49 protein-coding genes, 1 pseudogene and 2 riboswitches (1 of these 52 cut by a window edge) are annotated in these 56620 nt (G+C 70.7%); of the genes and pseudogenes, 30 read left to right on the forward strand and 20 right to left on the reverse strand.

Translation table 11 applies throughout. From position 1 onward, the window contains the following. From SREC43747_RS0104620 to dapA, 4 genes and pseudogenes are all read left to right on the forward strand, one after another. Window positions 1–428: pseudogene (locus SREC43747_RS0104620) on the forward strand (hypothetical protein); the annotation flags it as partial. 59 nt (window positions 429–487) lie between these two features. After that, the gene (locus tag SREC43747_RS0104625) at window positions 488–1219 is read left to right on the forward strand and encodes an ESX secretion-associated protein EspG (protein WP_029719977.1); all 732 of its coding nucleotides are present in this window, start codon (window positions 488–490) and stop codon (window positions 1217–1219) included. Between the two features lie 82 nt (window positions 1220–1301). After that, a complete protein-coding gene (locus SREC43747_RS0104630; protein WP_029719978.1) occupies window positions 1302–1976 on the forward strand; it encodes a DUF3159 domain-containing protein in 675 nt (224 codons plus the stop codon). Between the two features lie 31 nt (window positions 1977–2007). After that, window positions 2008–2853: a 4-hydroxy-tetrahydrodipicolinate synthase gene (gene dapA / locus SREC43747_RS0104635; protein WP_029719979.1), complete on the forward strand. Its 846-nt coding sequence runs from the start codon at window positions 2008–2010 to the stop codon at window positions 2851–2853. Here the strand turns inward: dapA and SREC43747_RS0104640 are convergent. Continuing rightward, entirely contained in the window at window positions 2850–3803 is a 954-nt protein-coding gene (locus SREC43747_RS0104640; RefSeq protein ID WP_029719981.1) for an N-acetylglucosamine kinase, read from the reverse strand. The genes dapA and SREC43747_RS0104640 overlap by 4 nt on opposite strands. 372 nt (window positions 3804–4175) lie before the next feature. On the opposite strand from SREC43747_RS0104640, the gene SREC43747_RS0104650 reads away from it, so the two are divergent. Beyond that, the gene (locus tag SREC43747_RS0104650) at window positions 4176–5018 is read left to right on the forward strand and encodes an amidohydrolase family protein (protein ID WP_029719982.1); all 843 of its coding nucleotides are present in this window, start codon (window positions 4176–4178) and stop codon (window positions 5016–5018) included. A gap of 103 nt (window positions 5019–5121) precedes the next feature. On the opposite strand, the gene SREC43747_RS0104655 is transcribed toward SREC43747_RS0104650, so the two are convergent. Further along, window positions 5122–6171 carry an SIS domain-containing protein gene (locus SREC43747_RS0104655; protein ID WP_029719983.1) on the reverse strand — a complete coding sequence of 350 codons (1050 nt, stop codon included), beginning with the start codon at window positions 6169–6171 and terminating at the stop codon, window positions 5122–5124. A 246-nt stretch (window positions 6172–6417) separates the two neighbouring features. Between SREC43747_RS0104655 and SREC43747_RS0104660 the strand changes: the two genes are divergently transcribed. The 3 genes from SREC43747_RS0104660 (at window position 6418) to SREC43747_RS0104670 (ending at window position 9564) form a co-directional block, all read left to right on the forward strand. After that, complete coding sequence (locus SREC43747_RS0104660; protein WP_029719984.1) at window positions 6418–7173, forward strand: GntR family transcriptional regulator; 756 nt, start codon at window positions 6418–6420, stop codon at window positions 7171–7173. Window positions 7174–7311: 138 nt separating this feature from the next. After that, entirely contained in the window at window positions 7312–8286 is a 975-nt protein-coding gene (locus SREC43747_RS0104665) for a hypothetical protein (protein ID WP_051387698.1), read from the forward strand. A gap of 162 nt (window positions 8287–8448) precedes the next feature. Further along, window positions 8449–9564, forward strand: coding sequence for a S1 family peptidase (locus SREC43747_RS0104670; RefSeq protein ID WP_029719986.1), 1116 nt, complete (start codon window positions 8449–8451; stop codon window positions 9562–9564). Window positions 9565–9591: 27 nt separating this feature from the next. Here SREC43747_RS0104670 and thiE read toward each other — a convergent pair whose 3' ends face one another. Further along, window positions 9592–10263 (reverse strand): thiamine phosphate synthase, encoded by a 672-nt coding sequence (thiE, locus tag SREC43747_RS0104675; RefSeq protein ID WP_029719987.1) that lies wholly within the window; start codon window positions 10261–10263, stop codon window positions 9592–9594. A 97-nt stretch (window positions 10264–10360) separates the two neighbouring features. Next, a riboswitch (TPP riboswitch) is annotated at window positions 10361–10467 on the forward strand. On the opposite strand from thiE, the gene thiO reads away from it, so the two are divergent. The 3 genes from thiO (at window position 10436) to SREC43747_RS0104690 (ending at window position 12535) form a co-directional block, all read left to right on the forward strand. After that, window positions 10436–11584 carry a glycine oxidase ThiO gene (gene thiO, locus SREC43747_RS0104680; protein WP_330218024.1) on the forward strand — a complete coding sequence of 383 codons (1149 nt, stop codon included), beginning with the start codon at window positions 10436–10438 and terminating at the stop codon, window positions 11582–11584. It overlaps the preceding riboswitch by 32 nt. Further along, window positions 11568–11768, forward strand: coding sequence for a sulfur carrier protein ThiS (thiS, locus tag SREC43747_RS0104685; protein ID WP_029719989.1), 201 nt, complete (start codon window positions 11568–11570; stop codon window positions 11766–11768). Before thiO ends, thiS begins: the two co-directional genes overlap by 17 nt. 2 nt (window positions 11769–11770) lie before the next feature. Then, entirely contained in the window at window positions 11771–12535 is a 765-nt protein-coding gene (locus SREC43747_RS0104690) for a thiazole synthase (protein ID WP_029719990.1), read from the forward strand. 3 nt (window positions 12536–12538) lie between these two features. On the opposite strand, the gene SREC43747_RS0104695 is transcribed toward SREC43747_RS0104690, so the two are convergent. From SREC43747_RS0104695 to SREC43747_RS0104710, 4 genes are all read right to left on the reverse strand, one after another. Continuing rightward, window positions 12539–14494, reverse strand: a complete 1956-nt coding sequence (locus SREC43747_RS0104695; protein WP_201768630.1) for an FUSC family protein — start codon at window positions 14492–14494, stop codon at window positions 12539–12541. Between the two features lie 185 nt (window positions 14495–14679). Next, window positions 14680–15546, reverse strand: a complete 867-nt coding sequence (gene thiD / locus SREC43747_RS0104700; RefSeq protein ID WP_029719993.1) for a bifunctional hydroxymethylpyrimidine kinase/phosphomethylpyrimidine kinase — start codon at window positions 15544–15546, stop codon at window positions 14680–14682. A gap of 77 nt (window positions 15547–15623) precedes the next feature. Beyond that, the gene (gene thiC / locus SREC43747_RS0104705; protein WP_081722425.1) at window positions 15624–17276 is read right to left on the reverse strand and encodes a phosphomethylpyrimidine synthase ThiC; all 1653 of its coding nucleotides are present in this window, start codon (window positions 17274–17276) and stop codon (window positions 15624–15626) included. Beyond that, a riboswitch (TPP riboswitch) is annotated at window positions 17270–17394 on the reverse strand. (Overlaps the previous gene by 7 nt.) Before the next feature lie 52 nt (window positions 17395–17446). After that, entirely contained in the window at window positions 17447–18022 is a 576-nt protein-coding gene (locus tag SREC43747_RS0104710) for a peptide deformylase (RefSeq protein WP_029719995.1), read from the reverse strand. A 312-nt stretch (window positions 18023–18334) separates the two neighbouring features. Between SREC43747_RS0104710 and SREC43747_RS19600 the strand changes: the two genes are divergently transcribed. Both SREC43747_RS19600 and SREC43747_RS0104720 read left to right on the forward strand, forming a co-directional pair. Next, window positions 18335–18625 carry a DUF3263 domain-containing protein gene (locus tag SREC43747_RS19600; protein ID WP_037331367.1) on the forward strand — a complete coding sequence of 97 codons (291 nt, stop codon included), beginning with the start codon at window positions 18335–18337 and terminating at the stop codon, window positions 18623–18625. Between the two features lie 35 nt (window positions 18626–18660). Then, complete coding sequence (locus SREC43747_RS0104720) at window positions 18661–19239, forward strand: LytR C-terminal domain-containing protein (protein ID WP_236623031.1); 579 nt, start codon at window positions 18661–18663, stop codon at window positions 19237–19239. 3 nt (window positions 19240–19242) lie between these two features. Here the strand turns inward: SREC43747_RS0104720 and SREC43747_RS0104725 are convergent, their stop codons facing one another. The 5 genes from SREC43747_RS0104725 to moeA all read right to left on the reverse strand — a co-directional run bounded on the left by SREC43747_RS0104725 (window position 19243) and on the right by moeA (window position 27028). After that, window positions 19243–21468, reverse strand: coding sequence for an AAA family ATPase (locus SREC43747_RS0104725; RefSeq protein WP_029719998.1), 2226 nt, complete (start codon window positions 21466–21468; stop codon window positions 19243–19245). 61 nt (window positions 21469–21529) lie between these two features. Beyond that, window positions 21530–22471: a CDP-alcohol phosphatidyltransferase family protein gene (locus SREC43747_RS0104730; RefSeq protein ID WP_029719999.1), complete on the reverse strand. Its 942-nt coding sequence runs from the start codon at window positions 22469–22471 to the stop codon at window positions 21530–21532. Then, window positions 22468–23190 carry a phosphatidylserine decarboxylase gene (locus tag SREC43747_RS0104735; protein WP_029720000.1) on the reverse strand — a complete coding sequence of 241 codons (723 nt, stop codon included), beginning with the start codon at window positions 23188–23190 and terminating at the stop codon, window positions 22468–22470. Before SREC43747_RS0104735 ends, SREC43747_RS0104730 begins: the two co-directional genes overlap by 4 nt. 587 nt (window positions 23191–23777) lie before the next feature. Next, window positions 23778–25739 carry a M48 family metallopeptidase gene (locus SREC43747_RS0104740; RefSeq protein ID WP_029720001.1) on the reverse strand — a complete coding sequence of 654 codons (1962 nt, stop codon included), beginning with the start codon at window positions 25737–25739 and terminating at the stop codon, window positions 23778–23780. Window positions 25740–25801: 62 nt separating this feature from the next. Beyond that, entirely contained in the window at window positions 25802–27028 is a 1227-nt protein-coding gene (gene moeA / locus SREC43747_RS0104745; protein ID WP_236623032.1) for a molybdopterin molybdotransferase MoeA, read from the reverse strand. Between the two features lie 108 nt (window positions 27029–27136). On the opposite strand from moeA, the gene SREC43747_RS0104750 reads away from it, so the two are divergent. From SREC43747_RS0104750 to SREC43747_RS0104770, 5 genes are all read left to right on the forward strand, one after another. Then, complete coding sequence (locus tag SREC43747_RS0104750) at window positions 27137–27829, forward strand: TIGR00266 family protein (RefSeq protein ID WP_029720004.1); 693 nt, start codon at window positions 27137–27139, stop codon at window positions 27827–27829. A 150-nt stretch (window positions 27830–27979) separates the two neighbouring features. Beyond that, window positions 27980–28183, forward strand: coding sequence for a cold-shock protein (locus tag SREC43747_RS0104755; RefSeq protein ID WP_029720005.1), 204 nt, complete (start codon window positions 27980–27982; stop codon window positions 28181–28183). A gap of 132 nt (window positions 28184–28315) precedes the next feature. Beyond that, window positions 28316–29464 (forward strand): serine/threonine-protein kinase, encoded by a 1149-nt coding sequence (locus SREC43747_RS0104760; protein ID WP_029720006.1) that lies wholly within the window; start codon window positions 28316–28318, stop codon window positions 29462–29464. Window positions 29465–29801: 337 nt separating this feature from the next. Beyond that, complete coding sequence (groL, locus tag SREC43747_RS0104765) at window positions 29802–31430, forward strand: chaperonin GroEL (protein ID WP_029720007.1); 1629 nt, start codon at window positions 29802–29804, stop codon at window positions 31428–31430. Between the two features lie 147 nt (window positions 31431–31577). Next, window positions 31578–33578, forward strand: coding sequence for a glycoside hydrolase family 84 protein (locus SREC43747_RS0104770; protein WP_037331358.1), 2001 nt, complete (start codon window positions 31578–31580; stop codon window positions 33576–33578). 3 nt (window positions 33579–33581) lie between these two features. On the opposite strand, the gene SREC43747_RS0104775 is transcribed toward SREC43747_RS0104770, so the two are convergent. Beyond that, window positions 33582–34139 (reverse strand): suppressor of fused domain protein, encoded by a 558-nt coding sequence (locus tag SREC43747_RS0104775; protein ID WP_029720009.1) that lies wholly within the window; start codon window positions 34137–34139, stop codon window positions 33582–33584. Between the two features lie 148 nt (window positions 34140–34287). Here SREC43747_RS0104775 and SREC43747_RS0104780 point away from each other — a divergent pair, with 148 nt between their 5' ends. The 7 genes from SREC43747_RS0104780 to SREC43747_RS0104810 all read left to right on the forward strand — a co-directional run bounded on the left by SREC43747_RS0104780 (window position 34288) and on the right by SREC43747_RS0104810 (window position 42413). After that, window positions 34288–35175 carry an AAA family ATPase gene (locus SREC43747_RS0104780; protein WP_029720010.1) on the forward strand — a complete coding sequence of 296 codons (888 nt, stop codon included), beginning with the start codon at window positions 34288–34290 and terminating at the stop codon, window positions 35173–35175. A gap of 15 nt (window positions 35176–35190) precedes the next feature. Further along, window positions 35191–36318, forward strand: coding sequence for a vWA domain-containing protein (locus SREC43747_RS0104785; RefSeq protein ID WP_029720011.1), 1128 nt, complete (start codon window positions 35191–35193; stop codon window positions 36316–36318). Window positions 36319–36374: 56 nt separating this feature from the next. Then, window positions 36375–37493, forward strand: a complete 1119-nt coding sequence (locus SREC43747_RS0104790) for an XdhC family protein (RefSeq protein ID WP_029720012.1) — start codon at window positions 36375–36377, stop codon at window positions 37491–37493. Between the two features lie 119 nt (window positions 37494–37612). Then, window positions 37613–38161, forward strand: coding sequence for a (2Fe-2S)-binding protein (locus tag SREC43747_RS0104795; protein ID WP_029720013.1), 549 nt, complete (start codon window positions 37613–37615; stop codon window positions 38159–38161). Then, window positions 38161–40593: a xanthine dehydrogenase family protein molybdopterin-binding subunit gene (locus tag SREC43747_RS0104800; RefSeq protein ID WP_029720014.1), complete on the forward strand. Its 2433-nt coding sequence runs from the start codon at window positions 38161–38163 to the stop codon at window positions 40591–40593. Before SREC43747_RS0104795 ends, SREC43747_RS0104800 begins: the two co-directional genes overlap by 1 nt. Then, on the forward strand, window positions 40590–41444 hold the full coding sequence (locus SREC43747_RS0104805) for an FAD binding domain-containing protein (protein ID WP_029720015.1): 855 nt from the start codon (window positions 40590–40592) through the stop codon (window positions 41442–41444). The genes SREC43747_RS0104800 and SREC43747_RS0104805 overlap by 4 nt, the downstream gene beginning before the upstream one ends. Window positions 41445–41624: 180 nt before the next feature. Continuing rightward, on the forward strand, window positions 41625–42413 hold the full coding sequence (locus tag SREC43747_RS0104810) for an SRPBCC family protein (RefSeq protein ID WP_029720016.1): 789 nt from the start codon (window positions 41625–41627) through the stop codon (window positions 42411–42413). A 3-nt stretch (window positions 42414–42416) separates the two neighbouring features. Here the strand turns inward: SREC43747_RS0104810 and SREC43747_RS0104815 are convergent, their stop codons facing one another. From SREC43747_RS0104815 to SREC43747_RS0104825, 3 genes are all read right to left on the reverse strand, one after another. Then, a complete protein-coding gene (locus SREC43747_RS0104815) occupies window positions 42417–43409 on the reverse strand; it encodes an o-succinylbenzoate synthase (protein WP_029720017.1) in 993 nt (330 codons plus the stop codon). Window positions 43410–43465: 56 nt separating this feature from the next. Beyond that, complete coding sequence (locus tag SREC43747_RS0104820) at window positions 43466–44059, reverse strand: suppressor of fused domain protein (RefSeq protein WP_029720018.1); 594 nt, start codon at window positions 44057–44059, stop codon at window positions 43466–43468. Window positions 44060–44197: 138 nt separating this feature from the next. Beyond that, window positions 44198–45853, reverse strand: coding sequence for a DNA repair helicase XPB (locus tag SREC43747_RS0104825; protein ID WP_029720019.1), 1656 nt, complete (start codon window positions 45851–45853; stop codon window positions 44198–44200). Between the two features lie 160 nt (window positions 45854–46013). Between SREC43747_RS0104825 and SREC43747_RS0104830 the strand changes: the two genes are divergently transcribed. From SREC43747_RS0104830 to mdlC, 3 genes are all read left to right on the forward strand, one after another. Continuing rightward, window positions 46014–46616 carry a hypothetical protein gene (locus SREC43747_RS0104830; RefSeq protein ID WP_152528315.1) on the forward strand — a complete coding sequence of 201 codons (603 nt, stop codon included), beginning with the start codon at window positions 46014–46016 and terminating at the stop codon, window positions 46614–46616. Between the two features lie 245 nt (window positions 46617–46861). Then, a complete protein-coding gene (locus SREC43747_RS20185; RefSeq protein WP_152528316.1) occupies window positions 46862–47491 on the forward strand; it encodes an LppU/SCO3897 family protein in 630 nt (209 codons plus the stop codon). A gap of 144 nt (window positions 47492–47635) precedes the next feature. Further along, a complete protein-coding gene (gene mdlC, locus SREC43747_RS0104840) occupies window positions 47636–49231 on the forward strand; it encodes a benzoylformate decarboxylase (protein WP_029720022.1) in 1596 nt (531 codons plus the stop codon). Window positions 49232–49256: 25 nt separating this feature from the next. Here mdlC and SREC43747_RS0104845 read toward each other — a convergent pair whose 3' ends face one another. Genes SREC43747_RS0104845 through SREC43747_RS0104860 form a run of 4 tightly spaced genes read right to left on the reverse strand, consistent with a single transcriptional unit; the run spans window position 49257 to window position 52639 of the window. Next, window positions 49257–50033 carry an ABC transporter ATP-binding protein gene (locus SREC43747_RS0104845; protein ID WP_029720023.1) on the reverse strand — a complete coding sequence of 259 codons (777 nt, stop codon included), beginning with the start codon at window positions 50031–50033 and terminating at the stop codon, window positions 49257–49259. A 24-nt stretch (window positions 50034–50057) separates the two neighbouring features. Continuing rightward, entirely contained in the window at window positions 50058–50846 is a 789-nt protein-coding gene (locus SREC43747_RS0104850) for an ABC transporter permease (RefSeq protein ID WP_029720024.1), read from the reverse strand. 5 nt (window positions 50847–50851) lie between these two features. After that, window positions 50852–51619, reverse strand: a complete 768-nt coding sequence (locus SREC43747_RS0104855) for an ABC transporter permease (protein ID WP_029720025.1) — start codon at window positions 51617–51619, stop codon at window positions 50852–50854. A gap of 9 nt (window positions 51620–51628) precedes the next feature. Further along, the gene (locus tag SREC43747_RS0104860; protein ID WP_029720026.1) at window positions 51629–52639 is read right to left on the reverse strand and encodes an ABC transporter substrate-binding protein; all 1011 of its coding nucleotides are present in this window, start codon (window positions 52637–52639) and stop codon (window positions 51629–51631) included. 621 nt (window positions 52640–53260) lie between these two features. Here SREC43747_RS0104860 and SREC43747_RS0104865 point away from each other — a divergent pair. Further along, window positions 53261–56386 (forward strand): sensor histidine kinase, encoded by a 3126-nt coding sequence (locus tag SREC43747_RS0104865; RefSeq protein ID WP_029720027.1) that lies wholly within the window; start codon window positions 53261–53263, stop codon window positions 56384–56386. A 20-nt stretch (window positions 56387–56406) separates the two neighbouring features. Continuing rightward, window positions 56407–56620 carry the 5' portion of a roadblock/LC7 domain-containing protein gene (locus tag SREC43747_RS0104870; RefSeq protein ID WP_029720028.1) on the forward strand. 194 nt of this gene lie beyond the right edge of the window, so 214 of the gene's 408 nt are visible here — the first part of the coding sequence; it begins with the start codon at window positions 56407–56409; its stop codon lies off the right edge, out of view.

Genomic DNA, 56620 nt, shown 5'->3' on the forward strand with positions numbered 1-56620 from the left:
GGGCGGAGGGGCCTGTTGCTGGGCCGGTGTCGCCGCCGGGTGGGGTGCCGGTGCCGCCTCGCGCGCCGGAACCGCCGCCCAGCGCCCAGCCGTCCGCGCAGGACGCCCAGCAGCCTCCGGCGCAGGCGCCGGCTTGGGTGGGCCGCAGCGACGGCGGTTTCGGGCCGGTCGGATCGGGATCCACGACCACCTCCAGCAGCCGGCGGCGGACGCGCCGGGCGGCCTCCTGGTCCGCGGAGGAGGTCAAGGAGGGGCAGGCCGCCGTCGAGTTCCAGAGCGGCAAGGGCTACCGGCACGGCGAGGACACCCCTGTGCCGCAGTTCCTCGTCGAGGCGGACGAGATGCTCGACGACGACGAGGAAGCGGAGAGCAGGCTCGCTGCTCCGCCGGTGCTGGGCGAGCCGCCAGGCGGTTACCGCGACTTCTGATCCCGTCCCGGCGGCCCGGCGCCGCTGCGTACTGACCGGCCAGACCGAAAGAGCCTGTGATGGTGGAGACGATCACTCTGTCGATTCCCGCGGTCGACATCCTCGGTGAGCGGATGAACCTGCCCGTGCGGCAGTACCCGTTCGAGCTGCCCAGGGTGGGCGAGTCGCCGGAGCACCGCAGTCGGCTCGAGCAGCAGGTCTGGCAGGAGCTGGAGATGGCCGGGTTGGCGCGCGGCGGCAGCGTGGAGCCCGAGGTGGAGGACGCGCTGTACCTGCTGTGCAGCCCCGAGGTGTCCATCGCGGCGGCCGGGCTGCTGGACGTCCGTTCCGGGCAGCGGCTGGCGGCCCGGGTGGTGGCCACCGGCGAAGTCGGGGTGCTCGGCCAGCTCGGCGGGCGCGGTCTGCAGATCAACTTCCTGCCGCCGGACGAACTGCCGGCAGCAGCGGTCGGACTGCTGCCGGAGGCACCGGTCGGCCGGGGAGAGGTGGTCCGGGCGGTCGCCGACCGCTCGCACGGGCACCCCGCCGACGCGGACATCCAAGGGTTGCCCGAGCTGCGGGCGTTCACCGCGCGGCAGAAGATCCGGCTCGGGCACTTCGTGGTCACCAGCACCAGGACTAGGGAGCACCGGATCCGCCTGCCCAACCTGATCTGGTTCGACACCGACCTGGGGCGCTATTCGATGCGCGGTGAGCGCATCGACCACCAGGACGTGATCGAGTTCGGTCCGGCGGACGGGGCACTGCTCCGCGAGCAGCTGGCCGGGCTGGTGGATCGGGCGCACAGCTGAGCTCGCCGCGCACCGGGTGGTCCGAGAGTTCGACGACAGTCGTGTGCACCGCCGGGACGCCTTGCGGCAGGCTGGAACCGTGATGCAGGACCGCCAGACGAACACCGCCGACGGTGATGGGGCTGATCGGGAATCCCTGATGCAACTGCTGGGCGGCCGCACCAGCGCTCTGGACGCGAGCCTGCCCCCGGTGGCCTTCGTCGCCGGCTGGTACTTCGGCGGCGAGTCCATCGCCGTCGGTAGTGCGGTGGCGGTGCTCACCGGGGCGGTCCTCGGTGGTTGGCGGCTGCACCGCGGGGCGCGTCCGCGGGCCGTGCTGGTGAGCCTGCTCGCGGTCATGCTGGGCGCGGTGATCGCGCTGCGCACCGGCCAGGCCGCCGACTTCTTCCTCATCCGCGTGGTGTCCAACGCGGCCAGCGCGCTGGCCTGGTTGACCAGCATCGGGTTCCGCTGGCCCTTGCTCGGGGTCGTGGTGGGAACCCTGCTGCGGCAGGGCAAGAAGTGGCGGCAGGACCCGGACCTGGTGCGCTCCTACGGCCTGGCCAGCTGGGTGTGGGTCGGGCAGTACGCGATCCGGTTGGCGGTCTTCATCCCGCTGTGGCTGATCGACGCGGTGGTGGCGCTGGGCGTCGCCCAAGTGGTGCTCACGTGGCCGCTGGTGGCGGTGTGCGTCCTGACCAGCTGGTGGGTGCTGCGGCGGACGCTTCCCGCGGACCACCCCGGGCTGCGCCATCCGCGGCCCGCGGTGACGAGATGACATCTGCCGGATCTCCGCGCAGAATGCGCACATGTCTCTCGGCGCTGTGCTCACCGCGATGGTCACGCCCTTCGACGGCGAACTGCGGGTCAATGAAACGGTGTTCGTGTCGCTGCTCCACCACTTGCTGGACAACGGCTCGGACGGGGTGGTGGTGTGCGGGACCACCGGTGAGGCGCCCACGCTCACCGATGAGGAGCACCTCCGGCTGATCGAGCTGGCCTGCGCCGAACGCCGTCCGGGAAGCGCGGTGATCGCCTCCACCGGGTCCAACGACACCGCGCACGCGTGCGCGATGACCGAGCGGGCCACCGAACTCGGCGCGGACGCGATCCTGTCGGTGACGCCCTACTACAACAAGCCGAACCGGCGCGGGCTGGTGCGCCACTTCTCCGAGATCGCCCGGGCCACGGACAAACCGGTGGTGCTCTACAACATCCCGTCCCGCACCGCCGTGGACATGCCCAACGACCTGCTCGCGGAGCTGGCGCAGATCGAGCGCATCGACTACGTCAAGCAGGCCAACAACGCCAACCTCGCCCCGGTGGACGGGCTGGGGATCTACGCGGGCAACGACGACGCCTTCCTGCCGGTGCTGGAGCTCGGCGGCTGCGGCGGCATCCTGGTGGCCAGCCACCTGGTCGGGCCGCAGATGCAGGCCATGGCGCGGGAACCGCAGCGGCGGGCCGAGATCGACGCGTCCCTGAAACCGCTGTACGCGGCCTTGGGGGTGACCACGAACCCCATCCCGGTGAAAGCGGCGCTCAACGAGCTCGGTTGGCAGGTGGGTGCGCCGCGGCTGCCGCTGGCCGAGGCGGACGAGGCCGAGCTGGAGGTCGTCCGCGGCGCACTGGTCGAAACCGGGCTGCTGCCCTAGCCGACGAGCCGCTCGTGCAGCTCGGTCGGGTCCGGGACCAGGGTTCGCGCGGCCAGCCAGGCGGCTCCGGCCGCCCCGGACCCCGCGGTGAGCACCGGTCGCTGGTCGCGGGCGGCCAGTTCGGCCCGCAGCTGCTGGCCGACCGGGTTGTCCGCGGCGGTGAGCCCGCCGGCGAGCACGATCGGGCCGGTGTCCTGCTGCCGGGCGCGCTGCGCGGTGTCGGCCAGCAGGAGCGCCGCCCGGTGGACGATGTCCTGCGCGGTCGCGTCCCCGGCTTGCGCGGTCGAGCAGACCAGGGGAGCCAGTCGGGACAGGTGGATCGGCGGCTGCGCGTTGACCTCGGTGATCAGCCGCCGGCGCAGTGACTCCCGCTGCCCGGGCAGGTAGTGCTGGAGCACCGCGTTGGTCAGTTCCCCTTCGCCGACACCGGTGTCCAGGGCGAGCAGCGCAGCCCGCACCGCTTCCCGCCCCAGCCAGAACCCGGATCCCTCGTCCCCGAGCAGCCAGCCGTAGCCGTCCGCGATGCGGACCTCCCGGTGGTCCTCGATGCGGCTGGCGATCGCGCCGGTGCCCGCGATCAGCACTGTTCCGGAGGACGCCGGGGTGCCGGCGGCGAACGCGACCTCGGCGTCGTTGAGCACCGTCATCGGGCAGCGCAGGCCGAGCTCCCGCCAGGCCCGGTGGAATTCCTCGGCGACCGCGGGGTCGGTCATCTTGCTGCTGCCGGCCATGCCGAGCACGCCGTGGCGCACCGCGGCGGGATCGGTGCCGGACAGGGCTTGCCGGGCCGCGTTGCTGACCTCCCGCACCGCGTCGGCCACCGGGTGGGAGTTCGGGTTGCCGCCCCCGGCTTCTCCGTAGCCGGCGGTGCCACCGGCCAGGTCGCACAGCAGGGCGCGGGTGGTGGTGCCGCCGATGTCGAAGCCGAGGACGAGGTCGTCGTGGTGCATGCGCTCTTTCTAGTCGACGTGCGGTGATTAACAACTCCCCACCGGTGACCCGCTCTGGTTTCTCACCGGGCCAAGAGCTATACATCAATGCGGCATTGATCCAGTCGGGGTGAAACATGCGTGCCATCGATGAGTTCTTCGCGGCAGCCGCCGGCCGCGCCGCGCTGCTTCCGCCGCTGACCGGGAACGCGCTTGCGCACCAGCTCCGGTTCGTCAGAAATCCGCGCTGATCGTTGCCGCAGTGGATGCTGCTGCGCGCTGAGCTGCTGAAGGAAATCCGTATCGCTTCACCGGTGGGGACCCTTTCGTCCACGCCAGTTCGCTGCGTGGCGCGGGGCCGGCCTCGGTAGATCCCGCAGCAAGGGGAGAGCAATGACTGTCGACGCCCACCACCACCTGTGGGACTTCGATGTTCGGGAGCAGCCGTGGCTCGACGGCCCGGGGATGGAGCCGCTGCGGCGCGATTTCCTGCCGCACGACCTGTGCGCGGCGCTGCGCGGTTCTCGGGTGGACGCCACGGTGCTCGTGCAGACGTGCGCGGATCCGGACGAGACGCCGGAGATGCTGGTGATGGCGGACACCGTGGACCGGATCGCCGCGGTGGTCGGGTGGGTCGACCTCACCGGGCGGGACGTCCGGGAGCAGATCGGCCGGTTGCAGACCCACCCCGCCGGCCGCTACCTGCGCGGCATCCGGCACCGGGTGGAGTGCGAGCCCGATCCGGAGTGGCTGGTCCGGCCGGAGGTGCTCAACGGGCTGGCCGCGGTGGAGGACGCCGGCCTGGTCTACGAGCTGCTGGTCCGCCCCGATCAACTGCCCGGGGCGATCAAGGCCGTCACGGAGTTCCCGCAGTTGACGTTCGTCGTCGACCACTGCGCGAAGCCACCGATCGCCTCCGGGGGATTGGAACCGTGGGCCCAGGGGGTGCGCGCCTTGGCCGCTCACCCGAACGTGGTGTGCAAGTTCTCCGGGCTGGTGACTTCGGACGACTGGGCGCGGCAACCGGATCCGGCGCGCCTGCAGCCGTACGCGGACGTGGTGCTGGAGGCGTTCGGCCCGTCCCGGTTGATGTTCGGCTCGGATTGGCCGGTCTGCCTGCTCGCCGGCAGCTACGCCCAGGTGTTGGCGCTGGCCAGGCAGCTGACCAGCGGGCTCACCGAGCTGGAGCGGGAGGCGGTGTTCGACCGGACCGCCCGGGAGGTCTACGGGATCTGATCGTCGTGTAATCCCGCGCACCCCGATGGCTGGATGATCTAGATCCGGCGTAGCCTTGCGGTGCCCGCCTTGCCCCGCCCCCTCGGTGAGGCGGGCTCTTCCTTCATCGGGTCTTCGTGACCTTGGACAGGCCGCGCGGCTGGTCCGGGTCGTTGCCGCGGGCGGTCGCCAGTTCGAGGGCGAGCCGCTGCACCGGGAGGATTTCCAGCAGCGGGGCGAGTTCTTCGGCGCTTTCCGGAACGGGGATGCGGTGCGCGGCCTGGACTTCGCCGGCGGCCGAACCGATGGCGCAGATGTCCGGTCCGCGCTGGTGGAGCTGTTCGAGGACGTCCCGGGTGGCGTCGCCTCCCTTGCCGGTGCTGCACATCGCCAGCAGCGCGGTCTCGGGACCGATCGCGGCGACCGGGCCGTGCAGCAGGTCCGCCCCGCTGTAGGCCCGTGCCACCAGGTAGCTGGTCTCCGCCAGCTTCAGGGCGGCCTCGGCGGCGCTGACCACGGAGAAACCCCGCCCGGTGGCGACCACCCGCTCGGCGAACCGGTACCGGCGAGCGGCTTCGGCGACCGCTTCCGCACTGCGGTCCAGGGTTCGCTGGGCCAGTTCCGGCAGTTGCGCTGCGGCGGTGCCGCGGCCGCCGCGGATGGCGTCGACGAGCAGGTAGAGCGCCAGCAGGGTGGCGGTGTAGGTCTTGGTCGCGGCCACCGCGCGTTCGGGGCCCGCGCCGATGTCCACGGCCAGTTCGGCGGCGTCGACCAGCGCGGAGCCGGGGGTGTTGGTCACCGCCACGGTCAGCGCCCCGGAGCTGCGGGCGTTGCGGGTGACTTCCACCAGGTCGGGGGAGGAGCCGCTCTGGCTGATCGAGATGAGCAGCACGTCGCTCAGGTCGGGCTGCGCTCGGTACAGCGTCGTGGTGGAGGGGGAGACCAGGCCGGCTGGCAGCTCCAACAGCACTTCGACGAGGTACTTGGCGTAGTAGGCGGCGTGGTCGCTGGAACCGCGGGCGGCCAGCAGAGCGAACCGCGGTCGGCGCGCCGCGATGTGCTCGGCGGTGCGCGCGATGGTGTCCTGGCCGCTCAGCAGGTCTGCGAACACCCGCGGCTGCTGGGCGATCTCGGCGGCCATGTGCCGGCCGGGGCGTGCAGCGGGATCGCTCATTGCCGTCCTTCCCGTCAGGTCTAGACCAATACTAGCGAGCGACCCCCTTCTGAGGGGGTCAGCGAAGGCGAAAATTCCGATATGCGCCTTTCGTTTTGTTCTTCGAGCTTTCAGCTGTCCACTTTTCGGGCATGCTGTTAGTCCCAAATGGCTGAACCGCGCCCCTTCCACCCGAGGCGGGCCGCTGGCGGACCTGTGCCAGGACGCTAGTCGGGTCGGGACGTGCCGGCAGAACTAGGAGGGACGATGCTCGAAACACCGGCATCCAGCGGGGCGGACTCACCTGCCCGCACCCAGCGCGAACCCAAGTACTGGGGGCTGAAGCAGCACCTGCTGGACATGCTGCGGTCGCTGCCTCCCGGTTCTCCCATCCCCACCGAGCGGTCGCTGGCCGCCGAGTTCGACGTCTCCCGGACCACCGTGCGGCAAGCGCTGGCGGAGTTGACCGTGGAGGGGCGGCTGCTGCGGGTGCAGGGCAAGGGGACCTTCGCCGCCAAACCGAAGGTCGCCCAGCCGCTGCAGCTCAGCAGCTACACCGAGGACATGCTCGCGCAGGGCCGGCAACCGGCGTCCCGGCTGCTGGAGGTCTCCGAGGTGCCCGCTGACGACGAACTGGCCGGACTGCTCGACGTCAGCGCCGGGGACAACGCACTGCTGCTGCGCCGGCTGCGGCTGGCCGACGGGGAACCGATGGCGATCGAGAACACCTACCTGTCCCTGACCAGGTTCCCCGGGCTCACCACCCGCTTGGAGTCCGGCGCCTCGCTCTACCAGGTGCTGCGGGACCACTTCGGGGTGGAACTCGGCCACGCCGACCAGACCATCGAGACCGCGCTGGCCAGCCCCGAGGAAGCGGACCTGCTCGGCTCCGACACCGGCCTGCCCATGCTGCTGCTGACCCGGCACTCCTTCGACACCGGTGGGCGCCCCGTGGAATGGGTCCGGTCGGTCTACCGCGGTGACCGCTACAAGTTCGTGGCTCGGCTGAACCCGCCGTCCTGACCGCTCAGCTCCTCGCCCGGCGCCGCGTTACCAGGAAGTGGGAGTTCTCACGAGGCCGCTCCGCCGAGGAGAAAAACCGCGAGATCCCCCGTTGAACCGGTTGGGAGTCAAGGCGGTTGAGTGCGTGGGAGCCGTGAATTGACCAAGCAGAAGGACGAGGAGAACGGCGAGGACAAGGAGAAGTCCAGCAAACTGGGGGTGTCCCCGACGCAGGTCGCTGGGGGAGCGATGGCGTCGGCGACAGCCGCGTACCTCGGCGGCCAGCTGGGGGTGGCCGGGACGATCATCGGCGCCAGCCTGACCAGCGTGGTCATCACCGTCGGCGGCAGCCTCTACCAGAAGTCGTTGGAAACGGCGAAAGAACGAGCCGTGCAAGTGGTGGGGCGCAGCCGCAAGCGCTCCGACTCCGGAGAGCAGCGCGCCGACGAGGCGGGCGAGCAGGCGCGGCCGGACCCGGAGGCCACGCGGCGGATCGAGGCCGGGATGCACTGGCCGGACGGGCAGCGGGTGCTCGAGGCGCCCCAGCAGTCCGACCAGGACGGACCGACCCGGATCATCTCCGCCCCGGAGTCCACGACCGCTGACCGGACCGCTGTGCTGGACCCCGACCGCGCGGCCGAGGAGAGTCCTGCCCCGGACGGTTCGCTGCGGCGCAGGCGGCGGTGGGTGGTCGCCGCGGTGACCAGCGGCCTGGCCTTCGTGCTCGGCATGGTGCTCATCACCGGCTACGAGGGGATGACCGGTCGGCCGGTGTCCGGCGGCTCGCAAGGCACCACGATCGGTCAGCTGCTGAACGATCCAGGCGGGGCGCCACCACCGCCGGAGGAGGAGCTGCCCGCGGGGCCCGTGCCCACCGAGCAGGACACCCCGGAGACCACCGCGCCGGAGACCACCGAGCCGCGGCAGCCCGGCTCCAGCGACCAGCCGCAGCCCAGCGGCGAGCCGGGGCAGGAGCCGGACCGGGGGACCACTTCGCCCCCTCCGTCGAGCCAGCAGCAGCCGCTTCCGGAGCAGCCCTCGGAGACGTCCAGCGTGGACCCGAGCGGGGAACCGCAAAGCACTGGCGAAATATCGCCAGGCCAACGCATCCCCAACACTGACCCGACTGGGTAGCTGGCAGCGCCCGGTCGAACTACTGCTTGCCCTCCGAAAGAAGGGCACTGCGGGGTGACTTGCCCTCCTTGCGCCAAAAGCCGGATGTGGGGGCGTTGTTCTGCGCCGGATACTGAGCTCCGCGACGGGGTCGGTTGAAGATCCACTCGAAGGAGACAGCACATGAAGCGCAGATCAGCGTCCCTGGCCGGAAGTGTGGTGGCGGTGGCCGGCGCGGTGGCCGCACTCACCATGCCCGCATCGGCTGCCCCCGAGAATGGCCCCGCCGGGACCATGCTGGAGGCCATGCAGCGCGACCTCGGCCTCACCAAGGCCGAAGCGCAGCAGCGTCTTGACCAGGAAGCGACCGCCAACCAGACCTACCAAGCCCTCCAGCAGCAGCTGAGCGACGACGTCTACGGCGGTGCCTACTACGACGCTGAACTGGGCAAGCTCGTCGTGGGTGTCACCGACCAATCGGCCCTGGAGCAGGTGCGCGCCACCGGTGCCGAAGGCCGGGTGGTCACCTTCTCGGAGAAGCAGCTCAACGACGTGGTCGAGCAGCTCAACATCCGCGCCGGGCAAGCTCCGGCCGCGGTGAGCGGCTGGTACGTGGAACCGCGGCAGAACGCGGTCGTGGTCACCACCCAGCCGGGCAGCAGCGCGGAGGCCGCCGCGTTCGTCCAGCAGGCCGGGGTGCGCACCGACGCGGTGCGCGTCGTGGAGTCCACCGAAACCCCGCGCACCCTCGCCGACGTGATCGGCGGGAACGCGTACTACATCGGGTCGGCCCGCTGCTCGATCGGGTTCTCGGTGGAAGGCGGGTTCGTCACCGCGGGCCACTGCGGCAGCGCCGGTGACAGCACCAGCTCGCCGAGCGGCACCTTCCAGGGCTCCTCGTTCCCGGGCAACGACTACGCCTGGGTGCGGGTGAGCTCCGGGGAGACCCCGCAGCCGCTGGTGAACGACTACTCCGGTGGCACCGTTGCGGTCTCCGGTTCCAGCGAAGCCGCCGTCGGCGCCTCGGTCTGCCGTTCCGGTTCCACCACCGGGTGGCACTGCGGCACCATCGAGGCCAAGAACCAGACCGTCCAGTACGCCGAGGGCACGGTCAGCGGCCTCACCCGCACCGACGTGTGCGCCGAGCCGGGCGACTCCGGCGGGTCCTGGCTGTCCGGCAACCAGGCCCAGGGGGTGACCTCCGGTGGTTCCGGTGACTGCACCTACGGCGGCACCACCTACTTCCAGCCGGTGAACGAGATCCTGAACGCCTACGGGCTGACCCTGCTCACCCAGTGATCCGCTGAGCCGATCGGCCGAGGACTCCTACAGCAGCTGGCTGCGCAGCGCGCGGGCGGCTTCCCGGGGGTCCTCGGCCTCGGTTATGGCCCGCACCACCACGATCCGCTCCGCGCCCGCCGCGGCGACCTCGGCGACGTTGTCCAACCCGATCCCGCCGATGGCGAACCAGGGGCGCCCGTGGCCGCGGTGCTCGGCGGCGTGCCGGACCAGCTCCAGTCCGGCCGCCGGCCGACCCGGTTTCGTCGGGGTCGTCCACACCGGGCCGGTGCAGAAGTAGTCCACCCCTTCTTCGGTCGCGGCCGCATCGGCCTGCACCACGTCGTGCGTGGAGCGACCGATCACCACCTCATCGCCCAGCAGCCGCCGGGCGACCGGCACGGGCAGGTCGTCCTGCCCCAGGTGCAGGATGTCGGCTTGAGCGGCGAAGGCGATGTCGGCGCGGTCGTTGACCGCCAGCAGCGCGTCGTGCCGCACGCACGCCTCGGCCAGCACCTCCAAGGCGTCCAGTTCCTGGCGGGCCTCCAGCGGAGCGCCCTCCGGGCTCTTGTCCCGCAGCTGGACGATGTCCACGCCACCGTCCAGCGCCGCGTCGATGAACTCGGCAAGATCACCGCGCTCCCGCCGGGCGTCGGTGCACAGGTACAGCCGCGCTTCCGCCAGGCGGGCACGAATCCCCTCGCCGTCCAGTCCAGGCATACCGAGAAGGGTAGCCGGCCACCGGCTCCTCGGGCACGCAAGCCGACGGCCGCCGCCGCGGGAGCTGACCATGGAGCGCGCACCGGGTACGGTGGGGGGTGGTGAGCACGGGAGCCCGACAGCGGGCTGAGAGGGAGCCGGGAGGCTCCGACCGTCGAACCTGATCCGGGTAATACCGGCGCAGGGAGCGTGTATGTTCGTGAAAACCGCCGAACGTGTCGTCGTCGTGGGCGGCGGCATCGTCGGCACGTCCGTGGCCTGGCGAGCAGCCCAGGCCGGTTACGAGGTCAAACTGGTCGACGCCCGGCCCGGTACCGGAGCGTCGAACGTGGCCGGCGGCATGCTGGCCCCGATCGCCGAGGCGTGGCCGGGGGAGGAAGAGCTCCTCGAACTCGGTTCGGCATCGCTGCAGCGCTGGCCGGAGTTCGCCGCCGAGCTCGGCCGCGCCGCCGGACGGTCCGCCGGGTTGCGCACCGAAGGAACCCTGGTGGTCGGTGTGGACAGCGCGGACCGGACCGATCTGGACCGCCTGGCCGACTACCTGTCCCACCGCGGGCGGGAGGTCACCCGGCTGACCGCGCGGCAGCTGCGCGAGCTGGAGCCGTCGCTGGGACCCGCGGTGCGCGGCGGGTTGGAGGTCCCCGGCGATCTCGCGGTGGACAACCGGGCCGCCCTGGCCGCGGCGCGGGCGGCCGCCGAAGCCGCCGGAGTGGAGTTCGTCGCCGCTGCCGCTCGACAGGTCGCTCCTGGCCGGGTGGAACTCGCTGGCTCCGCAGTGGAGTGCGATGTGGCGGTGCTCGCCGCCGGGGCGCACTCCGGGGAGCTGCACCCCGCGCTGCGCGGCCGGATCCGCCCGGTGAAGGGCGAGGTGCTGCGGTTGCGCGCTCGTCCCGCCGCGCTGCCACCGCCCAGCCGGACCGTCCGCGGTCCGGTGCACGGCCGCCAGGTCTACCTGGTTCCCCGGGACGACGGTCTCGTGGTGGGTGCCACCCAGCACGAAGCGGGGTTCGACACCGAGGTGACGGTGGGCGGCGTCCGAGACCTGATCGCCGGCGCCGAGCAGGTGTTCCCCGGGATCTCGGAGTACCACTTGGTCGAAGCCAGCGCCGGGCTGCGGCCGGGCACCGAGGACAACCTCCCGGCCATCGGCTGGCTGGAACCCGGTGTGCTGGTGGCCACCGGGCACCACCGCAACGGCTTCCTGCTCACTCCAGTCACAGTGGACGCCGTCCTCGGGCTGCTGCGCGGAGAACAGCTGCCCGAGGAGATGAAATCCGCAGATCCCAGCCGCTGGGGAGGTAGCAGTGCAGGTCGTCATTAACGGCACCAGCCGGGAGATCACCGAGAACACCACGCTGCAGCAGGTGCTGGACGAGTACGGGGTCCCCGAGCGGGGCGTCGCGGTGGCGGTCGACGGGACGGTGGTGCCGCGCACCAGCTGGCCGACGACCACGCTCAGCCCGGACACCGGCATCGAGGTCCTCACCGCGGTGCAAGGAGGGTGAACATGGACGACCCACTGGTGATCGCCGGCCGCAAGTTCACCTCGCGGCTGATAACCGGCACCGGCGGTGCGGGCAACCTCGCGGTGCTGGAGCGGGCTCTGGTCGCCTCGGGCACCGAGATGACCACGGTGGCCATGCGCCGGGCGGACGCCGGCGGTCGCAGCGGGGTGCTGGACCTGCTGCACCGGCTGGGGATCGAGGCGCTTCCCAACACCGCCGGCTGCCGAACCGCGGCCGAAGCGGTGCTCACCGCGCAGCTGGCCCGGGAGGCCTTGGAGACCAACTGGATCAAGCTCGAGGTGGTGGCCGACGAGGACACCCTGCTGCCCGACCCGGTGGAGCTGCTCGACGCCGCCGAACAGCTCGTCGACCAGGGGTTCGTGGTGCTGGCCTACACCAACGACGACCCGGTGCTGGCGAAGAAGCTGGAGGACGTCGGCTGCGCGGCGGTGATGCCGCTCGGTTCGCCGATCGGCACCGGGCTGGGCATCCGCAACCCGCACAACATCGAGATGATCGTCTCGCGGGCGTCGGTGCCGGTGGTGCTCGACGCCGGGATCGGCACCGCCTCGGACGCGGCGCTGGCGATGGAGCTGGGCTGCGACGCGGTGCTGCTGGCCACCGCGGTCACCCGGGCCGGAGACCCGGAGCGCATGGCGGCGGCGATGCGGGCGGCCGTCGAGGCGGGCCGGTTGGCTTCGCAGGCCGGGCGGATCCCCAAGCGCTTCTGGGCCCAGGCGTCCAGCCCCGGCCGCCCGCTGGAGTAGGCGTCACGGGATGTGCAGCCGCTCGGTGCGCATGAACGAGATCGTGTAGCTCTTCCACGGGTTGTCGTAGCCGAAGATCCGGTCGATGGCGTGCCGGGCGTGCAGCGCGTTCTCCACCACCGAGCTGGCCAGCATCTCGGTGGCCGGGGCGCTCTCCCCGGGCACGTCCGGGACCCGGGCGTGCGGCTTGCCGCCCAGCAGGTCGTCGACCGCGCTCAACGCGGGGTTCGCGATCTCCCGCTCCGACTCCGGCCGGAAGGCGAGGGTGGCGAGGCTTTCCCGCAGCGAGTCCAGCGCGACCGCGGCGGACCGGATGCTGTGGTCGTCGTCGGTCTCCTCCCCGGTGCCGTCCAGCAGGGCCGGCAGGCCGAGCAGGTCCTGGGTGCGGCGCAGCGCCAGCACGTGCGCCGCCTGCAGGGCGTTCGGCAGTTCGGCGCCGCGGCTGGTGGCCTTCACGCTGCGCAGCAGCTCCGAAACGGCCCAGACGGTGGAGCGGACCGCGCCGGGGATGTCCGGCAGGGTGCTGCTGGGCAGCACCAGGTAGCTGACGTAGCCCACACCGAGCGCGATCGCCGCACCCACCGCGGTGTTGGCGGCGAAGCTGATCGCCACGTTGGCCAGCGGGCGGTCCAGCTGCATCGCCTGGTCCACCACGGTGATCAGGATCAGGCAGGCCAGCAGCAGCTGGTAGTCCCGCCGCAACCACTCGATGTTGAGCATCATGAAGCCCAGCGTCAGCGGGATCAGCAGGTAGGCGCTGGGCAGCAGGGTGATCAGCAGGGCCAGGGCCGCGACGCCGAGCACCGCGCCCCCGGTGCGTTCCAGCGCCCCGGTCATGCTGTCCCGCGCCGCGGGCTGCAGCACCAGGTAGAGCCCCAGCAGCAAGGGGGCGGCCGACGGGTCCTGCAGCAGCAGCACCACGACCATGCCGAGGGCCACCGCCAAGGTGCAGCGCAGCGCGTGCCGGAACAGCGAGGACTTGAACGACAGGTGCGCCCGAGCCGCGCCCAGCAGCTTCTCCCGGACCGCGCCGGGGTGGGCCGGTGCGGTGGGGATGTCGGTCCGGCGCAGCACCGCGGTGCGGATGCGGTCCAGCGCGTCGATGAGCCCCTGCACCGCAGCCGGCTGCTCGTGCCCTGCCGGGACGGAGATGTGAGCGGGGTTGCGGCGGGCGGGGGCGGGCAACCCGGTGCACACCTTCGCCTGCACGGACTTGGCCAGCTCGGCGGCGATCTCGTCGGCTTCGGCGACGATCAGGTTCAGCCGTTCGGCCTCGATCCGGTCGCTCTGCTGCGCCTGGGCCAGCAGGGTCTCCCGCGCGGCGCGGAAGCGGGCCGCTCCGGCGAGCACCTGGCCCAGCCAGGTGCGGGAGCCGTCCGTGCGCCACGCGGCAGCGGCCTCTTCCACCACGCCGGGCCCGGGTTCCAGCAGGGTGCGGGAAACCGCGAAGCGGGCCGGGCGGGTCGGGTCGGTCAGTCCGGTGAGGACGCGGAGCACCAGGGCGAAGGCGGCGCCGGCGGCCGACGAACCGAGCAGGACCAGCGGGGGCTGGTCGCTGCCGAGACCGGTCGTGGTGGCCAGCAGGGTGGCCGCGGCGAAGGTCTGCCCGCTGATCCGGTACTGCTCGCCGAGGGCGGGCAGCATGCCGGTGCCGAAGACGACCAGCGCCACCAGCAACCCGGCCAGCAGGGGTACCGCGCTCAGCAGCGGTCCGATGGTCATCACCAGCACCAGGGCCGGGGCGAACCACGCGAACCGCCGGATGTCGGACCGCAACGAGTGCCCGTGGGTGCCGACCAGCGCCAGCACGGTGGTCAGCGCCGCCAGCAGAACCGGTGTCCGCAGCTCGGGCAGCCAGCCGAGCGCGGTGCCGCCGACGACCGCGGTGAGGGCCAACGCCGTGTACTGGCGTTGTCGCGGATCGGGCGCTCCCGTTCTGGTGGCCAGCCGTTCCCGCATTCGAGTCCACACCGATTGAGCCACGCGAGCAAACCCCTGTCGTCTAGTGCGCACAGCCTCTGGAACCGCACGCTAGAAGTGCGAGCGGCGGAACAGAACTCTCCTACCGTTCGTGTCGGTAAAAGATCCCATTCGGGTTACAGACTGGGGATGGGAATCACTCTGTTAGGGCCGCACTAGGGGGATCAGATCGAGCGGGGGCTGATGCGCCAGAACGTGGACACCGGTCCGACGCCCTTGCCGAGCGGGTAGGCGTCGGCCACGCTGCGGGTGACGAACCGCTTCCCGAGCATCACCGCGTCCGGCACCGCGGCCCCCTTGGCCAGCGCCGCGGTGATCGCCGAGGCGAACACGTCCCCGGCGCCGTGGGTGTGCACGGTGTCGTAGCGCGGCCCGGGCAGCGAGATCGCGTCGGTGCCGTTGAACAGCAGGTCGACGCACTCCGGGTCGTCGGGCAGGTGGCCGCTCTTGACCAGCACCCACTGCGGGCCGAAGTCGTGGACCGCCTTCGCGGCGTCCAGGAGGTCGTCCCGGGTCCGGGCCTCGATGCCGGTGAGCAGCCGCACCTCGTCGAGGTTCGGGGTGACCAGGGTTGCTCGCGGGAACGCCTGGTACCGCAGCGCGTCCAGGGCGTCCTCGCGCAGCAGCGGTTCGCCGCTGCGGGAGGCGGCGACCGGATCGACGACGAACGGGACCTCCCCGTCGCGGCCGATCCCGTGCCGGTCGCACACCTCCACCACGGCCTCGATGGTCGCCGCGGAGGACAGCACACCGGTCTTGGCCGCGTCCACACCGATGTCGCTGGCCACCGCGTCGATCTGGGCGGCCACGGTTTCCGGGGGGATCTCCACCAGCCCGGTCACGCCCACGGTGTTCTGCACGGTCACCGCGGTCACCGCGGTCATGCCGTGCACCCCGCAGGCGAAGAAGGTGCGCAGGTCGGCGTGCATGCCGGCGCTGCCGCCCGAGTCCGAACCGGCGATGGTCAGCGCGGTCGGCGGGGCGGTTCCGGTGGCGGGCTGGAGCTTCGGGGTGCCGGGTGTGTCCTGCATTCGGTTCATGGTACGAGCCCGTTCGACGCTGCTGAGCAGCAGGAACGGGCAGGGCCTGGGCCCTGCCCGTCACGGGGTCACTGGTTGAGCGGGAGGTGGATCCGTCCTCCGGAGCTGGTGAACTCGGCCGCCTTCTGCCGCATGCCGGCCTCGATCGCCGCCACGGTGGTCAGCCCGTGCTCTTCGGCGAACTCGCGGACGTCCTGCGTGATCTTCATGGAGCAGAACTTGGGCCCGCACATCGAGCAGAAGTGCGCCGTCTTCGCGGGTTCCGCGGGCAGCGTCTCGTCGTGGTAGGAGCGCGCGGTGTCCGGGTCCAGCGACAGGTCGAACTGGTCGTTCCACCGGAACTCGAACCGGGCCCGGCTCAGCGCGTCGTCCCGCTCCTGGGCGCGGGGGTGCCCCTTGGCCAGGTCAGCGGCGTGCGCGGCGATCTTGTAGGTGATGACGCCGGTCTTGACGTCGTCCCGGTTGGGCAGCCCCAGGTGCTCCTTCGGCGTGACGTAGCAGAGCATCGCGGTCCCGGCCTGCGCGATCGCCGCCGCCCCGATGGCCGAGGTGATGTGGTCGTAGGCCGGGGCGATGTCGGTGGTCAGCGGGCCGAGGGTGTAGAACGGGGCCTCGCCGCACAGCTCCTCCTCCCGCCGCACGTTCTCGGGGATCTGGTGCAGCGGCACGTGGCCGGGGCCCTCGACCATCACCTGCACGTCGTGCTCCCGGGCGATCCGGGTGAGCTCCCCGAGCGTTTCCAGCTCGGCGAACTGGGCCTCGTCGTTGGCGTCGGCGATGGAGCCGGGGCGCAGCCCGTCGCCCAGGGAGAAGGTGACGTCGTAGTCCCGCAGGATCTCGCACAGCTCGGAGAAGTGGGTGTAGAGGAAGTTCTCCTCGTGGTGGGCCAGGCACCAGGCAGCCATGATGGAGCCGCCGCGGGAGACGATCCCGGTGACCCGGTTGGCGGTCAGCGGGACGTAGCGCAGCAGCACGCCGGCGTGCACGGTCATGTAGTCCACGCCCTGCTCGCACTGCTCCAGCACGGTGTCGCGGTAGACCTCCCAGCTCAGCCGGGCCGGATCTCCGCCGACCTTCTCCAGCGCCTGGTAGATCGGCACCGTGCCGACCGGCACCGGCGAGTTGCGCAGGATCCGCTCCCGGGTTTGCGAAATCCGCTTGCCGGTGGACAGGTCCATGACGGTGTCGGCGCCCCACCGGATGGCCCACACCATCTTCTCGACCTCTTCGGCCGCGGAGGAGGTCACCGCGGAGTTGCCGATGTTGGCGTTGACCTTCACCAGGAACTTCTTCCCGATGATCATCGGCTCGCTCTCCGGGTGGCAGCGGTTCGCCGGGATCACCGCTCGCCCGCGGGCGACCTCGTCCCGGACGAGTTCGGCGGGAACTCCTTCGCGGAGCGCGACGAACTCCATTTCCGGTGTGATGGCACCGGATTTCGCCCAGGCCAGCTGGGTGCGGTGCGGTCGGTCGAGCCACTTCGCCCGGATCGGCTCAAGTCCACGGTGGACATCGATGTCGGCGTCGTCCTCCGTGTACGGACCGGAGGTGTCGTAGACGTCGAGGTGTTCCCCGTTGGACAGACCGATGCGGCGGAACGGCACCCTCCCGCCGGACTCGGTGGTGCGGTACACCTTGCTGGAACTGGGAAGCGGTCCTGTGGTGACTGGCTGCGCGTCGGCGCCGTTGTTCTCGGACAGGGCAGAACGCACTGCGGCCAAAGCCGTTCACTCCCTACGCCGGCATTACCCGGTCAGGTTCAGGCGGTCGGCGGCCCCGGAGCTCTCTCCAGCCGCCCTCTCAGCCCGCTTTCGGGTGCGAGCTCCCGCGTTGATCTGTGACGAGGCCACAGGCTAGCCGCGATCCACCGCGTTGCCAAGGCGCCGTTCGGTCAGTCCTCCGCGAACGGGTCGGGCTCCTGCGCCGGGTCCCAGGACAGGTCGGGAACGCCCCACCCGTTGCGCTTGAGCATCTTCTTGGCGGCGCGCTGGTGCCGGCCGATGAGGCGGTCCAGGTACACGTACCCGTCCAGGTGGTCCGTTTCGTGCTGCAGGCAGCGGGCGAAGAAACCGGTGCCCTCCACCTCGATCGGCTTGCCGTCCACGTCGAACCCGGTGACCTTGGCCCACTTCGCGCGGCCGGTGGGGTAGGACTCCCCGGGCACCGACAGGCAGCCCTCCCAGTCCTCGTCCGGGTCCGGCATGGTCTGCGGGATCTCGGAGGTCTCCAGCTGCGGGTTGACCACCACTCCGCGGTGCTGGACGCCTTCGTCGTCCGGGCAGTCGTAGACGAACAGGCGCAGGTCCACCCCGATCTGGTTGGCGGCCAGGCCCACCCCGTTGGCGGCGGCCATCGTCTCGAACATGTCGTCCACGAGGGTGCGCAGCTCGTCGTCGAACCGTTCCACCGGGCGGGTGGGGTTGTGCAGCACCGGGTCGCCGACGATGCGGATCGGGTGAACAGCCATAACGCGACCATATCGGGTCCGCGGACGGCTCCGGCGACCGCCGCCCGCGGCCGGGCGGCCGGGAAGATCAACAGACGAAATCGATCATCGCGTGGTGTAATTGGCCGGGAATCACAGCCAGCTGAGTTCCGCGCCAGCGCGGGATCTGGACCGGGAGCCGGAGGACGGATGGACGCTGCCCAGATGCTCAACGCGCCGGAGATCGCCCGCGAGTTCGAGCAATTGGCGCGCCGCCAGCAGGAGTCCGCTCCGGAAGAGCAGACCAAGCCGCAACTGCGGCTCGTCGATCCGATCACTCAGCCGATAGAACGAATTCGGGAACCGGAATCGCGACCCGAACCAGCTGGCTCAGACCTTTCCGAGCAGGAACAGAGCATCCTGGCGTTCGAACGGCAGTGGTGGAAGCGGGCCGGTTCCAAGGAGCAAGCCATTCGCGAGCTCTTCGGCATCTCGCCGTCCCGCTACTACCAGCTGCTGAACGCGCTGGTGGACAAACCAGCGGCAATGCGGGCTGACCCGCTGCTGGTCAAACGGCTGCGCAAGGTGCGGGCGAGCCGGCAACGCGCTCGGAACGCCCAACGACTGGGAATCGAGTTGGATTGATGAGTTCACCGGAAAAGCCCAGCGAACCATCCAGGGTGAGGATCGCCGGTTACAGCCTGATCGGAGCTGGCGCGATCGCCGCGGTGTTCGGCTTCGTCACGTTGGCCTCCGGTGGGCAGGAGGAGCAAGCGGCTCCGCTGCCGCCGGAGCAGTTCGCCACGTCTTCCGCGCGGGTCCCGGCGGACAGCGCCGAACCGGCTCCCGCGCAGCCCCCGCAACAGGACACTTCGGACACCGCGGCGCAGGCTCCGGAACAGCGGCCCGGCGAAGCGGTCCCGCAGGATCCGGAGGACACCGCGGAAGAACCCGCGCCGAGCAAGGTGCTCGTCCGGGTCTACAACAACAGCACCATCCGCGGACTGGCCGGTCGAGCCGGGGAGGAGATCCGCCGGCTCGGCTACGAAGTGCCGGAGGTGGGCAACTACTCGGCCGGGATCATCCCCACCACGACGGTCTACTACACCCCGGGGACCGAGGAGGAACGGCACGCCCGCGAACTGGCCACGCTGCTCGGCGCTCGAGCCGAACCGCGCTTCGCCGGCATCCAGGACGCCAAACCCGGGCTGATCGTCATCCTCACCAACGACTACAGCTCGCCGAGCACGCCCAAGTGAGCCTCACGCCTTCCGGCTCTCGGCGTAGGACTCCAGGTGCGCCAGCTGGGCGGGGTCCAGCGACGGGCGGACCACTTCGCGCGCTCGCCGCAGGTGGGCGTCCGTCACCTCGGTGGCGCTGATGGACTCGCGCATCGCGGTGAGCGCGGCCTCCCGGACCAGCGCCGCGCAGTCGGCGGCCGAATAGCCGTCCAGCTCCGCGGCGAGCGCGGCCAGGTCCACGTCGTCGGCCAGCGGGGTGTTCCGGGCCGCCGAGCGCAGGATGGCCTCCCGGGCGTCGGCGTCCGGCGGCGGCACGTACACCAGCCGCTCCAGTCGACCCGGGCGCAGCAGCGCCGGGTCCACCAGGTCCGGGCGGTTGGTCGCGCCCAGCACCACCACCTCGCGCAGCGGCTCCACCCCGTCGAGCTCGGTGAGCAGGGCCGCCACCACCCGGTCGGACACCCCGGAGTCGGACGACTGGCCGCGGCGCGGCGCCAGCGCGTCGACCTCGTCCAGGAAGACGAGGGCCGGTGCGGCGTTGGCGGCCCGCAGGAACAGCTCCCGCACCGCCCGCTCGGACTCGCCGACCCACTTGTCCATCAGCTCGGCGCCCTTGACCGCGAAGACGTTCAACCGGCCGCTGCCCGCCAACGCCCGCACCAGGAAGGTCTTGCCGCAGCCAGGCGGTCCGTAGAGCAGCACGCCGCGCGGCGGTTCGACGCCGAGCCGGGTGAACGAGTCCGGGTACTGCAGCGGCCACAGCACCGACTCGGTGAGGGCCTGCTTCACCTCGGTCATGTCCCCGACGTCGTCCAAGGTGAGCCCGCCGGTCTGCAGGTCGTCCGAAGCCGACATCGAGATCGGGCGCACCGAGGACAGCGCGTCCAGCAGGTCCTGCTGGCAGATGCTCGGGTTCTCCGGCGCGTCCTGCTGCCGCAACGCGGCGCACACCGCGGCTTCCCGGCACAGCGCTTCCAGGTCGGCCGCGGCGAAACCGGGGGTCCGCGCGGCGATCTCGGCCAACTGGACCTCGGGGTCCAGCGGTGTGCTGCGCAGCAGGACGCGCAGGATTTCCGCCCGGGTGTCCTCGTCCGGCATGGCGAGGGTCAGTTCCCGGTCCACCACGCCGGGCTCGCGCAGCCGGGGGTCGATGGACTCGGGAGCGGAGCTGGTCACCACGACGGCCAAGCCCTCGGTGCTGAGCGCGGTGTTCAGCACGTCCAGGGCCACCGTCGCCAGCGGGGGCGGGTCGTTGGCCGGGAGCAGGCTTTCCACATCGGTCAGCAGCAGCACGCAGTTGCCGTTGCCGGCGGTGCGCACCGCTCGGTCCACCGAGTTCTGCAGCTGCTCGGCGGCCTGCTTGGCCTCCAGCGCGGCGATGCTGGGAGCGGCGACTTCGACCAGGCCGGCGCCGAGCTCGTGGGCCACCGCACGGGCCAAAGTGGACTTTCCCACTCCGGGTGGGCCGCTGAGCAGGACCCCGAGCCGGGGTTCGGCACCGAGCTGGCGCAGCAGCTCGGGGTGCTGGAACGACAGGCTCAACCACTCGGTGAGCCGTTTCGCGGCGGTGCGGTTGCCGGCCAGGTCCGCCAGCGCCGGGGGCTGCGGCGCTTGCGCCGGTTCGGCGTTCGGCGGCGCGGTGGCGACGTCCGGTTGCGGGGCGGGGCCCGCAGTGGGCTCCGCCGCCGACGCGTCCCGCCAGCTGACCACAGTGGATGGATGAACGGTCACCGGCCCGGCCGGGTCCGCGGAACTGATGGTGATCAGCTCGCTGGTCCACGTGATGCCGAGGGAGTTGCCGAGCTTGCGCCGCACCTCGGCGGCCTGGGACGAGCGGTTCGGCGACACGTCCTGCGGCAGCAGCGAGACGGTGTCCCCGGGGCAGAAGACCTTGCCGGCCAAGGCGAGGCGCACGGTCTCGGGGGACAGCGACGCGTGCGCCAACCGGGAACCGGTGACGTGCACGTGCTTGGCCGGGCGCACCGGCACCGGCGCGACCCCGACCTGCGCCCCCTCGGTCAACCCCAGGTTCATCAACGTGAGCTCGTCGAGCAGGACGATACCGGTGGGGGAGGTGCGGGGCGCCGGGGCGGCCAGGGCCGCGGTCACCCGGGCACCGGTCAACTGCACCGCGTCCCACGAGCGCAGGTCGAGGGCGTTCAGGACCTCGGGGTGCAGCCGGACGATCCCGCGCCGGTTGTCCGTGGCGGAGGACGACAGCCTGGCGGTCAGCGTGATGGACGGCACGGGACCGAGCTTACTGGCGGCCGATCGGCGGGGTGGCCAGGAAGCCCCGATTCCCGGCGGATCAGCGCGGCTGCTGGCTGTTGTTCCGGTTGCGGCGCAACTCCAGCCGGCGCCAACTGCGCCGCGGCCCGCCCGGGCCGTTGTTCCGCAGGGGCAGCCGGACCCGTCGAGCGGCGCCCGCGACCCGGCGGCGCAGCGGTCTCCGCAACCCGAGCTGCCGCTGGGTGCGGCGGATCGCCCGGCGCTCCCGCGGCGGCACCGACCAGGCCTCGGGGTGCCGGGCCAGCCAGCGGTACCGGTGCACCGCGAACGGGATGTGCAGCACGTACAGCAGCAGCACGACCGCGAGCGCCACCAGCGGGTAGGTGATGATCCCGGCGGCCACGAGCGCGACCGCCACCAACAGCGGGGCCATCGCCTTCGCCGGCACCTTCACGGTCTTCAGCGACAGGGTCGGGATCCGGCTGACCGCCAGCAGCGCCACCCCCAGCAGCCAGACCATCACCACCGGCTCCTGCGCCCACCAGCCGAGGTGCCCGAACTGCGCGCTCAGCAGCAGCGGGAACAACGCCAGCAGGCCGGCCGCCGGGGCCGGCACGCCGACGAAGAACTCCTTGGCGTACGGGGGTTGGTTGGTGTCCTCCAGCAGCGTGTTGAACCGCGCCAGGCGCAGCACCATGCACACCGCGAACAGCAGGGCCACCAGCCAGCCGGCGCGGCTGCCCTGCAGCTGCCAGATGTAGACGGTCAGCGCCGGGGCCACCCCGAACGACATCGCGTCGGCGAGGGAGTCGAGCTCGGCGCCCATCTTCGAGGTGGCGTCCAGCATCCGGGCGATCCGCCCGTCCAGGCCGTCCAGGACGGCGGCGACGCTGATCGCGGCCAGGGCGCCCAGCGGGTGGCCGGCCAGCGCGAAGTACACCGCCGACAGCCCGGAGCACATGGCCAGGACGGTGATCGCGTTGGGCAGCAGCCTCACACCGGGAGTGGTGCGCACGCTCATGACGCGCGGCGCTCCTCGGGCAGTTCGGCGAGCACGGTCTCCCCGCCGATGGTCCGCTGGCCGGGCTCGACCAGGACGCGGCTGTCGCGGGGGACGTAGAGGTCCACCCGGGAGCCGAAGCGGATCAGCCCGTAGGTCGCGCCGGCCTGCACGGTGTCCCCCTCGGAGACCGAGCAGACGATGCGCCGGGCCACCAGTCCGGCGATCTGCACCACGGCCACTTCGACGCCGTCGTCGGAGCGGATCACCAGGGAGTTCCGCTCGTTGTCCTCGCTGGCCTTGTCCAGGTCGGCGGACAGGAACTTGCCCGGGCGGTACACCGCCTTGGTGATCTTCCCGCTCAGCGGAACGCGCTGGACGTGCACGTCGAACACGGTCAGGAAAACGCTGATGCGGGTCATCGGGGCGTCCGGGAGCCCGAGCTCCGGCGGGGGCGTCGCCGACTCGACGTGGGCGACCGTGCCGTCGGCCGGGGCCACGGCTATCCCGGTCCGGGAAGGGGTGACCCGTCGAGGCTCGCGGAAGAACCACGCGCACCAGGCCGCGACCACCCCGCCGAGCACTCCCAGCGGGCGCCACAGGCGGCGCAACAGCAAGGCCGCGAGAACTGCTCCGAGAACGAACGGCTTCCCGGCAGGGTGCATCGGCGGAACTGTTTCACGGGCCAGGGTCACCAGGTGCGCCAGGGTGCTCTTGTTCGGTTCTGCTTCGGTGCTCATCGAAGTACTACGCCCTCGGGTCGGCAATCTTGACTGGCGTGCCGGCGCGCGCCGGAACAACGCGGACTACGGCCGGTGCCGTTGTCGCTACAGCATCGCGGACGCCGTTCCCCGACCAGCTGCAGGGGGCGTGGTGGGTCACGCGGTGCTGGCCAGAGCGCTGACTCGCTTGCTCGAGCCGTTCGCAGGCCCGGCAGCGGACGCAGCGCTCACCACGGCTGTGCCATCGGGATCGACGCTACCGAAACCGGGAGCGACCGCTACCGGAACTCCACCGGGGTCCGGACGAGCCGAGGGCGGGACCTGCGCCCCCGAACGCGCGAGTCCCGCCCTCGGCTTGCGACCGCAAGGCGACTCCCCGTTGACGCCACGCGATCGCTCCGCCAGGTCCGTGCGCCCCCCGACGGCACACGGCCCCTCGGATTCCGCACCAGCAGTTGCGCGGATGCGGATGTCATGTGCTGTTCTCCTCGCGATGTGTCACGCGACCCCCAGTGTAATTGAGTTCACATGGGGCAAGTAGCTGCCATCGGAGGACCTTGGGTGAGGCAAATATCACTTTCCGTGTCCGCTCGGTGGCGTGGTCCTCACTCCGCGGCGTCTTCGCCGCTGACGGACAGGCGAGCCCCCATCAACTCCCCGATGCCCCCGTACGGGTCACCGTGCTCCATGGCGTCCGGGCAACTGCGCAGCTCGAGCTCGGCCACCCCGTCCTCGTCGGCCTCCGCGCCCGCCTCGGCGACCTCAGACACGGCGTACTCGTCCAGGTAGAGCTCGACGCGCAGGGACCAGTTGCCGCTGCGCTGCTCCAACCGGGCCGCGGCGATGTCCCGGGTGTCGGCCCACTGCGCGCCCGGGCGCTGCCGCGCCTCCTCGATCGGCTCCTGGGCCAGCTCCCGCAGCTTCTCCCGCTCCGCCTGGCTCAGCCAGCCCAGCGCCCCGGCGGCCAGCCGCCGGACGGTGCTCACCGCGCTCGGCAGCAACAGCAGTCCGCGGTCGGTGACCAGCAGGTCGTAGGTCCCCCCGGAGCACCGCACCGGGCTGATGATCCCGGCCAGGACCGGTTCCGGATCGGCCGCCGGCGGGCGGGAGTGGTTCAACGGCACCCCCAGGTCCACCAGCGCCCGGTGCAGCCCCGGGACCAACCGGGGATCGCACACCGCCGGCCGCACCAGGCGGTCCGGATCCAGCAACCTGCCGTTGGCCAGCCGCACCACGGACTTGCCGCCCCAGTTGAGCTCGTGGTGCGCCCGGCGAGCGCAGATCAGCGCGTCGACCACGGCCGCCCCCAGCAGTTCGGTGAGCGTGTCGACCGCGGCCTGCTCCACCCGGTCCGGGTCCAGCCCCGGATTGAGCACCGGGTTGACCAGGTTCCTCCCGTCGCCGTGGTGGATCGCGGCCAGCACCCCGCCGATCGTCGGATCGATCGGCAGCCCGCTCTGCGCCACCGCCGCGCTGAGCTGGGCCGTTTGGCCGGCCACCTGCTCCGCACCGGCCAGCCGGGCCAGCTCCGGCCACGGGATCCGCGGGCCGAGTCCCTCCACCAGCAGCTCGTCCTCGATGGCCGGCACGCTGCTGCGCGGATCGTGCAGCAGGGAGAACGCGGGCTGCTCGTCGACCTGCTGCTCCTTGGCCTTCACCCGCTTGAGCGCGGCCACGCGCTGCTGCGCGCTCGGCCGCCCGTCGGCCGGTGGCTGCTCATCGCTGATCTTCTGCTTGACCAGCTCGCTCAGCTGCGGGCGACGGGCCGGGTGCTCCATGAAGGATTTGAACCCGAGCAGCACGTCGGGGGTGCGGCTGACCGCGGAAGCCATGCTCAGGTACTCGTCGGAGTACTCCCGCCAGCCGATCTTGATCGCCACCGCCTTACGCAGCGCGGTGATCGCCGGGCGCTTGCCGGCGGTCCGGGCCGCCACGGCATCGGCGAGGAACCTGCCCTGCGGGAACTCCCCGGCCGTCGCCGCGTACATCCGGGCGTACCCGCCGAACAGCCACTTCGTCGGTCCGCTGGGCAGCTCCCGGAGCGCGTGCTGCACGCTGCCGGCGATCCGCTCCGCCGCCGGGGCCAGCCCGCGCTCGGCGGACAGCAGCCCCACTTCTTGGGCGAGCACCGCCCGCAGCTCGCTGACGTTGAGCGCGGCCAGCAGCGGCAGTCCGATCTCCAGGCAGCGGCTCCGGGGGCGCAGGCCGAGCAGGACGGAGTCCTCCCGCACCGCGACCGCCGGCTCCGAGGTGATCCGGACCTCGTCGAAGTCCGGGGCGTCCGCGGCCGCGCAGACCGAGTCCACCAGTTCCCACAGGGCCTTGTGCTCACCGCGCTCCACCGGGACACCGCGGAAGCGCTGCCGCGGGCGCAGCACCGCCCGCAGCCCCACGGCGAACAGCGCGGCGACCACCACCGCGGCCAGTGCCGCCTCCACCCCGCTGCCGGGGGAATAGCGGAAGGTGAACAGGGCGATCGCCAGCAGTCCCAGGACTACTGCGATCGGCAGGGCGAAGAAACCGATGTGCAACGCCAGCGCCACAGCGGCGCGCCAGGGGCCACGCAACTTCGTACTACTCCGGTCGGGGGTCGGATGCGGGTGCAGTTTGCTGTCAGCGCGACTTCAGGTCAATCCAGCAGCACGACGTTCACCTCCGAGCTGGCTCGCAGTTCGGTGGTGTTCTCCGGGACGTCCAGCAAGCAGTTCGCCCCGGCCAGCGCGGACAGCAGGTGCGAACCGGGACCGCCCTGCAGCCGCACCGTCCGGTCGCGCGGATCGACCAGGCCACGGCGGAACTGGCGCTTGCCCGCCGGCGAGGACAACGGTTCGGTGAGCACCGCCGTCATCCGCGGCCGGTCGGCGCACCGGTGCCCCGCGGCAGCCCGCAGCGCCGGCCGCACCAGCACCTCGAAGGAAACCATCGCGCTCACCGGGTTGCCGGGGAGGGTGACCACCGCGGGGCCCCCGCGGTAGCGGCCGCAGCCCTGCGGCATGCCCGGTTGCATGGCGACCTTGACGAACTCCACCCCGGTACCGGTGAGGGCGTCCTTGACCACCTCGTAGGCCCCGGCGCTGACCCCGCCCGAGGTGATGATCAGGTCGGTGTCCGCCACGTGCGGTTCCAGCGCCGCGTGGAACTGGTCGACGTCGTCCGGGACGAACCGCAGCAGCTCGGCCGAGCCCCCGGCCCGGCGGACCGCGGCGGCCAGCATCAGGCCGTTCGACTCGTAGATCTGCCCCGGCCGCAGCGGTTGACCGGGCGCCACCAGTTCCGAACCGGTGGACAGCACCAGCACCCGCGGTGGCCGGTGCACCCGCAGTTCCCCGGCCCCGACGGCGGCGGCGACTCCCAGCTGGGCCGGGCCCAGGGTGGTGCCCGCGGTCAACACCGCGCTGCCGGTCCGCACGTCCTCCCCGGCGCGGCGGATGTGCGCCCCGAGGCGAGGAGCGGCCGTGATGCTCACCTGCTCGGTGCCGGCGTCGGTCTGCTCGACCGGGACCACCGAGTCGGCCCCGGGAGGGACCTGGGCGCCGGTCATGATCCGGTGCGCGGTGCCCGGCTCCAGGGGCGGCACCTCGACCCGCCCGGCGGGGACGTCCGCCCGCACCGGCAGGGTCACCGGGGTGTCCGGGCCGGCGCCGGCCAGGTCCGCCGCGCGCACCGCGTACCCGTCCATCGCGGAGTTGTCGAACGGGGGCAGTGGCACGGGGGCTGTCAGGTCGTCGGCGAGGGCCAGGCCGAGGCACTGCTCCAGCGGGCGCGTTTCCACCGGTGTCGGGGAGAGCAGCTCGGCGAGCTTGTCCTGGTACTCGGTCACCGGCAGCAAGCCGGGCGCACTGGTTGGGTTCGGCACGCCCCCGATCATCTGTCATACCCCGGCCGTCTGTCGTCACCCGGCGGGCAACGGCCCGCGCCCCGGCCGTGGGAAACTCTCCGATGCGCTGATCGAGGAGGTGCCCTGGTGCAGGTTCGGACTCGCCACACGCCGTCGTTCGGAGTGGCCAGGTTGGTGCTGGCCCCGGGAGAGCCCGTGCAGGTCGAATCGGGTGCGATGCTGGCCACCAGCTACGGGGTCCAGATGGAGGCCCGCGCGCAGGGCGGGCTGCTCAAGTCGCTGGCCCGGGCCGCGCTGGGAGGCGAGTCGTTCTACGTGGTGACCTACACCGCGCCGCAGCAGGGCGGCTGGGTGGACGTGGCGCCGAACCTGCCCGGCGACGTGACGGTCGTCGAGCTCGACGGCCGCGTCGGCTGGTGCTTGACCAAGGGGTCGTGGTTGGCGTCGGCGAGCACCGTGCAGATGGAGTCCCGGTGGGGCGGTTTCCAGAACCTCTTCGGCGGGGAAGGCGGCTTCCTCACCCACCTCACCGGCCAGGGGCCGGTGGTGGCGGCGTGCTACGGCGCGCTGGACGTGCTGAACCTGCAGCCGGGGGAGTACGTCACGGTGGACAGCGGGCACGTGGTGGGTTACGCCGACACCGTGCAGAGCCGGCTGCGGCAGGCCGGGCAGGGGGTCGTGCAGTCGCTGAAGACCGGGGAAGGACTGGTCTTCGACTTCGCCGGGCCGGGACAGGTGCTGGTGCAGACCCGCAACCCGCGGGCGTTGATCACCTGGTTGCAGGCCAACGGCTTGGGGGGACAGCAGCAGCGGCGGTGACTCAGGGTGGCGTCCTATTGCCCCGTTCGGTCCAAGATTTCGCGGAAAAGTTGCATTGCTGAACAGGGGACTGCCGCCGGTTTCTCCGGTAGCGTGGCCGTTGCTCCAGCGACGTTCGACGTCGTGCATCGCTTTTTTGAGGAGGACGCCGTGGCGGTCGGCACGGTCAAGTGGTTTAACTCGGAGAAGGGCTACGGGTTCATCGCGGCTGACGGTGGATCCGACGTGTTCGTTCACTACTCCGCCATCAACATGCCTGGTTTTCGGACTCTTTCCGAAGGCGATCGGGTCGAGTTCGAAGTGAAGGCGGGACGGGACGGCCGTACCCAGGCAGACGGCGTCCGCAAGCTGTAACCGAACTTGAGCGAGCGGCTCGGTCCCCCCCCCCCCGGGGGCCGGGCCGCTCGTGCTGTTGGTGCCGGCCTGCCGTGATTCCTACGCCTGACCGGAAGACGATCGTGATCTAGGAACGCTAGGCTGCCAGCCGTGTCGGATGACCTCACCGGACGCCGTCTAGGCCACTACAAGATCGAAGGCGTGCTCGGACGCGGCGGCATGAGCGTGATGTACCGCGCCACCGACGTCCGGCTCGGCCGGAAGGTGGCGTTGAAGGTGATGGGGGAGCACATCACCAACGACGCCGAGTTCCGCGAGCGCTTCGTGGACGAGGCGCGGAACACCTCGGCCATCGACCACGCCAACATCGTGCCGCTGTACGACTTCGGCGAGGTCGACGGCATGCTCTACATCGCGATGCGGCTGGTGGAGGGCTCCGACCTGGCCAGCCTCATCAAGGACGGCCCGATCTCCCCGAAGCGCACCCTGGAGCTGTTGGCGCAGGTCGCCGAAGCGCTGGACATGCTGCACCAGCGGGGGCTGGTGCACCTGGACTTGAAACCGGCGAACGTGCTGGTCACCACCAAGGAGTCGGCCGGCGAGCACGTCTACCTGGCGGACTTCGGGCTCACCCGCCGCGGCGCCACCGGGCACCGCACCAGCAGCGGGGACTTCCTCGGCTCGCCCACCTACGCGGCCCCCGAGCACCTGCGCGGGGAACCGGTGGACGGGCGCACCGACCTCTACGCCCTGGCCTGCATGCTGTTCTCCTGCCTGACCGGGCGGCCGCCGTTCCAGGGGGACGTGCAGGAGGTCATCCACGGCCACCTGAACCTGGAACCGCCCGCGGTGACCTCCCTGGTGGTGCTGCCGCCGGCGATCGACGAGGTGCTGCGCCGCGGCATGGCCAAGAACCCCGAGCAGCGGTTCGCCACCTGCAAGGAGCTGATCGACGCCGCGCGCTCCGCGCTGGGCCCGGCGTTGGGGGACGCGCCGCCGGTCGCGCAGCGCCCGGGAGCACCGATGGCCACCCCGCCGGCGGGCTACCCGCAGCAGGCCGCGCCCCGGCCCCAGCCCCAACCGGCCGGCTACCCGCAGCCGGCGTTCCCGCCGCAGGGGCCTCCGCAGGGACCGCCGCAGCCCAACCCGATGCGGCTGCGGCCGCCGGTGCCGGCCCGGTCGGCGCCGTTCAGCGGGCAGCGGGGCGGTCAGACGCGCTGGTTGGTGCTGACCCTGATCGGTGTGACGCTGCTGGTGGTCATCGTCTTGTTCGTTGTGATGGCCACCTCGCTGGGGTAGCCCTGCGGGTGTTGGGCCGGATCGTCCCGCGCTGCGCCCACCAGGCCCGCGAGCCGGGTACGGCGGCTGCTGACCTGCTCGGTTCGCTGTTCGCGGCAGGGGTCGCCGCCCCCGGGGGGCAGCTTGCACTCTCAGGGTGAGAGTGCTAAAACCGGGGTTGGCACTCAGCAGGGGTGAGTGCCAGGTCGGGACGGTGAGGCCGTTCGCGGCGACGCCGTAGGGGTGGTGTCGCCGGTCGGTCGTCCGTCGCGGGCACCGAGCCTGGCCGAGCACGAGTCCTGCCGCGCGGGGCGCAATCGCCTCCGCGGCGTCCAGACAGGTGGAGGACCACACCGCAATGGCCAAGATGATCGCGTTCGACGAGGACGCCCGCCGTGGACTTGAGCGCGGCATGAACACCCTCGCCGACGCCGTCAAGGTGACGCTCGGCCCGAAGGGCCGCAACGTCGTGCTCGAGAAGAAGTGGGGCGCGCCGACCATCACCAACGACGGTGTCTCCATCGCCAAGGAGATCGAGCTCGAGGACCCGTGGGAGAAGATCGGGGCCGAGCTGGTCAAGGAAGTGGCGAAGAAGACCGACGACGTCGCCGGTGACGGCACCACCACCGCCACCGTGCTGGCGCAGGCGCTGGTTCGCGAGGGTCTGCGCAATGTCGCGGCAGGCGCTAGCCCGATCGCGCTGAAGCGTGGCATCGAGAAGGCCACCGAGGCGATCTCCGAGCAGCTGCTGAAGAGCGCCAAGGAGATCGAGACCAAGGACCAGATCGCGGCCACCGCTGCGATCTCCGCCGGCGACCGGCAGATCGGCGAGCTGATCGCCGAGGCCATGGACAAGGTCGGCAAGGAAGGCGTCATCACCGTCGAGGAGAGCAACACCTTCGGCCTGGAGCTGGAGCTCACCGAAGGTATGCGCTTCGACAAGGGCTACATCTCGCCCTACTTCGTCACCGACTCGGAGCGGATGGAAGCGGTCCTGGAGGACCCCTACATCCTGCTGCTGAGCTCCAAGGTTTCCAACGTCAAGGACCTTCTCCCGCTGCTCGAGAAGGTCATGCAGGCCAACAAGCCGCTGCTGATCATCGCCGAGGACGTCGAGGGCGAGGCGCTGGCCACCCTGGTCGTCAACAAGATCCGCGGCACCTTCAAGTCCGTCGCCGTCAAGGCTCCGGGCTTCGGTGACCGCCGCAAGGCGATGCTGCAGGACATGGCCATCCTGACCGGCGGCCAGGTCATCAGCGAAGAGGTCGGTCTGAAGCTGGAGAACGCCGACCTGAACCTGCTGGGCAAGGCCCGCAAGGTCGTCGTCACCAAGGACGAGACCACCATCGTCGAGGGCGCTGGCGACGAGGAGCAGATCGCCGGCCGCGTCAACGAGATCCGCGCCGAGATCGAGCGCTCCGACTCCGACTACGACCGCGAGAAGCTGCAGGAGCGGCTGGCCAAGCTGGCCGGCGGCGTGGCCGTCATCAAGGCCGGTGCCGCCACCGAGGTCGAGCTCAAGGAGCGCAAGCACCGCATCGAGGACGCGGTCCGCAACGCCAAGGCCGCCGTCGAGGAGGGCGTCCTGGCTGGTGGTGGCGTGGCGCTGCTGCAGGCCGCTCAGTCCGCCTTCGAGAGCCTGAAGCTGGAGGGCGACGAGGCCACCGGTGCCAACAGCGTCAAGCTGGCCGTTGAGGCCCCGTTGAAGCAGATCGCCGTCAACGCCGGCCTCGAGGGCGGCGTCGTCGCGGAGAAGGTCAAGACCCTGCCCGCCGGCACCGGTCTGAACGCCGCGACCGGCGAGTACGAGGACCTGCTGGAGGCCGGCATCATCGACCCGGCCAAGGTCACCCGCTCGGCGCTGCAGAACGCCGCTTCCATCGCCGGCCTGTTCCTGACCACCGAGGCCGTGGTCGCCGACAAGCCGGAGAAGGAGAAGGCCGGCGCTGCCGACCCGACCGGTGGCATGGGCGGCATGGACTTCTGATCCACTCCGCCATCCGCGGTTTTCGACGAGGGGCTGTCCTGCGGGGCAGCCCCTCGTTCTGCTGTACCGGCGTCGGGTCCCGCGACTTCCGCGGCACAGGTGTGATCTCCTGGTTGCAACACGAGTCCACGTGAGGAGTTGCGGGGCATGTTCATCCATGGCCGAAAGCGGTGGTTCGCGGCGCTGGTCGGTTTGGCGTTGAGCCTGGTGTTGGTCGGGTGCACCAACACCCCTCCGCAGGGGTCGGACCCGGACGCCGCTCCACCGTCACCTCAGGAACTCGGCTTGCCGCAGGTGACCCCCCAGCCGCAGCGGATGGAGCGGATGGGCGAGGACGTCGCCGTGGAGGGCAAGGTCGAGCTGGTCGTGGACCCGCTGGTGGACGAACCCACCCGCGAACTGGCCGCCGAGGTGCTCCGGATGGCCGGGGCTTCCGAAGTGGTGGTGCGCGAACCCGGGCCGCCGGCCGAAGACGCGACCTTGCTGGTGCGCGTCGGCAAGAAGTCCGCGCCGGGCGTGCTGAAGCGCCTGCAGGGCACGGGGCTGAAGACCCCCACCCCGTTCCCGGACGAGGGCTACGTGCTCGCCGTCAAGGACGACGAGCCGGTCGTCGTCATCGGTGCCGAGGACCCCGCCGGCGCCTACTACGGGGTGCAGACGCTGCGGCAGCTGGCTTCCCCCGGCAAGATCGCCGGGGCCGGGATCGTGGACTACCCGTCGCTGCCGCTGCGCGGCGCCATCGAGGGCTTCTACGGTCCGCCGTGGACCCACCAGGAGCGGATGGACCAGTTGGCGTTCTACGGCGACGTCAAGATGAACACCTACATCTACGCGCCGAAGGACGACCCGTACCACCGGGAGCGCTGGCGGGAACCGTACCCGCCGGAGGAGCTCGCCGAGATCCGGGAGCTGATCGGGCAGGCGCAGGCCCACCACGTCAGGTTCACGTTCGCGCTCTCCCCGGGCGCCTCGATCTGCTACAGCGATCCGGCCGAGGTGGACGCGCTGACGGCCAAGCTCCAGGCCATGTACGACGAGGGGGTGCGGGACTTCTCCGTCCCGCTGGACGACATCTCCTACACCCGGTGGAACTGCGCGCAGGACCAGCAGGTCTACGGCGGACCGTCGCAGGAGGCCGCCGGGCGGGCGCACGCCGACCTGCTGAACCGGGTGCAGCAGCAGTTCGTCGACGCCCACCCGGACGTCGCGCCGCTGCAGACCGTGTCCACCGAGTACTCCGATGTGGACGATTCGCCGTACAAGCGGGTCATCCGGGAGCAGTTGGACCCGCGGGTCCTGGTGATGTGGACCGGGGACGGCGTCATCCCCCGGCAGATCACGGTCGCCGACGCGGAGAAGGCCAACCAGGTGTGGGGCCGGGAAGTGTTCTTGTGGGACAACTACCCGGTCAACGACTTCGACGGCTCGGTGGGGCGGCTGATGCTCGGGCCGTACGACAAGCGGGAGCCCGGGCTCGGCGAAACCTTCTCCGGCGTGGTGGTCAACCCGATGAACCAGGCCTCGGCGAGCAAGGTGGTGGAGATCGGGGCCGCCGACTTCAGCTGGAACGACGAGGCGTTCGACCCGCAGCGGGCCTGGCGGGAAGCGGCCCGCTACCTGGCCGGGGACCGGTTCGCCGGCCAACCGGGGCTGGAGGCCGATCCGGCCGTGGTGGAGGCCCTGCTGGCGTTCTTCGACCTGGAGCACATGGCCCCGCTGGCCAACGGCCAGCCGTGGCTGCCCCCGGCGCCGGGACTCGCGCAGCGCATCGAGGACTTCCGGGCCCAGTGGTCCAGCGGGGACCGGGCCGGTGCGGTGCAGCGGCTCCGCGAGCACGCGCAGCTGATCAGCGAGGCCCCGGAGCGGATCCGCAGCGGCGCCGAGCCCGCGTTCGCCCAGGACGCCGATCCGTGGCTGTCGGCCACCGACCTGTGGGGCGATGCGCTGCTGGTCACGCTGGACGCGCTGCAGGCGCGGGCGGACGGCGACGAGCCGCGGGCCGCCGACCTGTTCGCCCGGGCCCAGCAGCTCGCCGGCCAGGCGCAGCAGATCCGCACTTCGCCCACCGAGGTGCGGCCGCAGGGGCCGGTGCGGGTGGCCGACGGGGTGCTCGACGAGTTCGTCGCCGAGGCCCCGCAGCTGCGGTGACGCTCAGGCCACCGAGGGGCGGAAGATGTCCCGCAGGTCCACGCCCGCTTCTTCCCAGCGGTCGTAGAGGGCGTCCCGCCCCTGCCGGGCCACCAGCTGCGCCTCGCCGCGGCTGATCGGCACCAGGGTGATCAGCTGCAGCACCGGTTCGCCGGCGTCGTCGAGCAGGATGTCGAACTCGTCGTCCAGGTAGGGGTGCGGGGCGGCGAGCGCGCCGCTGATCTCGGTGTCCGGCAGCAGGATCCGGTCGTTCATGATCAGCGCCCCGTAGCCGACCCGGCTCTGGGTTTCGGTGAGCAGCTCGGCGATCACCGCGGTGAGGTGGCGGGCGTACTTCTCCTGCTCGGACCGCAGCGTGCAGATCAGTTCCTGCGGGAGCGGTGCGCCCGCGGTGTAGTCCCGCAGCCCGCTGGTCAGCACCGACACGTGGGTGCGGTCGGGGTGGTCGCAGTACACCAGGTAGTAGCCGCGGTCCCGGTCGCCGGCCCGGTTGCTGTCGGCGCCCCGCACCCGGCCGACGTACTGCTCCACGTGCGCGGGAAATCCACTGAATCGGCTCATCGGACCCTAATCGCGAAGAAGTCCCCGGTCACCGCTGCGGGGAATGGAGTGGTCGTTCGGCTGGATCTTACGCAGCGGCCGGCAGCCGCTCACCGGGCGGCGCTGCGAATGATCCCCTCCCGCCGGGGTGTTCCCTTACGCTCTCGGCATGGCGGTGGACGAATTGCGCGACCTGAAATCCCCGGCCGAAGTGGCGGATGCGCTCAACGAGGTCGGTTACCTGCCGGACGAGGGGATCGCCACCGCGGCGTTCCTGGCCGTGCGGATGCGCCGGCCGCTGCTGTGCGAAGGCGAGCCCGGCACCGGCAAGACCGCGTTGGCGCACGCGCTGTCCAGCGCGCTCGGGCTGCAGCTGATCCGGTTGCAGTGCCACGAGGGCATCGACGCCGCGCAGGCGCTCTACGACTGGGACTTCCCCCGTCAGCTGCTCCACCTGCGCACCTTGGAGGCGGCTTCCGGTGGGCAGCTCGACGCGGCCAGCGCGGAGTCGTCGCTGTACACCGAGCGGTTCCTGCTGGCCCGGCCGCTGCTGCGGGCGCTGCAGGAAGCGCCGTGCGTGCTGCTGGTCGACGAGATCGACCGCGCCGACGACGAGTTCGAAGCGTTCCTGCTGGAGGTGCTGTCCGAATTCACCGTCACCATCCCGGAGTACGGGGTGGTGCGGGCGCCCGAACCGCCGATCGTCGTGCTGACCTCCAACCGCACCCGGGAGGTGCACGACGCCCTCAAGCGCCGCTGCCTCTACCACTGGCTGGAGCACCCCAGCTTGAGCCGGGAAGTCGCGATCCTCTGCCGCCGCCTGCCCGGTTTGGACCGCGAGCTCGCCGAGCAGGTCGCGGCCGCGGTGCAGCGGATGCGGCAGCTGGAGCTGTTGAAGCCGCCCGGGGTGGCCGAGGCGTTGGACTGGGCGCAGGCCCTGATGGCCCTGGGGCGCGACGAGTTGGACACCGAGGTGGCGGCGACGACCCTCGGCGCGGTCCTGAAGTACCGGGAGGACGCCGAGCGGGTGCGCGCCGCCGGGGTGCTCGACGGGTGAGGAGACGGGGGACCGATGACGCACACCCTCACCGGGCTGGTCGGGTTCGCCCGCGCGCTGCGGCACTCCGGCATGGCGTGCGGCCCCACCCGGGTGCAGAACTTCCTGGCCGCTGTCGAGCAGGTGGGGATCGGGGACCGGGAGGCGCTGTACTGGGCGGGGCGGTTGACGCTGTGCTCCGATCCGGACGACATCCCCCGCTACGACACCGCGTTCCGCGCCTGGTTCGGCGGTTCGATCCGACCGGCCGCCGTGGTGGAGCAGCCCACCCCGCGGCCGACCACGATCGCGTCGCTGGGGCAGTCCGCCGAGGGCGAGCAGCAGGAGGCCGACCAGCCGCTGTCGGCGGCGGCCAGTGACACGGAGGTGCTGCGCCGGCGGGACCTCGGGGAGCTCACCGCGCCGGAGCGGGAGCACTTGCGCCGGATGTTGAGCTCGCTGCGGCTGGATCCGCCGACCCGCCCGGCGCTGCGGCGGAAGCCGGACAAGCGCGGCGCGCTGCACCCGCGGGGCGTGCTGCGGGCAATGGTGCGCTCCGGGGGCGAACCGGTGCGGCTGCTGCGCCACCGCAAGTCCCGCCGGCCCCGCCGGGTGGTGCTGCTGGTGGACGTCTCCGGTTCGATGAGCCCGTACGCGGACGCGCTGCTGCGGTTCGCGCACGTGGTGGTGCGCCGCTCCCCGGCCAGCACCGAGGTGTTCACCTTGGGCACCCGGATGACGCGGGTGAGCCGGCAGCTGCGGCAGCGGGACCCGGAGCGGGCGCTGGCCGCGGCGGCCCGCGCGGTCCCGGACTTCTCCGGGGGCACCCGGCTGGGCGAGACGCTCCGCGCGTTCTTGGACCGCTGGGGGCAGCGGGGCGTGGCCCGGGGCGCGGTGGTGGTGCTGTTCTCCGACGGCTGGGAGCGCGGGGACGCGTCGTTGCTGGCCGAGCAGATGCAGCGGTTGCGCCGGTTGAGCCGGGCGGTGATCTGGGCGAATCCGCACGCCGGGCACGAGGGGTACCAGCCGGTGCAGTCCGGGATCGTGGCGGCGATGCCGCACGTCGACCGGATGGTGGCGGGGCACAGCTTGCGGGCGTTGGAAGACATCTGGTCGTGGGTGCGGCGTTTGGCGCACTCTGGAAGTGCCAGCGGTTTTGGCTGAAACTGACGGCACCTTGATCGAGGGACTGCGGGCCCTACAGGCAGCGGAGGTGCGCTGTGCGTGACGTGCTGGACGAATTGACCAAGCACTGGGAAGCGGGCGAAGCCGTGGGGATGGGCACGGTGGTGGCGACCTTCAAGTCCGCGCCTCGCCAACCCGGAGCCGCGATGCTGGTGACCAGCGGTGGGGAAGCGATCGGCAGCGTGTCCGGCGGCTGCGTCGAAGGTGCCGTCTACGAGCAGGCGACCCAGGTCCTGGAGGGCGCCGCCCCCGTGCTGCAGCGGTACGGGGTCAGCGATGACGACGCGTTCGCGGTGGGTCTGACCTGCGGAGGGATCATCGACATCTTCGTGGAGCGGGTGGACCAGCAGTCGTTCCCGGAGCTCGGCGAGGTGGCCGCGGCGGTGCGGGCGAAGGAACCCGTCGCCGTGGCGACCGTTGTGGAGCACCCGGATCCGGGCCGGGTGGGGGCCCGCATGGTGGTGTGGCCGGACCGCACCAGCGGCTCCCTGGGCAACGACCGGATCGACGACGCGGTGACCGACGACGCCCGCGGCATGTTGGCCAGCGGGCGCAGCGGGGCGCTCGAGTACGGGACGTCGGGGCAGCGCCGCGGGGAAGGGCTGCGGGTGTTCGTGAACTCCTTCGAGCCGCCGCCGCGGATGCTGGTCTTCGGGGCGATCGACTTTGCTTCCGCGATGGCCAGGATGGGGTCCTTCCTCGGGTACCACGTGACGGTGTGCGACGCCCGCCCGGTGTTCGCCACCAGCAGCCGGTTCCCGGGGGTGGACGAGGTGGTGGTGGACTGGCCGCACCGCTACTTGGCGGCGGAGGCCGAAGCCGGGCGGTTGGATTCGCGCACCGCGGTCATGGTGCTCACCCACGACCCCAAGTTCGACGTGCCGGTGCTGGAGCGGGCGTTGCGGATGGATCTCGGCTACGTGGGGGCGATGGGGTCCCGCCGCACCCACGAGGACCGGCTGCGCCGGCTGCGGGAGCAGGGGTTGACCGAGGAGGAGTTGGCCCGGTTGGCGTCACCGATTGGGCTGGATTTGGGCGCTCGGACTCCGGAGGAAACCGCGGTCTCCATCGCCGCTGAACTCATCGCTTTGCGTTGGGGCGGCAGCGGAGCGCGACTCTCCGCGACCAATGGACCAATCCATCATCACTCGTGAGCGCGCTTGCTCCGAACGAGTTTGCGTAGCAGTCTCTGGGGAGTGACCCAGGTCACCCATGCGGACCAGTCTCGTGCTTGAGTGTCCGCGTACCGCGGGCCAGTTCCCTAGGAGGCTCAATGCCGCGCATTACCGTCACCGTCGACGGAACCCGCTACACCGACGAGGTCGAGCCGCGCATGCTGCTCGTGCAGTACTTGCGCGAGCGGCTGGGCAAGACCGGAACGGTGGTCGGGTGCGACACCAGCAACTGCGGTGCGTGCACCGTCCACCTCGGCGGACAGAGCGTGAAGTCCTGTTCGGTCCTCGCAGTGCAGGCCGACGGGCAGGAGGTCACCACGATCGAAGGGCTGGCCAGGGACGGTCAGCTGCACCCGATCCAGCAAGCGTTCCACGAGAACCACGCGCTGCAGTGCGGTTTTTGCACTCCCGGAATGATCATGCAGGCGCTGGACCTGCTTTCCGAGGACCCGGAACCGGACGCCGAGCACATCCGGGAGGGGCTGGAGGGCAACCTCTGCCGCTGCACCGGGTACCAGAACATCGTCCGGGCCGTGCAGGACGCCGCGCAGAAGATGCGGCCCGGCGCGGCGGAAACGCTGGAGACCCCAGCGCCTCGCACCCCATCTGACCAGCCGGCGGAGACCAAGGCGGGAGGTAACCGGTAATGACATCGGTTCAGGAACGTGAACTGGGAAGAGCTCGCCGGCGCAAGGAAGACGCCCGGTTGATCACCGGTCGCACCCGCTGGACCGACAACATCACCCCGGCTGGAACCCTCCACCTGGCGATCCTGCGCAGCCCGGTCGCGCACGCCAGGATCACCTCGATCGACACCGAGGAAGCGCGCCGGATGTCCGGTGTGGAAGCCGTCATCACCGGTCGGGACGTGGCCGACGAGCAGGGCAGCCTGCCGTGCGCGTGGCCGATCACCGAGGACATGAAGCACCCGGCGGCGCCGGCGCTGGCGGTGGACACCGTGCGGTTCGCCGGTGAGGCGGTCGCGGTGGTGGCGGCCCGCAGCGCGGCGGAGGCCCGCGACGCGCTGGACGCGATCGACGTCGAGTACGAGGACCTGCCGGTGGTGCTCGACATGGAGTCCGCGCTGCAGCCGGATTCCCCGCTGGTGCACCCGGACCTGGGCACCAACCGCAACGCCACCTGGACGTTCGACTCGGCGGAGGCGGGCACCGGCGGTGACGTGGAGCAGGCGCTGGCCGATGCCGAGGTCCGCGTCGAGCGCACCTTCCGGCAGCAGCGGCTGATCCCGGCGTTCATGGAACCGCGGTCGGTCGTGGTGGACCCGACCGGGGAGCAGCTCACCGTCTGGTCGGCCACGCAGGTGCCGCACATCGTGCGCACCATGCTGGCGATGACGCTCGGGATCCCGGAGCACAAGATCCGGGTGATCGCCCCGGACGTGGGCGGTGGTTTCGGCGGCAAGCTCCAGGTCACCCCGGAAGAGGTGATCGCGGTGCTGATGGCCCGCCGGCTCGGCCGCCCGGTGAAGTGGACCGAGTCGCGGTCGGAGACGATGGTGGCCGCGCACCACGGCCGGGACCAGGTCCAGAAGCTGTCGATCGCCGCCCGCCGGGACGGCACGATCACCGGCCTGAAGGTGGAACTGCTGGCCGACATGGGCGCTTACCTGCGGTTGGTCACCCCCGGGGTGCCGATCCTGGGCGCGTTCATGTTCAACGCGATCTACAAGATCCCCGCGTACCGCTTCAGCTGCACCAACGTGTTCACCAACAAGACCCCCACGGACGCCTACCGGGGGGCCGGTCGGCCGGAGGCGACGTTCGCCATCGAGCGGATGATGGACGAGCTCGCCGCGGAACTGGGCATGGACCCGTTGGAGCTGCGGAAGAAGAACTGGATCCGGCACGACGAGTTCCCGTACACCACGGTGTCCGGCCTGACCTACGACTCCGGCAACTACGAGGCGGCCACCGAGCGGGCTCTGGAGCTGTTCGGCTACCAGGAGCTGCGGGAGGAGCAGCAGCGGCGCCGCGACAGCAACGACCCGGTGCAGCTGGGGATCGGGATCTCCACCTACACCGAGATGTGCGGGCTGGCCCCGTCCAGGGTGCTGGGCTCGCTGTCCTACGGGGCCGGCGGTTGGGAGCACGCCTCGGTCCGGGTGCTGCCCACCGGCAAGGTCGAGGTGGTCACCGGCACCTCCCCGCACGGGCAGGGGCACGTGACCTCGTGGAGCCAGGTGGTGGCCGACCGGCTCGGGGTGCCGTTCGAGGACGTCGAGATCCTCCACGGGGACACCCAGAGCTCCCCGAAGGGCCTGGACACCTACGGCTCCCGTTCCTTGGTCGTCGGCGGCATCGCGGTGCTGCACGCGGCCGACAAGGTGGTGGAGAAGGCCCGCAAGATCGCCGCGCACATGCTCGAGTGCGCCGAGGACGACGTGGAGTTCACCAACGGCAACTTCGGGGTCCGCGGCACCGACCGGGCCATTTCGCTGCCCGACGTGGCGCTGGCGGCGTTCACCGCCCACGACCTGCCGGAGGGCGTGGAGCCGAGCCTGGACGCGGACGCCACCTTCGACCCGGAGAACTTCTCCTACCCGCACGGCACCCACCTGTGCGCGGTCGAAGTGGACACCGAGACCGGTGAGGTGAAGATCCGCAAGTACGTGTGCGTGGACGACGTCGGCAAGGTGGTCAACCCGCTGATCGTGGAAGGCCAGGTCCACGGTGGACTGGCGCAGGGCATCGCCCAGGCCCTGTACGAGGAAGCCGTCTACGACGAGAGCGGCACGCTGACCACCGCGACCCTGGCCGACTACCTGGTGCCGTCGGCGGCCGACCTGCCGGAGTTCGTCACCGACCGGACCGAGACCCCGGCGACCTCCAACCCGCTGGGGGTCAAGGGCGTCGGTGAGGCGGGCACCATCGCCTCCACCCCCGCGGTGGTCAACGGCGTGGTGGACGCGCTGCGGCACCTGGGCGTCAACGACGTCGAGATGCCGTGCTCCCCGCAGCGGGTGTGGCGGGCCATCACCGGCACCCGCTCCAGCGGGACCACCGCATCGGAAGCCGGTGGCGGACTCGGTTCGATCGACACCCAGGGAGGTGCCCAGTGATTCCGGCCCAGTTCGACTACGTCGCCCCCGCCACCGTGGAGGAAGCGGTCACCGCGCTGGCCCAGGGCGGGGAGGACGCCAAGGTGCTCGCCGGCGGGCAGAGCCTGCTGCCGGTGCTGCGGATGCGGATGGCCGATCCCGGTCTGCTGGTCGACCTCGGCCGGATCGAGGAGCTGCGGGGCGTCCAGGAGGACGGGGACGCCGTGGTGATCGGGGCGATGACCACGCACCACGACGTGATCCGGGACCCGCTGGTCAACCAGCACCTCCCGCTGCTCGCGCTGGCCACGCGCACGGTCGCCGACCCGCAGGTGCGCCACCGGGGCACCTTCGGCGGCTCGCTCGCGCACGCCGACCCGGCCGGTGACCTGCCCGCTCCGGTGCTGGCGCTGGACGGCGAGATGGTCATCGCGGGCCCGCAGGGGCGGCGCACGGTCGCCGCGGCGGACTTCTTCCTCGACTACTTCACCACCGCGCTGCAGCCGGGCGAACTGCTCGTCCAGATCCGGATGCCCAAGTGGACCGGGTGGCGGGCGCACTACGAGAAGTTCAACCGGGTCGCCCAGGCCTGGTCGATCGTCGGGGTGGCCGCGGCGGTCCGCGTCGAGCAGGGTGCGATCGCCGAGGCCCGCATCGGGCTGACCAACATGGGGCCCACTCCGGTGCGCGCCACGGCGGTGGAGCAGGCGCTGGTGGGGCAGCCGGCGACGGCCGAGTCCGTGCGGGCTGCCGCCGCTCGCGCCGCGGAGGGGACCAGTCCGACCGCGGACGCCAGCGCCGATGTGGACTACCGCCGGCACCTGGCCGAGGTGCTGACCGGGCGCGCGGTGCTGGCCGCCGCCGGCAGCTGACCGGTGCACCGGGTGCGCGGCCACCGGAACGGGCCGCGCACCCGGCTTCCGGTGTTGCGAGGAGGTTCGGGCTGAGACGCTGTCAACCGGACCGTCTTGAGGCAAGATCGGGTTCGGCGGTTTTGCACAATGGCCGGCTCACGATTGGGCCGAGCTCGGTAGGACCAGGAGGACACTCCAGTGCAGATGCAGCACCACTTCACCGTTCCGGTGCCCGTCGACGTGGCGTGGAAGGCGCTGCTCGACCCGGAGCGGGTAGCACCGTGCATGCCCGGGGCCAAGCTCACCAAGGTCGAAGGCAACGAGTTCTCCGGTTCGGTGAAGGTGAAGCTCGGCCCGGTCACCTTGCTGTACAAGGGAACCGGAACGTTCAAAGAGGTCGACGAGGCCAACCACCGGGCGGTCATCGACGCCAGCGGCAAGGACTCCCGGGGCAACGGGACCGCGGCCGCGACGGTGACCGCGGTGCTCACCCCGGAGGGCAGCAGCACCAAGGTCACGGTGGACACCGACCTGAAGATCACCGGCAAGCCGGCCCAGCTCGGGCGCGGGCTGATCGCCGAGGTGGGCGGCAAGATCCTGAACCAGTTCGCGGAGTGCCTGGCCGAGAAGCTGACCGGTGAGGAGGAGCCCGCCGAGGCGGCGGCCGGGAAGACCGCCGAGCCGGAGAAGGCGGCGCAGGCCGAGGAGGCGTCGGCGGAGGCCAAGCCGGCCGCGACGCAGGCCGCGCGCGAGGAGGAGCAGCCGAGCTGGCGGGTCGCCCCGGTGGGCGCTGCTGACGGCGAGCGGGAGGTCGTTGCGGAGAAGGCCGGCTCGGTGTCGCCGGGCAAGACCGCGCCGGCCGACGAGGCGATCGACCTGCTGGGCACCGCGGGGACGCCGGTGCTCAAGCGGGTGGCCCCGATCGCCGGTGCGGTGATCGCGCTGCTGCTGGTGGTCCGGGCGCTGCGGCGCAAGCGCCGTCGCTGACCGTCAGGAGTCCAGCAGCGCGTGCACGCGGCGGAGCCGGTCGAGCCAGCGCTGCCGGACCTCGGTCGGCGGCGTGGCCGCCGCGACCAGCTTCGGGTCCGGCTCCGGTGCCCTGCGGGGTACCGGTAGCTGGCCGTTGACCGGGAGCAGGCAGTCCGCCACCAGGTCGCCGTCCAGCAGTGCGGCGGTGCCCAGGCCGCAGGCGAACGGCAGTTCCGGCAGGGCGCCGGCCAGGGCGAGCTGCGCGGCCAGGCCCACGCTGCTCTCCACCGCGGAGGACACCACGCAGGGCAGTCCGCAGGCCTCGGCGACCTGCAGGGCGCGGCGCACCCCGCCCAGCGGGGTGGCTTTGATGACGGCCACGTCGGCCGCTTCCGCGACGGCCACCCGCAGCGGGTCTTCCGCGCGGCGGATGGACTCGTCCGCGGCGATCCGCACGTCGACCTTGCGGCGGACGGCGGCCAGCTCGGTGAGTTCCCGGCAGGGCTGTTCGACGTACTCCAGGCCGTTGGCGGCCCGGTCCAGCTCCCGGATGCGGCGGACGGCCTCGTCGGGGTCCCACGCCGCGTTGGCGTCCACCCGGATCGCCCCGCGCGGGCCGAGGGCCTGGCGCACCGCGGCGACCCGCTCGACGTCCTCGCCCGGGCTCTGCCCTGGCTCGGCGACCTTGACCTTGGCGGTGGTGCAGCCGGAGGCGGAGACGATCGCGGCGGCCTGCTCCGGTGGTACCGCGGGCACGGTGCAGTTGACCGGGATGCTGGTGCGCACCGGTTCGGGCCATTCGGTGGTGCAGGATTCCAGGGCGGTGCGCAGCCACGGCACCGACTGGCTGTCGGTGTAGTCCTCGAACGGGCAGAACTCGCCCCAGCCGGCGGGGCCGTGCAGCAGCACTCCGCAGCGGACCGTGATGCCGCGGAACTTGTTGCGCATCGGCAGCGCGTAGACGCGCACCACGTCGAAGTCGGCCAGAGCTGGCACGGCCCTGTTCGAGGGCATCTTGATCCTTTCAGTCCGCGGGCGGGCGGGTGGTGGGTGGTGGGTTCTGCCGGTGATCAGGCCACGCTGGGGCGGCCGAGGTCGAAGACGTCCACTTCGAACCTCGCCCACTGCTGGCGCAGCGCGGTGACCCCGTGGTCGAGGATGTAGTTCAGCTCGCCGAGGGTCACCGGCAGCAGCGTGAAGACCTGGAGCTGCTCCACCCCGTTCTTGTCGGTGAAGCGGGTGAACTCCGGCGGGAACAGCGGGTGGCCACTGGCCAGCACCCCGTGGAATTCGGTGCCGGGCAGCAGTGGCTCCTCGTTCGGCACTATCTGGTCGGGCACCAGGTAGGTCCGGTTCTTGACCAGCAGTTCCGAGGTGATGTCCACCAGGTGGCGGGCGGCTTCGGCCTGCTCCTTGTAGACCGTGCAGGCCAACTCCTGGGCGGGCTCAGCGCCGAGCGGCTGGAACCGCAGACCACTGCTGATCACCGTCGTCAGGTGGTACTTCTCCAGGTAGAAGAACACCAACCCGTATCCGCGGTTGTGGCCTCGCGCGTTCGGCGGCTCCGCGCCGGTCGGAACTCCGGCGTGGCGCTCGAGGTTCTCCGCGAGTCCGACGAACCGGTGCGCGCCACGCAGGGCGGCACGTTCCTGTTCGGTGGTCATCCGATCTCCCGCGTCTGTTGGGACACCGTTGGGGCAGCAAGTCGGGTCGGTACTCCGTTGGCAAGCGTGAACTGGCCCGCAAGCAGGATTCTTACACCATAGAGGGACTTTTAGGTGGAGGATCGGCTTTGCTCTACATCACCCGGTGATCGCCGGCCCCAGCAGGTCATCGGCGTCCACTATCTGGTAGGCGTAACCCTGCTCGGTGAGGAACCGCTGCCGGTGCGCTGCGTAGTCGGTGTCCACGGTGTCCCGGGCGACCACCGAGTAGAAGTGGGCCTGGCGGCGCTCCGCCTTGGGGCGCAGCAGGCGGCCCAGGCGTTGCGCCTCCTCCTGGCGGGAACCGAAGGTGCCGGACACCTGGATCGCCACCGAGGCCTCCGGCAGGTCGATCGAGAAGTTGGCGACCTTGGACACCACCAGGCGGTTGATCTCCCCGCGCCGGAACGCGTCGAAGAGGGCCTCCCGCTCCTTGTTCTTGGTCGAGCCCTCCACCACCGGCGCGTCCAGGGCTTCCCCGAGCTCGTGCAGCTGCTCCAGGTAAGCGCCGATCACCAGGGCGGGTTCGCCGGCGTGCTTGTCCAGGATGGCTTTGACCACCGGGATCTTGGTGCGCGCGGTGGAGCACAGCTTGTAGCGCTCGTCGGCCTCGGCGGTGGCGTAGGAGAGGCGTTCGTTCTCGGTGAGGGTCACCCGGACCTCGGTGCACTCGGCCGGGGCGATCCAGCCCTGCGACTCGATGTCCTTCCAGGGGGCGTCGTAGCGCTTCGGGCCGATCAGCGAGAACACGTCGCCTTCCTGGCCGTCCTCCCGCACCAGGGTGGCGGTGAGGCCGAGCCGGCGGCGGGACTGCAGGTCGGCGGTCATCCGGAAGACCGGGGCGGGCAGCAGGTGCACCTCGTCGTAGACGATCAAGCCCCAGTCGCGGGAGTCGAACAGCTCCAGGTGCTTGTACTCGCCCTTGGACTTGCGGGTGATGACCTGGTAGGTGGCGATGGTGACGGGGCGGATCTCCTTCTTCTCCCCGGAGAACTCGCCGATCTCGTCCTCGGTGAGGGAGGTGCGCTCCACCAGCTCCCGCTTCCACTGCCGGCCGGCGACGGTGTTGGTCACCAGGATCAGGGTGGTGGCTTGCGCTTCGGCCATCGCCGCCGCGCCGACCAGGGTCTTCCCCGCGCCGCAGGGCAGCACGACCACGCCGGAGCCGCCGGCCCAGAACGCCTGCACGGCCTGCCGCTGGTAGTCCCGCAGCTGCCAGCCGTTCTCCTGCAGTTCGATGGGGTGGTGCTCGCCGTCGACGTAGCCGGCCAGGTCTTCAGCGGGCCACCCGATCTTCAGCAGGGCCTGCTTGATCCGGCCGCGCTCGCTGGGGTGCACCACGACGATGTCGTCGTCGATGCGCTGGCCGAGCATCGGTTTGATCTTCTTGTGCCGGAGCACCTCCTCCAGGACGGCGCGGTCCAGGGAGTTCAGCACCAGCCCGTGCGCCGGGTGGTTGATCAGCTGCAGGCGGCCGAACCGGCCCATCGTCTCCACGATGTCCATCAGCAGCGGCTGCGGCACCGGGTAGCGGGAGTGCCGGACGAGCGCGTCGACCACCTGTTCGGCGTCGTGCCCGGCGGCGCGGGCGTTCCACAGCGCCAGCGGGGTGATCCGGTAGGTGTGCACGTGCTCGGGGGCCCGTTCCAGTTCGGCGAACGGGGCGATGGCGGTGCGGGCTTCGTCGGCTGACGGGTGGTCGACTTCCAGCAGCAGTGTTTTGTCTGACTGGACGATCAAAGGTCCGTCGGTCACGGGCGCTGGCTCCTAGAATCGGCTTTCGCTGATGATCGTCGCTGTCGGGGACAACGGCTGGCCTTCGCCCCAGTATTCCACTTCGCAGGGTGTGCCCGGGGGTGTTCGACGCGCTGGTGTTGTGCCTTGTTTCTGGTGAAAAACGCAATACGGAGGAAAAGTGAGTTATCCGCCACAGCAAGTGCCGTACGGGTCGGGACCGGCTGGAGAGCAATACCCGCCGCAGCAGGGGGTCGGATGGGCGCCTCACTCGGGGGTGCCGGCTCCGCAGCCGCCGAAGCGGAAGCGCACCGGGCTGGTGATCGGCATCGTGGCGGGCGCACTGGCCGTGCTCCTGGGGGTGGCCGTGACGTTGGTGGTGGTGCTCCAGCCGAAGGAGGTCCAGGTCGGGGACTGCATAGACGTGTTCGACGAGCAGGCCAGCCGAGTTGAGCGCGTCAAGTGCGGCAGTGCGGAATCTGACTACGACGTAGTGGGAATCCTCGGGTACGAGGCCGAGGATTGCCCGGGTAGTTTCTCCGTCGTCAATGACGGCAAGACTTACTGCGTGCTGCTGGACGTCGAAGTCGGGGACTGCTTGTCCACTTATGTTGAGGACGAGCTGCCGATCAAGCTGGACTGCTCTGACCCGAAAACCGAGGACCAGGTGACCAAGGTCGAGCCCAACGGCGACCCGGAAGCGGTCTGCGCCGAAGGTGAGGGGGGGTACAGCGCAGAAACACCGCCGCGAACGGTGTGCTTCGGTGACAAGCAGAACGCCTGAGCAATAGCGAGCCGCTTGTGATCCACCGTGGATCATCCTGATTTCCGTTTCGGGAAGAGGAAATCAGCTTCCGCGTCGTTGCGCGGCTGAACCGGACTGTCCTCTGGAGACAATGCTGTGCGTCGCCCGGAGGACGGTCCGGTTCGTCTTTTCAGCCGAACCGCTCCCGGTTTTCAGGTGAATTGTTTCCCGGATGGTGAACCTGGTTAAATGCCGGTCGGCCACACGCCGACCGGAAGGGAATGATGACTAGGCCGCCGCAGCAACCCGGTTATCCGATGGCTGGCTGGGACGGGCAGATCGACCTGGGGACGCAGTCGCCGGGGCAGCTGCAGGGGACGGGAGAGCTGCCCCAGTGGGAGTCCCCGCCCCCGGAACCGAAGAGGAACGGCTGGAAGGCCGGCGTCGTCGGCGGCGTGGTGTTCGCCTTGCTGGTCGGCATCGGGGTGGTGGGCTTCCGACTGCTGGCCGTGGGCGGTGCCGAGGTCGAGGCCGGGGAGTGCATCCACCTCACCGACGCCCGGACCGGGTCGGTCGAGTACGAGACGGTGGACTGCGGCAGCGAGGAGTCCGACTACCGGGTCGCCCGGGTCGTGAACGGGTCCACCGACTGCGGCGCGGACTACGACGTGGTGGGCCGCTCGGGCGCGTACCAGCTGTGCCTGATCAACGACGTCAAGACCGGTGATTGCCTCAGCACCGGCGGCCCGGACGAATTCCTGGTCAAGGTCGCTTGCGACGCGCCGCGCGCCGACCTGGAGGTCACCGCGGTGGCCGACACGGCCTCCACCGACGGTCACGAGTGCAGCATGCACGGCGAGAACTACTGGGTCTACCACGAGGAAGAGCTGACCATCTGCGTCGCGCGGACCTGAGCGGGCCCTCGCGCGGTGCCGCCCGCGGGAGGGCGGCGGACGTCGAGCGGTAGCTGGCCGCTTCCGGCAAGTGACATACCCCTTCTGGTGCTTTCCGCTCCCGGTGTGCTGTCGTGGTTGTGCACGTCAGATGAGGGAGGGGAAATGACCACTGCGGGCCGCACGGTGAGGGAGATGACCCGGAGCCTGATGCGGGACCTCGGACTCACCACCGTGTTCGGGAATCCGGGAACCACCGAAGTGCCGTTTCTGACCGATTGGCCCGACGACTTCCGCTACGTCCTCGGCCTGCAGGAGTCCGTGGTGGTGGCGATCGCGGACGGGTACTCGCAGGCCACCCGGCAGCCGGTGCTGGTGAACCTGCACTCGGCCGGCGGGGTGGGGCACGCGCTGGGGGCGGTGTTCAGCGCCTACCGCAACCGGACCCCGATGATCATCACGGCCGGGCAGCAGACCCGCACGCTCATGTTCTCCGAGCCGTTCCTGGGGGCCACCGACGCGGCCGAGTTCCCCAAGCCGTACGTGAAGTGGAGCTACGAGCCGGCGCGCGCCGAGGACGTGCCGGCCGCCCTGGTGCGGGCGCACCAGATCGCGACCACCCCGCCGTGCGGCCCGGTGTTCGTCTCCATCCCCGCCGACGACTGGGACCAGCCGGGCACCGAAGTGGAGGCCCGGCCCCGAGTTCCCGGTTTCGCCCCGGACCCCGGTGCGGTCGCGGAGTTGGCCGAGGCGCTCCGCAACTGCCGCCGACCCGCGTTCGTCGTCGGTCCGGCGGTGGACGCGGACGGCGTGGTCGAGGAGATGGTGCAGCTGGTCGAGCGGACCAAGGCCGCGGTGTGGGTGGCGCCGATGTCCCCGCGCTGCTCGTTCCCGGAGGACCACCCGCAGTTCGCCGGTTTCCTGCAGCCCGAGCAGCGGCTGCTGACCGAGGAGCTGGCCGACTACGACCTGGTCGTGGTGTGGGGTGCGCCGGCGTTCACCTACCACGTCTACCGGGGCGAGGCGACCCGTCGGCTGCCGGAGATGTTCCTGGTGCACGACGACCCGCAGGTGCTGGCCCGGGCCCGCGCCGGCAAGTCGGTGCTGGGCTCGCTGGCGCACTCGGTGCGGCAGGTGGCCGAGCTGGTCGAGCCGATCGACCGGCCGCTGCCGCGGGGCTACGAGCGGCCGGAGAAGCCGGCCCCGGCGACCCCGCTGCCGGCGGCGTACGTGCTCAGCACCATCGCCGAGGCCATGCCGGAGAACACCCCGGTGGTGGAGGAGATCCCCAGCCACCGCAACGACCTGCACGAGCACTTCCCGATCCGCTCCACCGACGGCGGGTTCTTCACCGGGTTCTCCGGGGCGCTCGGTTACGGCATCGGTGCCTCGGTCGGGGTGGCGCTGGCCAATCCGCACCGCCGCACCGTCGCCCTGCTCGGGGACGGCTCCAGCATGTACGGGATCCAGGCGATCTGGACCGCGGTGCAGGAGCAGGCGCCGGTCACCTTCGTCGTCCTGGACAACTCGCGCTACGCGGCGGTCGCGGTGCTGGGCGAAGCGGCCGGTGGGAACAAGCTCCCGGGGGTGGAGCTCGGCGGCATCGACTTCGTGCAGCTGGCCAGCAGCCTCGGGTGCCCGGCGAAGCTGGTGACCACGCCGGAGGAGCTCGACGACGCGCTGCGCGCGGAGTTCAACGGCCGGACGGGGCCGGCGCTGCTGCACGTCAAGGTCGACCCGGGGCAGCGCTTCCTGTACTGAGCTGCCCCGGGCCGGCCCCGCCGGTTCAGGATTCCGCGGGTTGAGCGCTGCGCACCTGCAGCAGCTTGGCCACTTCGCTGCGCAGCTGGATGAAGGTCTCCGATTGGCGGGTGGTGATCTGGTCCCGGTCGTCGCCGAGCGGCACCGGCAGGTCGGCGATGACCGAGGCCGGGGACTTCGACAGCACCAGGACCCGGTCGGCGAGGTAGATGCTCTCGTCGATGTCGTGGGTCACCAGCAGCACGGTGCTGTCGAACTGCTTGCGGGCCCGCAGCAGCAGGTCCTCCAGCTCGAACCGGGTTTGGGCGTCCACCGAGGCGAACGGCTCGTCCATCAGCAGCAGGGCCGGGCGGCAGGCCAGCGCTCGGGCGATCGCCGCCCGCTGCTGCATGCCGCCGGAGAGCTGCCAGGGGTACTTCTTCCCCGCTCCGGCCAGTCCCACCGATTCCAGGGCCTGCTCGGCGCGTTCCCGGCGCTCGGCCTTGCCCAGCCCGCGGTTGCGCAGCGGGAATTCCACATTGGAGCGAACGGAGAGCCAGGGGAACAGCGAGCGGCTGTAGTCCTGGAACACCACCGCCAGGTCGGCCGGCACCCCTTCCACCTGTTCGCCCTGCAGGTGGACTTCCCCGGTGGTGGGGGTGATCAGGCCGGAGATGCAGCGCAGCATGGTGGACTTGCCGCACCCGGAGGGTCCGACGATGCAGGCGAGTTCACCGGTGCGGACGGTGAAGCTGAGGTCCTCGATGGCCAGGTGCCCGGTCTTCCCGCCGTAGCGGTGCCCCAGGCCGGACACCGTGAGCATGTTGGTCGATTCGGTCAACTCCGGTCAGCCTTTCCGTTCTGCAGGGGAGGTCTGCTGCCAGTTCAGCGCCCGGCGTTCCACCGCCAGCAGGACCGTGTTGAGGACGTAGCCGAGCACGCCGAGCAGCACGATGCCCGCCCACATGTCCGGGAGGTCGAACTGGCGCTGGTCGTACATCAGCCGGTAGCCGATCCCGTTGGTCGAGCCGACCAGTTCGGAGACCACCATGAGGACCAGGGACAGCGACAGGCTGACCCGGAGGCCGGCGAAGATCTTCGGCAGGGCGGCGGGGAGCACGACCCCGAACACCCACTGCCCACGCGGGATCCGGAACGCCCTAGCGGTGTCCACTTTGATCTGATCGACGGATCGCACACCGTCCACTGTGTTCAGCAGAATCGGCCAGATGACGCCGAAGACGATGACCGAGATCTGCATCTGGGTGCTGATTCCCAGCAACACCAGGAAAACCGGGATGAGCACCGGTGCTGGAGTGGCCCGCAGGAAGGCCAGCAGCGGGCCGCAGTAGTCCATCGCGTTGGACCAGCGGCCCAGCAGCGCACCGACTCCGACGCCGAGCACCACGGCGAGCAACCAGCCGGCGGCCAGCCGCCCCATGCTGGCGAACAGGTCCTGGTGCACTTCCTCGGTGAGGAACAGGGACTCGGCCGGGCCGCTGAACCACTTCTGCACCGCGGCGTCGACGATCTCGGTCGGTGGCGGGAAGAACGGGCTCTGGGCGGCGCGGGTGACGAGCTCCCAGACGACCACCGCACCCAGGAAGACCGCCCAGCGGTAGAGGAATCCGTGCATCCGCATCACCCGGTGATCCTTTCCGGAGTGCTCCAGCGCAGGCCGCGTCGGTGCAGCGCTTCCAGGGCCTCGTTGATCGCCCAGCCGATGAGCCCGGCGACCAGCGTGCTGGCCAGGACCAGGTCCATGCGACCGGCCCCGGTGCTGGCGTCGAGCACGAAGCTGCCGAGCCCGCTGCTGCCGCCGGCCAGGTACTCGGTGCTGACCACCAGGATCAGCGCGGTCGCCGCGGCCATCCGGATGCCGGTGAGCACGAACGGGGCGGCGTGCGGCAGGGACACGGTGAACATCACCCGGCCCTTGCCGAAGCCGAAGGAGCGCGCGGTGTCCACCAGCAGGGGGTCGATCTCGTCGAGCGCGTAGATGGTGTTGAACAGGATCGGCCACACCGAGGCGTACACGGCCAGCGAGATCTTGGTCTCCGGACCCGCCCCGACCAGGATGATCGCCAGCGGGATCAGCGCCACCGACGGGATCGGCCGCAGGAACTCGATGATCGACCGGGTGACCGCGCGGACCAGCGGCATGCTGCCCAGCAGCAGCCCGAGCGGCACCGCGATGACGATCGAGAGCCCCAGCGCGATGGCCCACGCCAGCACGGTGGCGACCAGGTCCAGCAGGAACATCTGGTCGCCGAGCAGCTGGACGAACCGGAGCAGCACGGTGCTGGCGGGCGGGAAGTACTCCTGGGCGACCGCGCCGGAGCGGCTGAACAGCTCCCAGATCACCAGGAAGACGACGACTCCGGCGACACCTCTGAACGTCTTGCGCATTTCCCCGGCTCAGTTCTGGTCGGGCTGGACGATCATCGAAGCGACGTCGATGTCCTTGTCGATGTACCCCAGGTCCTTCATCAGCCGGGGCACGCGCTGCAACCGGTTGACGTCCGCCTTGGAGTTGAACTTCAGCAGGTTGATGATGGACGCCGTCTCCGGGTCGATCTTGGCGAATTCCGGCAGCAGCGGCTCGATCTTGCTGCGGTCCTGCGCCTCGGTGACGGCCCGGTCCATCGCCCGCTGGAAGGCGGCCACCGTCTTCGGGTTCTCCTCGCAGAACTGCGCGGTGGCGCCGTAGCCGGTCAGCGGGAGGTCCTCCAGCGGCCCGGTGGCGGTGTCGACGACCGGGATCGCGGCGCCGCTGCGGGAGGCCTTGGTGAGGAACGGCTCGGTGAGGATCGCCGCGTCCACCTGGCCCTGCTGCAGGGCGTTGGGCATGTTGATGAACGGGATCGGAGCCCACTCCACGCCGCTGAAGTCCACGTTGTGGGCCTTCATGGTGGCCTTGACCAGCAGCTCGGAGATGGTGTTCGGGCCGCTGATGGCGATCTTGGCGTCGGCCAGGTCCTCCGGGGTGCGCACGCCGGAGTCGGGGGCGGTCATGATGACCGTGGTGTTCGGGGCGGCGGCGGAGCAGTCGGCGACGATCTTCAGGTCGGCCACTCCGCTGGCCTGCGCCTGGAAGAACGGCACGTAGCTGCTGTAGGTGATGTCGTAGTCACCGCCGATGGTGCTGTTGAGCGCTGCGGTCCCGTCCGGCGCTGTGGCGACTTCGACTTCGAGACCTTCGTCTCTGAAGTACCCGTTGCGCACCGCCAAGTGCAGTGGGGCCAGGTCGTTGACCGGCAGCACGCCCACCTTGATGCGAGCTTTCTCGACTTGCCCGTTGCCCGAGCTGTTCTGCGAGCCTCCGAGCAGGCCGCAGCCGCTGACGCCCAGCAAAGCCCCGGCCGAGACCACACCGCCGGCCAGTTTCAGCAGGTTGCGTCGTGGCAGGACGTGGGGAGCGGGGCTCATGGTTCCTCCTTGTGGTGAGCATCCGAGAAGTTGCCGTGCCTGGTGAGCAGCGGCAGACGAGCACGCCGAACCTGCGCATCCAGCAGACCGCGGGCATGCGTGGTCCCCCGGTGTGGAGCAGTGGGAGTTGCGGGGAGAACAGGCTTCATGGATTCAGCGGCGTGCCGACCGGTGGACGGGCGGCTTCGGTGGATGGCAGGATGCGGCGCCCGGAAACTCTAGAAGGTTCGAACCAGCCAGGACAACAACGAGCTTGTTGCTGGTCGTCACTTTTTGGGCATAAGTGTTGTCTATACCACCCTGTTGGTGGGTGGGAGACCCCGCACAGGTCCTGACTTGTGACTCGCAGTTAAGTATAGTCTCGCCCGTCGAGGTGACCAGCCTCTGCTTCGGGGGAATAGATCGTCTATGCACAGGGAGCGTAATGGCAAGCCTGGCTGACCAAGTCAGGGGCTACCGGGGCTCGATGGGGATGGCAGCTCCAGTGGCCTGCACCTTCGTGCCTGGTGCTCCGCCGGACCGCAGACGCGCTTCCAGCACCAACACCCACTCCGCCCCGGCGCGGAAAGCCAACTAGCCGTGGCGGTGACGGACATGTCCGCCGCAGCGCAGGAAACAGTGATGCTCAACAAAGACCCCGGTACTGGAGCTGGTGCAGCCACAGTGCGCCCGGAAGACCCGGCCGAGGACCGGACGGGGAAATGGCGGCTGCGCAACTGGCGCCTCCGGTACAAGATGGCTGCCGTTCTGCTCGTGCCGACCCTCGCGGCGCTCGGTGTCGGCGGTGTTCGCGTCTACGACGGTCTGTCCACAGCTGGCCAGCTGAACACGATCGTCAACGAGGTGGCGCTGACCCAGCGCACCGCCAACCTGACCCACGAGCTGCAGCGCGAACGTGACTACGCGGTGGTCCGCATTCGCAGCGGCCCGGGACAGGCCGACCAGTACGCCGCCCAAGCCGAGCGAGTGGACCAGGCGATACAGCAGTTCAAGGCGTTCGAAGAGGAATCCGAGGAGTTCAGCCCGGCCGTCCGCAAGGCCTACGAGGACGCCAAGGACCGGCTGAACAGCCTGCAAGCCCTGCGAAAAGTCGTCAACGACAACTTCACCAGCTCGCAGGCGCTCGTCGCCTACAACTCGATCGTGCAGAGCGTGCTGTCGATCGGGCACGAGACCGCGGCGTCGGCCGCCACCACCGAGGTCACCCAGACCGCGCGAGCCGCGGAGGCCCTCTCCCAGGCCAAGGAACAGCTCGCCCAACAGCGCTCCATCCTGCTGGACGCCTCGATCCGCGGTGAATTCCTGCCCGAGCAGGTCGACGCGCTGCGCGACGCCGACGCCCGGTTCGAAGCCTCCTTCACCGAGTTCGAGCGGTCGGCCACGCCGCAGCAGCGGGAGCGCTACGCCGCTGAAGTCGCCGGCGCCGAAGTGGACGCCACCGAGCAGCTCAAGCAGACCGCCCTCATCCACGGCGGCGACGACGAGCCGCTCGACATCAACCCCGCGCACTGGGGCAAGGTCTCCGGGGCCAGCGCCGACAAGGTGCGCGCGGTGGAAGAGCAGCTGCTCACCGACTTCCACAACGACGCGCAGGACCTGTCCGACTCCGCCTGGTGGAGCGCGATCCGCGACGCGGTCCTGATGCTGCTGCTGCTCGTGCTGGCCTTCGGCGTGGCCGCCTACATGGCCCGCTCGATGCTGCGGCCGCTGCGCACCCTGCGCTACAGCGCCCTGGAAATCGCCCAGGAAAGCCTCCCGGAGGCCATCGAGAAGGTCAACGAGAACCCGCGCAACGCCAGGTACGTCTCGGTTCCCCCGGTGCCGCTGGACACCCAGGAAGAGCTCGGGCAGGTCGCCCGCACCTTCGACGCGGTGCACCAGCAGGCGCTGCGGCTGGCCGCCGAACAGGCCCTGCTGCGCACCAACATCAACGACCTGTTCGTCAACCTCGCCCGGCGCAGCCAGACGCTGGTGCAGCGCCAGCTGTCCCTCATCGACCGGCTGGAACGCGACGAGCAGGACCCGGACCAGCTCAGCAGCCTGTTCGAGCTGGACCACCTGGCCACCCGGATGCGGCGCAACAACGAGAACCTGCTGATCCTCGGCGGCAGCGACCTGAGCCGGCGGATGACCCGGCCGGTGCCGCTCAACGAGGTGCTCGGCGCCGCGGTCTCCGAGGTGGAGCAGTACGCGCGCATCAACGTCTCCGACACCCCCGACCTGGCCCTGCAGGGCCGCGTGGTCAACGACTTCGTGCACCTGGTGGCCGAGCTGCTGGAGAACGCCACCGTGTTCTCCAACCCGGACACCGAGGTCAACGTGCGCGCCGCCTACCGCAAGCAGGAGCTGGTCGTGGAGATCCGCGACCGCGGCGTCGGCATGGACGAAGCGGACCTCGCGGAGATCAACGACCGCCTGACCAAGCCGCCGGAGATCGACGTCGCGGTCTCCCGCCGCATGGGTCTGTACGTGGTCAGCCAGCTCGCCCAGCGGCACAACATCAAGGTCCAGCTGGACAACAACCGGGACCTGGAAGGCGGTGTCACCGCCACGGTCTACCTGTCCGGCGAGTACGTGGTGCAGCTCACCCCGGAGGGGCCGCGGCCGATGCCGGACATGCCGGCTTCCGGCGAGGGCGCCCAAGCGGTCACCAGCACCGGCAACCACGTCGGGCTGGCCGCTGCCTTCGGGCAGGCGAGCAGCTCCGCCCTGGAGACCCGGACGGAGAAAACGCCGCTGCCGGAGCGCTCCCGCGAGGACGCCCAGCAGCAGTCCGCTGAGGACGGCGGCGAGAACACCGCCGAGGCGGAGGAAGCGGACTTCCCCGCGGACTACTCGGTCACCGTCTCCTCCGGAGACTCGCCGAGCGCCACCGACATCCCCAAGTGGGAGGACGAGCAGCCAGCGCAGGAGTCGGACGAGCCGCCGGCGGACGCCTGGCCCAGCGACGACATCCCGGAGGGGCTCGACGGCACCTGCGGAGTGCCGGAAGTCGGTGCGGAAACCACAGGAAACCTGTTCCAAGACCCGTTCGAGACGGAGAAGACCACGCAGCTGGCCGCCATCACCGACAGCGGCGCCCCCGTCACCAACGGGACCCCGAACGCTTCAGCAGCCTTCCCGGCCAGTGAAGACACTGCTGAGAACAACCAGGAAGAACCGCAGAGCGGGACGACCGAAACCTGGGTTCCCGGGGGCACTTCCACATCGCCGGCCGAAACCACCGGCGAAGACTCCAACGAGCCGCCGTGGGACGACACCCCCACCCAACGCCTGCCCATCTACGAGGCCGTGCTCTCCCAGTGGTTCCGCGAAGCCGATGCGGACGACCTCGGGCTCGCCACGAGCAGCTCGGAGGACGGCGAGCGCGAGAAGAGCGGGCAGGTCGACTCGACCAGCGAAGCCACGACGACGAAGAGCACCGCGCCGGATCCCGGCTGGGGCTCGGCCGACGTGGGTTGGAAAGCGGCTGAGGCGCTGTTGCAGCAGGACAACCAGCCACAGGAGCTGACCGCTGCCGGGCTGCCGAAGCGGAAGCCGAAGTCGAATCTCGTGCCGGGTTCGGCTGCCCCGAGCACTCAGCCGACGCCCCGCCGCAAACCCGCCACCATCCGCTCCGCTGAGGAGGTGCGTGGCAGGATGTCCCAATTCCAGCAAGGCATCCGGCGCGGCAGGCACGCCAAGGTCGAATCGGTTTCGGCCGAAACACCCCGCCCGAATCCGAGCCGTCACGAGGAGCAGGAGTGAACGGGTCCGTGCAGCAACCGATGAGCAGCAACAGCTTCAGTTGGCTGATCACCGACTTCGTGCGTCGGGTTCCCGGCGTGGCGCACTCGGTGGTGGTCTCGGCGGACGGTCTGCTGCTCGCAGGCTCCCAGGGCCTGCCCAGGGACCGCGCCGAGCAGCTGTCCGCAGTGGCCTCCGGGCTGGTCAGCCTCACCCAGGGCGCGGCGCGGTGTTTCGAAGCCGGCGAGGTGACCC

Source organism: Saccharopolyspora rectivirgula DSM 43747, from assembly GCF_000497205.1.
Taxonomy (GTDB): domain Bacteria; phylum Actinomycetota; class Actinomycetes; order Mycobacteriales; family Pseudonocardiaceae; genus Saccharopolyspora; species Saccharopolyspora rectivirgula.

Bases quoted from the DNA above. Each gene is read 5' to 3' on its own strand.
- SREC43747_RS0104775 (WP_029720009.1), bottom strand. From the start codon at position 34,139: ATGAGCCGATTCAGTGGATTTCCCGCGCACGTGGAGCAGTACGTCGGC.
- thiD (WP_029719993.1), bottom strand. From the start codon at position 15,546: ATGCAGGACACACCCGGCACCCCGAAGCTCCAGCCCGCCACCGGAACC.
- SREC43747_RS0104695 (WP_201768630.1), bottom strand. From the start codon at position 14,494: ATGCGGGAACGGCTGGCCACCAGAACGGGAGCGCCCGATCCGCGACAA.
- thiE (WP_029719987.1), bottom strand. From the start codon at position 10,263: ATGCCTGGACTGGACGGCGAGGGGATTCGTGCCCGCCTGGCGGAAGCG.
- SREC43747_RS0104865 (WP_029720027.1), top strand. From the start codon at position 53,261: ATGCTCAACAAAGACCCCGGTACTGGAGCTGGTGCAGCCACAGTGCGC.
- SREC43747_RS0104820 (WP_029720018.1), bottom strand. From the start codon at position 44,059: ATGACCACCGAACAGGAACGTGCCGCCCTGCGTGGCGCGCACCGGTTC.
- SREC43747_RS20185 (WP_152528316.1), top strand. From the start codon at position 46,862: ATGACTAGGCCGCCGCAGCAACCCGGTTATCCGATGGCTGGCTGGGAC.
- SREC43747_RS0104660 (WP_029719984.1), top strand. From the start codon at position 6,418: ATGCTCGAAACACCGGCATCCAGCGGGGCGGACTCACCTGCCCGCACC.
- SREC43747_RS0104770 (WP_037331358.1), top strand. From the start codon at position 31,578: ATGTTCATCCATGGCCGAAAGCGGTGGTTCGCGGCGCTGGTCGGTTTG.
- SREC43747_RS0104630 (WP_029719978.1), top strand. From the start codon at position 1,302: ATGCAGGACCGCCAGACGAACACCGCCGACGGTGATGGGGCTGATCGG.
- SREC43747_RS0104690 (WP_029719990.1), top strand. From the start codon at position 11,771: ATGGACGACCCACTGGTGATCGCCGGCCGCAAGTTCACCTCGCGGCTG.
- SREC43747_RS0104815 (WP_029720017.1), bottom strand. From the start codon at position 43,409: ATGCCCTCGAACAGGGCCGTGCCAGCTCTGGCCGACTTCGACGTGGTG.
- dapA (WP_029719979.1), top strand. From the start codon at position 2,008: ATGTCTCTCGGCGCTGTGCTCACCGCGATGGTCACGCCCTTCGACGGC.
- SREC43747_RS0104845 (WP_029720023.1), bottom strand. From the start codon at position 50,033: ATGCTCACGGTGTCCGGCCTGGGGCACCGCTACGGCGGGAAGACCGGG.
- SREC43747_RS0104670 (WP_029719986.1), top strand. From the start codon at position 8,449: ATGAAGCGCAGATCAGCGTCCCTGGCCGGAAGTGTGGTGGCGGTGGCC.
- SREC43747_RS0104780 (WP_029720010.1), top strand. From the start codon at position 34,288: ATGGCGGTGGACGAATTGCGCGACCTGAAATCCCCGGCCGAAGTGGCG.
- SREC43747_RS0104650 (WP_029719982.1), top strand. From the start codon at position 4,176: ATGACTGTCGACGCCCACCACCACCTGTGGGACTTCGATGTTCGGGAG.
- SREC43747_RS0104655 (WP_029719983.1), bottom strand. From the start codon at position 6,171: ATGAGCGATCCCGCTGCACGCCCCGGCCGGCACATGGCCGCCGAGATC.
- SREC43747_RS0104710 (WP_029719995.1), bottom strand. From the start codon at position 18,022: ATGGCTGTTCACCCGATCCGCATCGTCGGCGACCCGGTGCTGCACAAC.
- SREC43747_RS0104730 (WP_029719999.1), bottom strand. From the start codon at position 22,471: ATGAGCGTGCGCACCACTCCCGGTGTGAGGCTGCTGCCCAACGCGATC.
- groL (WP_029720007.1), top strand. From the start codon at position 29,802: ATGGCCAAGATGATCGCGTTCGACGAGGACGCCCGCCGTGGACTTGAG.
- SREC43747_RS0104735 (WP_029720000.1), bottom strand. From the start codon at position 23,190: ATGAGCACCGAAGCAGAACCGAACAAGAGCACCCTGGCGCACCTGGTG.
- SREC43747_RS0104785 (WP_029720011.1), top strand. From the start codon at position 35,191: ATGACGCACACCCTCACCGGGCTGGTCGGGTTCGCCCGCGCGCTGCGG.
- SREC43747_RS0104640 (WP_029719981.1), bottom strand. From the start codon at position 3,803: ATGCACCACGACGACCTCGTCCTCGGCTTCGACATCGGCGGCACCACC.
- SREC43747_RS0104850 (WP_029720024.1), bottom strand. From the start codon at position 50,846: ATGCACGGATTCCTCTACCGCTGGGCGGTCTTCCTGGGTGCGGTGGTC.
- SREC43747_RS0104860 (WP_029720026.1), bottom strand. From the start codon at position 52,639: ATGAGCCCCGCTCCCCACGTCCTGCCACGACGCAACCTGCTGAAACTG.
- SREC43747_RS0104855 (WP_029720025.1), bottom strand. From the start codon at position 51,619: ATGCGCAAGACGTTCAGAGGTGTCGCCGGAGTCGTCGTCTTCCTGGTG.
- mdlC (WP_029720022.1), top strand. From the start codon at position 47,636: ATGACCACTGCGGGCCGCACGGTGAGGGAGATGACCCGGAGCCTGATG.
- SREC43747_RS0104795 (WP_029720013.1), top strand. From the start codon at position 37,613: ATGCCGCGCATTACCGTCACCGTCGACGGAACCCGCTACACCGACGAG.
- SREC43747_RS0104625 (WP_029719977.1), top strand. From the start codon at position 488: ATGGTGGAGACGATCACTCTGTCGATTCCCGCGGTCGACATCCTCGGT.
- SREC43747_RS0104800 (WP_029720014.1), top strand. From the start codon at position 38,161: ATGACATCGGTTCAGGAACGTGAACTGGGAAGAGCTCGCCGGCGCAAG.